This is a genomic window from Aeoliella straminimaris, assembly GCF_024054565.1.
GTDB classification, from domain to species: Bacteria; Planctomycetota; Planctomycetia; order Pirellulales; family Lacipirellulaceae; genus Aeoliella; species Aeoliella straminimaris.
Genome location: NZ_JAMXLR010000072.1, coordinates 57,672 through 115,342 on the forward strand (window position 1 = coordinate 57,672; position 57,671 = coordinate 115,342).

Annotated in this window: 38 protein-coding genes (2 of these 38 cut by a window edge); 21 read left to right on the forward strand and 17 right to left on the reverse strand. The window is 59.1% G+C overall.

Annotated features, from left to right (window positions below):
* From NG895_RS20190 to NG895_RS20210, 5 genes are all read left to right on the forward strand, one after another.
* Positions 1–1,914, forward strand: partial view of a hypothetical protein gene (locus tag NG895_RS20190; RefSeq protein WP_252854338.1) — the 3' portion only. Its footprint begins 264 nt before the window's first position; 1,914 of the gene's 2,178 nt are visible here — the last part of the coding sequence; its start codon lies off the left edge, out of view; its stop codon occupies positions 1,912–1,914.
* Positions 1,915–2,061: 147 nt separating this feature from the next.
* Entirely contained in the window at positions 2,062–2,952 is an 891-nt protein-coding gene (locus tag NG895_RS20195) for an NAD(P)-dependent oxidoreductase (RefSeq protein ID WP_252854339.1), read from the forward strand.
* Positions 2,952–4,226 carry a Gfo/Idh/MocA family protein gene (locus NG895_RS20200; RefSeq protein ID WP_252854340.1) on the forward strand — a complete coding sequence of 425 codons (1,275 nt, stop codon included), beginning with the start codon at positions 2,952–2,954 and terminating at the stop codon, positions 4,224–4,226. The genes NG895_RS20195 and NG895_RS20200 overlap by 1 nt, the downstream gene beginning before the upstream one ends.
* 5 nt (positions 4,227–4,231) lie before the next feature.
* Complete coding sequence (locus NG895_RS20205) at positions 4,232–5,206, forward strand: DUF6807 family protein (protein ID WP_252854341.1); 975 nt, start codon at positions 4,232–4,234, stop codon at positions 5,204–5,206.
* A 42-nt stretch (positions 5,207–5,248) separates the two neighbouring features.
* Entirely contained in the window at positions 5,249–6,964 is a 1,716-nt protein-coding gene (locus NG895_RS20210; RefSeq protein ID WP_252854342.1) for a sodium:solute symporter family protein, read from the forward strand.
* 8 nt (positions 6,965–6,972) lie between these two features.
* Here NG895_RS20210 and NG895_RS20215 read toward each other — a convergent pair whose 3' ends face one another.
* The 6 genes from NG895_RS20215 to NG895_RS20240 all read right to left on the reverse strand — a co-directional run bounded on the left by NG895_RS20215 (position 6,973) and on the right by NG895_RS20240 (position 15,582).
* Positions 6,973–9,678, reverse strand: a complete 2,706-nt coding sequence (locus NG895_RS20215; protein WP_252854343.1) for a family 78 glycoside hydrolase catalytic domain — start codon at positions 9,676–9,678, stop codon at positions 6,973–6,975.
* A 91-nt stretch (positions 9,679–9,769) separates the two neighbouring features.
* Entirely contained in the window at positions 9,770–10,777 is a 1,008-nt protein-coding gene (locus NG895_RS20220) for a substrate-binding domain-containing protein (RefSeq protein ID WP_252854344.1), read from the reverse strand.
* A 167-nt stretch (positions 10,778–10,944) separates the two neighbouring features.
* The gene (locus NG895_RS20225; RefSeq protein ID WP_252854345.1) at positions 10,945–12,027 is read right to left on the reverse strand and encodes a DUF1559 family PulG-like putative transporter; all 1,083 of its coding nucleotides are present in this window, start codon (positions 12,025–12,027) and stop codon (positions 10,945–10,947) included.
* A 24-nt stretch (positions 12,028–12,051) separates the two neighbouring features.
* Positions 12,052–13,020, reverse strand: a complete 969-nt coding sequence (locus NG895_RS20230; RefSeq protein ID WP_252854346.1) for a dihydrodipicolinate synthase family protein — start codon at positions 13,018–13,020, stop codon at positions 12,052–12,054.
* Positions 13,021–13,033: 13 nt separating this feature from the next.
* The gene (locus tag NG895_RS20235) at positions 13,034–14,587 is read right to left on the reverse strand and encodes a sodium:solute symporter family protein (RefSeq protein WP_252854347.1); all 1,554 of its coding nucleotides are present in this window, start codon (positions 14,585–14,587) and stop codon (positions 13,034–13,036) included.
* The gene (locus tag NG895_RS20240) at positions 14,584–15,582 is read right to left on the reverse strand and encodes a sialidase family protein (RefSeq protein ID WP_252854348.1); all 999 of its coding nucleotides are present in this window, start codon (positions 15,580–15,582) and stop codon (positions 14,584–14,586) included. Before NG895_RS20240 ends, NG895_RS20235 begins: the two co-directional genes overlap by 4 nt.
* Before the next feature lie 670 nt (positions 15,583–16,252).
* On the opposite strand from NG895_RS20240, the gene NG895_RS20245 reads away from it, so the two are divergent.
* From NG895_RS20245 to NG895_RS20305, 13 genes are all read left to right on the forward strand, one after another.
* On the forward strand, positions 16,253–17,008 hold the full coding sequence (locus NG895_RS20245; RefSeq protein ID WP_252854349.1) for a GntR family transcriptional regulator: 756 nt from the start codon (positions 16,253–16,255) through the stop codon (positions 17,006–17,008).
* Between the two features lie 67 nt (positions 17,009–17,075).
* Positions 17,076–18,119 carry a helix-turn-helix domain-containing protein gene (locus NG895_RS20250; protein WP_252854350.1) on the forward strand — a complete coding sequence of 348 codons (1,044 nt, stop codon included), beginning with the start codon at positions 17,076–17,078 and terminating at the stop codon, positions 18,117–18,119.
* A 187-nt stretch (positions 18,120–18,306) separates the two neighbouring features.
* A complete protein-coding gene (locus NG895_RS20255; protein ID WP_252854351.1) occupies positions 18,307–19,395 on the forward strand; it encodes a DUF1559 domain-containing protein in 1,089 nt (362 codons plus the stop codon).
* Between the two features lie 60 nt (positions 19,396–19,455).
* Positions 19,456–20,496: a glycoside hydrolase family 43 protein gene (locus NG895_RS20260; RefSeq protein WP_252854352.1), complete on the forward strand. Its 1,041-nt coding sequence runs from the start codon at positions 19,456–19,458 to the stop codon at positions 20,494–20,496.
* Positions 20,493–21,932, forward strand: coding sequence for an L-fucose/L-arabinose isomerase family protein (locus tag NG895_RS20265; RefSeq protein ID WP_252854353.1), 1,440 nt, complete (start codon positions 20,493–20,495; stop codon positions 21,930–21,932). The genes NG895_RS20260 and NG895_RS20265 overlap by 4 nt, the downstream gene beginning before the upstream one ends.
* Positions 21,933–21,938: 6 nt before the next feature.
* Entirely contained in the window at positions 21,939–22,787 is an 849-nt protein-coding gene (locus NG895_RS20270; protein ID WP_252854354.1) for a transketolase, read from the forward strand.
* Positions 22,784–23,800 carry a transketolase family protein gene (locus tag NG895_RS20275; protein WP_252854355.1) on the forward strand — a complete coding sequence of 339 codons (1,017 nt, stop codon included), beginning with the start codon at positions 22,784–22,786 and terminating at the stop codon, positions 23,798–23,800. The genes NG895_RS20270 and NG895_RS20275 overlap by 4 nt, the downstream gene beginning before the upstream one ends.
* Positions 23,797–25,272, forward strand: coding sequence for an FGGY family carbohydrate kinase (locus NG895_RS20280; RefSeq protein WP_252854356.1), 1,476 nt, complete (start codon positions 23,797–23,799; stop codon positions 25,270–25,272). The genes NG895_RS20275 and NG895_RS20280 overlap by 4 nt, the downstream gene beginning before the upstream one ends.
* Before the next feature lie 56 nt (positions 25,273–25,328).
* On the forward strand, positions 25,329–26,603 hold the full coding sequence (locus NG895_RS20285) for a ribulose-bisphosphate carboxylase large subunit family protein (RefSeq protein ID WP_252854357.1): 1,275 nt from the start codon (positions 25,329–25,331) through the stop codon (positions 26,601–26,603).
* A gap of 26 nt (positions 26,604–26,629) precedes the next feature.
* The gene (locus NG895_RS20290) at positions 26,630–27,943 is read left to right on the forward strand and encodes a four-carbon acid sugar kinase family protein (RefSeq protein WP_252854358.1); all 1,314 of its coding nucleotides are present in this window, start codon (positions 26,630–26,632) and stop codon (positions 27,941–27,943) included.
* Complete coding sequence (locus tag NG895_RS20295; protein WP_252854359.1) at positions 27,940–28,593, forward strand: aspartate/glutamate racemase family protein; 654 nt, start codon at positions 27,940–27,942, stop codon at positions 28,591–28,593. Before NG895_RS20290 ends, NG895_RS20295 begins: the two co-directional genes overlap by 4 nt.
* Before the next feature lie 3 nt (positions 28,594–28,596).
* Positions 28,597–29,916 (forward strand): bile acid:sodium symporter family protein, encoded by a 1,320-nt coding sequence (locus tag NG895_RS20300; RefSeq protein ID WP_252854360.1) that lies wholly within the window; start codon positions 28,597–28,599, stop codon positions 29,914–29,916.
* Position 29,917: 1 nt separating this feature from the next.
* Entirely contained in the window at positions 29,918–33,022 is a 3,105-nt protein-coding gene (locus tag NG895_RS20305) for a DUF6298 domain-containing protein (RefSeq protein ID WP_252854361.1), read from the forward strand.
* Positions 33,023–33,042: 20 nt separating this feature from the next.
* Here the strand turns inward: NG895_RS20305 and NG895_RS20310 are convergent, their stop codons facing one another.
* The 7 genes from NG895_RS20310 to NG895_RS20340 all read right to left on the reverse strand — a co-directional run bounded on the left by NG895_RS20310 (position 33,043) and on the right by NG895_RS20340 (position 46,531).
* Positions 33,043–35,106: a glycoside hydrolase family 127 protein gene (locus tag NG895_RS20310; protein WP_252854362.1), complete on the reverse strand. Its 2,064-nt coding sequence runs from the start codon at positions 35,104–35,106 to the stop codon at positions 33,043–33,045.
* A complete protein-coding gene (locus NG895_RS20315) occupies positions 35,096–37,495 on the reverse strand; it encodes a glycosyl hydrolase family 95 catalytic domain-containing protein (RefSeq protein WP_252854363.1) in 2,400 nt (799 codons plus the stop codon). The genes NG895_RS20310 and NG895_RS20315 overlap by 11 nt, the downstream gene beginning before the upstream one ends.
* Positions 37,492–39,099: an MGH1-like glycoside hydrolase domain-containing protein gene (locus NG895_RS20320; RefSeq protein ID WP_252854364.1), complete on the reverse strand. Its 1,608-nt coding sequence runs from the start codon at positions 39,097–39,099 to the stop codon at positions 37,492–37,494. Before NG895_RS20320 ends, NG895_RS20315 begins: the two co-directional genes overlap by 4 nt.
* Positions 39,071–40,807 carry a hypothetical protein gene (locus NG895_RS20325; RefSeq protein WP_252854365.1) on the reverse strand — a complete coding sequence of 579 codons (1,737 nt, stop codon included), beginning with the start codon at positions 40,805–40,807 and terminating at the stop codon, positions 39,071–39,073. The genes NG895_RS20320 and NG895_RS20325 overlap by 29 nt, the downstream gene beginning before the upstream one ends.
* Positions 40,788–41,429 carry a DUF3826 domain-containing protein gene (locus tag NG895_RS20330; protein WP_252854366.1) on the reverse strand — a complete coding sequence of 214 codons (642 nt, stop codon included), beginning with the start codon at positions 41,427–41,429 and terminating at the stop codon, positions 40,788–40,790. Before NG895_RS20330 ends, NG895_RS20325 begins: the two co-directional genes overlap by 20 nt.
* 97 nt (positions 41,430–41,526) lie before the next feature.
* The gene (locus tag NG895_RS20335; RefSeq protein WP_252854367.1) at positions 41,527–45,036 is read right to left on the reverse strand and encodes an autotransporter-associated beta strand repeat-containing protein; all 3,510 of its coding nucleotides are present in this window, start codon (positions 45,034–45,036) and stop codon (positions 41,527–41,529) included.
* A gap of 388 nt (positions 45,037–45,424) precedes the next feature.
* Complete coding sequence (locus NG895_RS20340) at positions 45,425–46,531, reverse strand: PEP-CTERM sorting domain-containing protein (protein WP_252854368.1); 1,107 nt, start codon at positions 46,529–46,531, stop codon at positions 45,425–45,427.
* 730 nt (positions 46,532–47,261) lie between these two features.
* Here NG895_RS20340 and NG895_RS20345 point away from each other — a divergent pair.
* Genes NG895_RS20345 through NG895_RS20355 form a run of 3 tightly spaced genes read left to right on the forward strand, consistent with a single transcriptional unit; the run spans position 47,262 to position 52,734 of the window.
* Positions 47,262–50,339, forward strand: a complete 3,078-nt coding sequence (locus tag NG895_RS20345; protein WP_252854369.1) for a DUF1553 domain-containing protein — start codon at positions 47,262–47,264, stop codon at positions 50,337–50,339.
* A 49-nt stretch (positions 50,340–50,388) separates the two neighbouring features.
* Positions 50,389–51,840, forward strand: coding sequence for a DUF1501 domain-containing protein (locus NG895_RS20350; protein WP_252854370.1), 1,452 nt, complete (start codon positions 50,389–50,391; stop codon positions 51,838–51,840).
* A gap of 54 nt (positions 51,841–51,894) precedes the next feature.
* Positions 51,895–52,734 carry an amidohydrolase family protein gene (locus NG895_RS20355; RefSeq protein ID WP_252854371.1) on the forward strand — a complete coding sequence of 280 codons (840 nt, stop codon included), beginning with the start codon at positions 51,895–51,897 and terminating at the stop codon, positions 52,732–52,734.
* 7 nt (positions 52,735–52,741) lie between these two features.
* Here NG895_RS20355 and NG895_RS20360 read toward each other — a convergent pair whose 3' ends face one another.
* From NG895_RS20360 to NG895_RS20375, 4 genes are all read right to left on the reverse strand, one after another.
* A complete protein-coding gene (locus NG895_RS20360; protein ID WP_252854372.1) occupies positions 52,742–53,761 on the reverse strand; it encodes a zinc-binding alcohol dehydrogenase family protein in 1,020 nt (339 codons plus the stop codon).
* A gap of 41 nt (positions 53,762–53,802) precedes the next feature.
* Positions 53,803–54,825: an aldo/keto reductase gene (locus NG895_RS20365; protein ID WP_252854373.1), complete on the reverse strand. Its 1,023-nt coding sequence runs from the start codon at positions 54,823–54,825 to the stop codon at positions 53,803–53,805.
* A 41-nt stretch (positions 54,826–54,866) separates the two neighbouring features.
* Positions 54,867–56,027 carry an AraC family transcriptional regulator gene (locus NG895_RS20370; RefSeq protein ID WP_252854374.1) on the reverse strand — a complete coding sequence of 387 codons (1,161 nt, stop codon included), beginning with the start codon at positions 56,025–56,027 and terminating at the stop codon, positions 54,867–54,869.
* Between the two features lie 415 nt (positions 56,028–56,442).
* A protein-coding gene (locus NG895_RS20375) for a TRAP transporter large permease (protein WP_252854375.1) crosses the window boundary here: on the reverse strand, positions 56,443–57,671 show its 3' portion. Its footprint extends 76 nt past the window's final position; 1,229 of the gene's 1,305 nt are visible here — the last part of the coding sequence; its start codon lies off the right edge, out of view; the stop codon is at positions 56,443–56,445.

Below are 57,671 nucleotides of genomic sequence, written 5' to 3' on the forward strand. Positions count from 1 at the left end.
GCCGATGGAGTGCGCAGCGAGACCGGCTTCCTGGAGATCGTCCTGTCGGATCTGCCCCCTGGAAGTCACAGTCTGGCCACCTTCCATAACCTGCCGACTGGGCAGCCCAGCAGTTTAACGGTAAGCCAGGGCCAGAACTCCGTATTGGTGACGCCTAGTGCCCAGGTTGAAAAAGACCATCAAATGGCATCTGCCTATGTCGAGTTCGAAGCCGGTGAGGAGCCGGTTACGATCCGTATCGAGAGCTCAGACGGAGGGCCGGTTTTGCTAAACGCCCTGGAACTCGACGCAACCGATCCGCACCGGCGAGCCAGGGCCCCCCAGCCGGGCAACTACAACTGGCATGCCGACGGAGACAGCGGCCAGATCCACCTCGCGTGGCATCCCGTCGACAACGCCGTTCAGTACCGTGTGTACCTGGCGAGCGGCCCCGATCTGGATACTGCGATGCGTGAACTCGAGCAGTCGGACCCGGCAGCCACTGTCTCTGACACGCAGATTCAACTGCCGGTAGCTGCCAATGACAGTTTGCTTTATTACTGCTGGCGCGTCGACACCGTAGGCAGTAATGACACAATGACCAAGGGAGAAGCATGGACGTTCCGCTTGCGCCACCTCGCGTTCCCTACCGCGCAAGGCTACGGCCGGTTTGCGCGTGGCGGACGTGGGGGGCGAGTACTAAAGGTCACGAACCTCAACGATAGCGGCCCGGGTAGCCTGCGGGCTGCGGTGGAGGCCACTGGCCCGCGTACCGTGGTGTTCGATGTGTCGGGTCGTATTGTTTTGGAGGATCGGCTGATTATCCGCAACGGCGAACTCACCATCGCCGGGCAGACGGCACCTGGGCTTGGCATCTGCGTGAGCAACTACAACCTCGGGGGCCTTGGCGCTGATGACGTGGTAATTCGTTACCTCCGCGTCCGGCCGGGCGACACTTCAGGCAAGACGCTCGATGGCATGGGGCTGGCCAGCTGCGACCATTCAATTGTCGACCATTGTTCGATCAGTTGGACGCAGGACGAGTCGTTTAGCTCTCGCGGCGCCAAGAACATCACGCTGCAACGCACGCTGATCTCCGAAGCGCTGAACATCGCGGGCCACAAGAAGTACGAACAAGGCAAGTCGCACGGTTTTGCAGCAAGCATTGGTGGCGACATCGGCACCTTTCATCACAACCTACTCGCCCACTGTGCCGGGCGAAATTGGAGCCTGGCAGGCGGTACTGACCAGGCGACGCGGCACCGTGGTGTATTGGATATCCGCAACAACGTAGTCTACAACTGGGACTATCGCACTACCGACGGTGGCGCGCGGCTCGTGCAGTTCGTCAACAACTACTACAAACCCGGGCCTGCGACACGGGTGTTTCACGTGCTGAAGCCGGAACGCGAGTGGGTGGAAGCCTTCGGTCCGCAAGAATACTACGCGGCAGGCAATGTGATGGAGGGCCACTACGACAACCAGCAAGGCTATGCCGGTATCGTCGAGCCGAAGGAGGAGCCACTGACAAGCTTCATGCACGACGAGCCGTTCTTTCCACCGCACGTGAAAACCGAAACTGCCGAGGAGGCGTATCGAAGTGTGCTGGCAGACGTGGGCTGCAACTATCCCGATCTCGACCAGCACGACAAACGGGTTCTTCGCGAAACAAGGGAAGGGAAGGCCAATTTTTCGGGGAGCTCAAGCGGAAAGCCGGGATTGCCCGATTCGCAAGAGGACGTGGGAGGATGGGACGACTACCCGCGGGTGTCGCGCGGTGAAGATTGGGATCCCGACAACGATGGCATGCCAAGCCAGTGGGAGGTGGCACATGGTTTGGACCCCAACGATCCCGAAGACCGCAACGCCGATCCCGATGGCGACGGCTACACAAATCTCGAAGCGTATCTAAATAGACTTGTGAACGAACAATGAGGGCAACCTTCTGTTTCGCCGCTCCTGCGCTGGATTCAGCCTCATTTTCGGACAACCTAGGCGATCCGCGTGGCAAACGAATTCTAAACCGGTACCCTGAGTATTCAGCCCTCGTCCCGCGTTTCCCTGCACACTCCAGGTAGGTCCATGTCGCACTTCAGCAGCCATAGCCGAACGATTGGCGTGGTGGGATTGGGCCTATTGGGAGCGGCCCTTTGTGATCGATTGCTGGACGAGCATTGGCAGGTGTACTGCTATAACCGCACCAAGGACAAATCACTTCCGCTCGTGGAACGCGGCGCCATGTGGTCCGACAACCCATTCGAGCAGTGCGATTGTGTTGTTGTATGCCTCTACAACTCAGCGGCGGTGCGCGAGTGTCTTACAGGGTTGTCCGATGGTTTCCGTTCAGGCCAACTGGTGGTCGATGCTACCACGGGTGGTCCGGACGATGCGGCCCAGCTTGGCAGTTGGCTCGCTGAGGCGGGGGTCGACTATTTAGAATCGCCGATTGCCGCTTCCAGCGATCAGACTCGCCGCGGCCGAGCGATCGCCTTCGTGGGGGGAAGCGAGTCGACCTATCGGGAGAATCAAGACTTGTTCGAGTCTCTCGCCGCCGCGGCCCACTATGTCGGCGAATGGGGATCAGCCGCCAAGTTCAAGCTCGTCAATAACTTGATCCTGGGACTCAACCGGGTTGCCCTGGCTGAAGGGCTCGTGCTGGCTGAACGCATGGGGCTGGACGCGGGCAATACGCTAGCCGTGCTCAAGCAGTGCAACGCCTATTCGGGAGTGATGGATACCAAGGGGCAAAAGATGGTTGACGGCGACTTCGCGACGCAGGCCCGATTGGCCCAGCACGCCAAAGACGTGCGTATCATCCTGCAGGAAGCCTCGAAGCATGGTCTGGTGCTGCCAATGTCCGCGACGCATCTGCAGTTGCTCGAGCAAGGAGAGTTGCTGGGGTTGGGCGACTTGGACAACAGCGCCATCGTGCGCGTGCTGCAAGCTGACGCTCAAACCGCGAGGAGTGAATGATGGCCGTTAATCGCCGGCATTTCTTACTGACTTCGGCCGCAACCATCGCGAGCGGTGCGGCGAGTCGTGGATGGGCCAACCCGCCGAGTTCCAAGGTGCGCATCGGGCTGGTTGGATGTGGCTCGCGGGCCAAGGCGTACTATGGCCGGGTGGCCGCTGTTTGTGATCCTGATCGCGATCGACTGGCGGCAGCAGCCGATGTGTGTGGACTTAGCAGTTCGAATGCGGTGACGGATCTTCGCCGGATACTCGATGATCCCGGCATCGACGCGGTGGTGATTGCCACGCCCGACCACTGGCACGCCCCGGCGGCCATACTTGCGTGTCAGGCGGGCAAGCATGTTTACGTTGAGAAACCTCTGAGCCACAACCTGCGAGAAAGCCAACTGCTGTTGGAAGCCGTGGAGTCGAGCGGAGTGGTCGCACAGCATGGCACGCAACAGCGGTCGCGGGAGTTCACGCGAAATGCCATCCAGCGGCTCCACGAAGGTGTGATTGGCGACGTACTGGTGGCCAAGGCTTGGAACATTCAGCGGCGCGGCTCGATCGGGCATAGGACGCCTACTGCGCCCCCCGCCGAAATTGACTACGATACCTGGGTCGGCCCGGCGGAGTGGTTGCCCTATCAGGAGAACCGCCTGCATAGCGACTGGCACTGGTGGTGGAACTTTGGTACCGGCGATATCGGCAACGACGGCGCCCATGAACTGGACTATGCTCGCTGGGGACTGGGAGTCGACACCCTACCGACGAGCGCAATCGCCATGGGAGGCAAATACTTCTACGACGATGATCAACAGTTTCCCGACACAGCGACTTGTGCTTTCGAATATGCCGGTGCCGATGCCACGGCGAAGCCGAAGCAACTGGTCTTCGAAATGCGACTGTGGTCGACTAACTATCCCATGAATTGCGATTCGGGCGTCGAGTTCTACGGCACCGAAGGCCAAATGCTGCTCAGCAAACGTGGCAAGCTGCAGGTGCTGGGGCCGAAGAATGAACGAATCGACAGCCAAAAAGTGCCGCGGGAAACCGGGTTCGCTCATCTCGACAATTTCGTCGACGCCATTCGCGGCGACGCCGAGCTCGCTGCTCCGCTGATCGAGGCCCACCGCAGCATTGTACCGGTGCATCTGGCCAACGTGGCCCTAAAGACCGGCCGGTCGATCAAGTTCGATCCCCAGGCGGAGAAGATCATTGACGATGCCAAAGCTTCCGAGTTGCTGGGTCGCCGATATCGACAGGGAGGGCATTGGGCAATTCCCAAGGTTTAGCAGTCGTGTTCAGTCGTACTTTAACTATTGTTCTGGCAGTATGGGCATTGCTCGGGGGTGCAGCTCCGCAGAGTGGCGCCAAACGATTTGCCGTCGAACAACGCCCCGGAGCCGTACTTATTCTTCTGGGCGACAAACCAATCGCCAAGTACGTCTATCAGGATCCGGAGATCAGCCGCCCCCACTTTGCCAATCTGTGCTCGACCAATGGTAAACGCTTGACGCGCAATCATCCGCCGATCGAAGGCCGTGACCGCATGGATCATCCGGAATACCATCCGGGTTTGTGGCTGGCCTTTGGCGATCTGAGTGGGACGGACAATTGGCGACTGAAAGCCCCTGTCTTACACGAGAGATTCGTACAGAATCCACAAATCGAAGATGGCAAGGTAACCTTCGAAGTCGAGAATCTTTACGTATCGGACGAGGGCGAGTCGACCATTTGTCGCGAACAAGCACGGTACACACTGCGACACACGAATGCCGGTATCTTACTCACATGGGATTCAACTTTCACGAGTGATGAAGCTTTCTGGTTTGGTGACCAGGAAGAAATGGGACTTGGGTTGAGGATGGCAACTCCACTTAGGGTAGAGCAGGGGGGACCTGATCCTGCGCCGAAGGGCAGTGGTGAGATCGTCGACAACCAGGGACGCAAGAATGCCCAGCAGATCTGGGGCAAGACGGCACGCTGGATTGACTACCGTGGCCAGCTTGATGGCGAGCCGGCTGGAGTTGCTCTGTTCTGCCACCCGAAGAACTTCCGTGCCACGCGCATGCATGCCAGGGACTATGGCTACGTGGCCGCCAACCCATTCGCCTTAGCTGCTTTTGACGCGGGAGAAGCGAGCCGAGTAACGGTTTCGCCCGGCGAATCGTTGCGGCTACGGTACGGGGTACTGCTGCATTCAGGAGCCACGCTCTCGCAAGAGCAGTTGGAGCACGTCTATCGTGAGTATTGCCAAGTTGCAGAACCTTGACCAACAGCGATCTGCCTCCAACCGCCTCGAGGTGTCACCGTTATGATGCCAATCGACTGGGCCGTGCTGCCGGTGTACCTAATTGGGATCACGCTACTGGGAGCCTGGACGGCGCGGCGAGTGAAGACGTCGAGCGACTTCTTCATGCCCCGCCGATTTGGCAAGGCGATGATGATCACCTTCGCCTTTGGCACGGGCACGTCGTCCGATCAGGCCGTGACCGTAGCATCGAAGACTTTGACCAACGGACTCTCAGCTATCTGGTGGCAGTGGATTTGGCTGCCGGCTACGCCTTTCTACTGGGTGATCGCACCCATCATGCGTCGTTTGCGGGCAGTGACCACGGCGGATGTCTACGAACTGCGATACGATCGAAGCGTCGCCCTGCTGTATTGCGTGTTCGGTGTGGTAGGGATGGCGGTAAAGATTGGGTTGCTGCTCAAGGGAGCGGGCGCTATGGTCGATTCGTGCACGGGCGGGGTAGTCGACGCTAGCTATGCCATCGTGGTGGTCACCGTGTTGTTCCTGGTGTATGGCATGGCCGGAGGGCTTGGCGCCGCGGTGGTGACCGACTTCGTGCAGGGCCTGATGACCATCGCATTCTCCTTTGCATTGCTTCCCTTCGTGTTGCAGGCGACGGGAGGTCTGGAGGGCGTGCGAGCCACGTTGACCGAATACAATCCAGCCATGCTGTCGTTGGTGGCGCCCGGCAAGATCGATACGTTTTTTGTAGTGATGTACTCTATCCAGGCGCTGGTGGGTATTGTTGCGCAGCCCTTCATCATGGGCGTATGCGGCGCTGGCCGCACCGAAATGGATGGCCGCGTGGGCTTCATGATCGGCAACATCGTGAAGCGTATCTGCACCATGGCCTGGAGTGTCACTTCGCTGGCGGCGGTGGCTTGGTATCTCAACAGTGGTATTGATCTGAGCACGATCGACCCCGACTATCTTTACGGCCACGTTGCCAGGGAGTTTCTGCCTATGATGCTCCCGGGACTGCTGGGAGTATTTTTGTCCTGTTTGCTGGCATCCATCATGAGCAGTTGTGATGCGATTATGATTAGCGCATCGGCGCTGTTCACCGAGAACTTTTATCGGCACTTGCAGCCGAACCGCACCGACAAGCATTATCTAGCCGTGGGGCGGATTGCATCCATTGGCATCGTTGCCGGTGGCGTTGCTTTCGCCTATTCGGTCGAGGGCGTAGTGGAAGCCCTGAACGTGTGGTTCCGAATTGCCCCCATGGTCGCCATCGCCTTCTGGGTGGGGCTCTTCTGGCGTCGTGCGACCGCCGCTGGAGCCTGGGCCGGAACTCTTGCGGCAGTGGCTGCTTGGGCTCTGACCAACGTTGAGAGTTTCGTCGGATGGCTTGCCCAGCACGAATGGATCACGGGCGGGGGAGTCGTCAAGGAGCAAGCCGACGGCCTGGTATTTTCCGATCCATGGGTCGTGGTGTTCTATCTGGCAAGCGGCATTCTTGCCTGCATTCTTGTTAGTCTCTGGACGCAGCCGGTGCCCGAAACGAAGCTCAGGCGGTTCTACGATCTCATCTACACGCCTGTTCGTCCCGGCGAAGTAGTCACCCAGCCTTGCCAATTGCCAGAGGGCACGCCGCCCGCCGAACGCACCATGCTTGTCGATTGGCAAGGTCTACAGATTCCCAGGCCTTCGCTTACGTCAGTGCTCGGGGTGGTCTGTGGATGGGTGATGGTAGCGGGGCTGGTCGGGGGATTTGTGTGGCTTATTAATCGATAGGCTTGTTCCTACCGAACTACAAATTCGAAGTTCCCCGATTCGATAGCGTACACGTGGCGGCCAGCTTCGGTTCTCAAAAACGTGACACCAGTGCTTTCGCCGGCGGGGTGTCCCGATTCAAAGAACTGCTGACCCGCTTGGCCTGGCACGAACACCGTGGCGGTGGTATTTGCAGGGATGTCGACTTCCAGGGTCAGACCATCGCCGCTTCGTTCCCAGCGGACGCGCACAGGACCGCGGATGCTGTGGTGAGTCGCTTCAGCCCACTGGAGGTCGCCCACCAGGTGGGGGCGAATGAGAATGTTCTTGTAACCGGGCGCCGCAGGATCGGTGGCAATGCCGACCAAGTCCTTGTAGAACCACTCGGTGATGTGCCCCAGCATGAAGTGGTTGTGTGAAGCATGATGGTTGGCATCCCAGGCCTCGGTGAGGCTCGTTGCGCCGTGGGCAAGCTGGTAGCCATAACCCGGCCGTTCCGATTGGTTGATCATCTCGTAGATCACATCCGATCGATCGCCCATGGCGAGTGCTTGCAACAGATATCGAAACCCTACGTCGCCGGCCGTCATGGCATTGCCATGGTCTTTCACGTCGTTGACGAGCGCTTCGAGCGCAGCTTGTCGATCCTCCTCCTCGGCAAGGCCCATCACTAGCGCGATGGCGTTCGAGCACTGCGAACCAGTGGCGTAGGTGCCATCGTCGTTGCGGAACTCACGCAGCCAGGCCCGCCGGATATCAGCGGCGAGCTGCTGATATTCGTGTGCGTCGTCCTCTTTGCCCAGCACCTCGGCGATTTGGCTCATCACGTCGGCACTGCGAAAGTAGAAAGCCGTGGCGGTCACCGGTGGTGGGGTTAGTTGGGCGTGCCCGGGCCGGTCGGCAGGGCCCAGGTCGTACCAATCTCCGAGACCTTCGGAGACGATACCGTCGTCGGCGATCGAGTTCAAATAAGCCAGGTACCGCTGCATCACCTCGTAGTACTTTTCGAGTAGCTGACGGTCGCCGGTGGCCTGATAATGTTGCCACGGCGTTAGTACTACCGCACAACCCCATTCGGCCGCCGCCCGAAAGGTGCCTGGGAACTCCACATATTCGGGGGCGATGTTAGGTACGAGGCCGTTGTCGAGCTGCGAATCGGCCATGTCCTGCATCCCTTTGATAAAGATGCGATGCGCATCAAATTCGTAGCGTACGCCTGGTCCGTTCAGGTGATACTGCTCCAGCCATCCGAGCTTCTCCCGATGCGGACAGTCGGTTAGCACCGACACCATGTTGGATCGTTGAGCCCACCTCACGAGCGTACGGATGTCGTTCAGCAACTCATTCGACGTTGCGAAATCGCCCGCAGGCGTGGCGGCCGAGTGCACGACCACTCCTTCGACCTGGTCCAATCTGGGGAACGGACCGCCGTCTTCTGCGGGCAGCAAATCCACCAGCAGATAGCGGCACCCCGCGTAGAAGAACTTCGGCATCCACTGCTCAGGCCCGTCAGTGGCCTTGGTGTACTGCCAATACGCGGGGCCGCGATTTCCCCCGCAGGTACTGCGATCGATGTGCCCTTGGTCGTCGAGCACCTCGGCATGGGTAAGGCGGACAGTGCTTCCCTTGGGACCGGTAACGGTGATCCGTGGCATGTAGGACGTGTTCTGTTCGAGATCGAGCACGTAGCGAGTCTCGCTCTCGCGGCTGACTTCCTCTGCTTTGCTTGTTTCTATTGCTTTGATGGCTGGAGCCGAATAGGTCAAACCACGAAGCTCACCGCCGGGGCGTACCAATAAGACCGCGTGCGGCCAGGATGAGTCGTTGAACCCCGGCTTATCCCAGCCATTTGGTTCGCGGCCGGCATCGTAGTCTTCGCCACCAAAAATGTCGTTAAAGGTGATCGCTCCCGGATCGACCTGCCAGGACCCATCCGTAACAACAAAATCGCTCGATCCATCACGATACTCCAGTTCGATTTGCAGGTAGGCGCGTTGTGGTCCAAAGGTGCCCTGGAATTTGCTGAAGCGATTCCGCCGCTCGGTGTGGTACATACCATCGCCCAGTACCAGGCCCACCGCATTCTCGCCTTCTTGCATGAGTTGAGTGATATCGTGGGTCTCGTACAAACAAGTGCGGTTGTATTTGGTCCACCCTGGCGACAGGAGGTGGTCGCCGCACTTCTGCCCGTTGAGAGACATTTCGAACTGTCCCAGACCACAGACATGTACAATCGCTCGCTGAAGCCCCGCTTTTACATGGAATGGCTTCCGCATCAGGATCGACTCGGTTTGCCAGGGGGCGACAATCCACTCAGCACGCCAGTCGGCTGGGTCGAGAATGCCCATGGTGAAGTGTGACACCGGGCCCCAGGGCGAAGGTTCATTGTGCGAGTCCCAGCTTCTCACCTTCCAATAGACCTGCTGGCTGGAGCGAAGCGGTTTGCCAGCATACGGAAGCAGCACCGTCTCGGAGCCCTGCTGCTGACCGGAGTTCCAGAGATCGGCCTTGGCTTCGGTGAGCAATTCTGGTTTTGTGGCGGCGATGATCTGCCAAGCAGTTTGTCGTGCGCCCCGTTCGTCCGAATCCAACTGCCAAGAAAGTCGAGGTTGGCTTACATCGACCCCCAGCGGATCAACGGCAAACTCGCACGTCGGTTGCACAACTTTCAAGTCGGCGGCACAAAGAATGGTGGGAAGCAGAACAACCAGCAAAACTAGCGTCGCGATTCTCAAGGGGGCGTCTCCTGCGCTATCTACATGCTATCCGAAGGGCGGACCTGTGGTGCCAGCAGCGGTATCGCATGGTCCCATTTGTTGACCGACACTACGGACGGGATGATGCGCGCTTTCGAAAGTCGGCCACGTCCGCTTGTTTGATTGGCTCCACGCTTACATGCATGGCACCACGACCGACAACCGGAAGGTAACGCTTGTCCCCACGGCACAGTTTGTCGATCATCACAACGGCCTCGTAGCCGTACGCGTACGGGTCCTGGGCAATCGTGGCGAACACGACCCCTTCGTCCACGGCCGCAAGGGTTTCTTGCGGGGTGTCAAACGTGATCGCTTTTACCTGCCCGACCAGGTCGCGTTGCTTTAGTACTCGGGCGACGATGGGGCCTTGTCTCGAGTTCATAGCGACCACACAGGCCAGGTCGGGGTGTTCGTCGAGCTTGGTATTCAACAACTCTTCACACTTTTGGCTGTCGCCGTCGTCTGTCAGGTAGTCAATTACGTTGTATCGTGGATCGACGGTCGATTCCTCAGGAACGGGAGACTCGGCAATTCGCATCTGGAATCCGGCTTTGCGATCTTGCATGTTGAGTTTGCTGGTGTTGGCCATCAGCACTACTACTTTGCCACCGTTTGGGATAGCGGTCTTGACCAATGTGCCCGCCATCTGTCCAGCGCTGTAGTTGCTGGTTCCTACGTATCCATGCCGTGTCGACTGCGGAGCATCGGAATCGAACGTAACTACAGGCTTCTCTGCCGCCAGTGCGTTGATCACGGAGATCTGGCCGCTCTCATCCAGCGGACTTACTGCGACCGCATCCACTTTTGCAGTGGCCACGGCGGAAAGCAACTCCATCTGCTCCGCAGCGTTTTCTGCCTGTTCAGGCATTTTAACGACCAGCTCGATGCCTCGTTCCTCCGCAGCAGCTTTTGCCCCGTTTATTGCGGCCTGCCAGTAGTCTCCCGTGCCACCGGTTACGAATGCGATCCTTTTCGGAGGAGGCGATGGAATCGTCTCCGCGGGAATCGTTTTGCGATAAACGAGAATGCCTATCAGGGCAACGACGACTACAAACCAAAACGGCCATTTATTAATCATCGGATTGTCTCCGCAGAAGAGAAGGGCACCACCTTGTCCCTCAATATAGCCAATCCGCCGCGGGCCGTCGCCCTTTTCCCGCCCTATATTCAGCTGGAAGCGGTACTTCGCAGCTCCAAAATGGGCCATGGCATGCGGGGCGAGGGCATCGCACGCGAGAGGAGATATCACTGACCTGCAGCCTGTGGCGTGTGGGCCTGATCGTCACGACCGCCGAGCATTGCAAAGGCATCGGCGTCCACCTCGAAGGAGATAACGTTGACCGAACCGTCGCACAAAGCCATATGCATTCCCGCAGAATGAACGCTGCCAAACCGCCAGCGCGTCGCGTCACGGGTCGTCTGTCCATCCTTGACTGGGGGCATCTGTTCCCAGCCGTGCGCCGTGTATCCCGCATTGTCCTGATCGTGACCGGTGTACACGCATTGGTCGTCGGAGGAATGCTCGCCGGACTCATAGTCTGCAGGGTTGAGAGATTTCTCTCCCACCAACGCGGTATTGGATGCCCCATCGACGATTTGTCCAAACGAAATCGTGCTGCGTTGGTAGACGACTCCGTTTTGACTGCCTTTGTCGCTGAACCATTGGTAATTGGGGGACTGCAGCACGCCTGCGGGTTCCTCACCACGATTTTTGTTTCCAGCATTCGCCCGATAGTCGCCGCGAGCCACATAACAGTTTGGTGCACCGGTGGTGCCTGTCTTGCACTCTTGCGCATTGTAGGCAAGATAGGGGGAAGATCGGTCGACCAACGGATACGCCACAGCTGGGCGGCGGGATGGACACATGAACATCGCGACCGGCGTCGACACCAAGTCGTTCATCTCCAGAAACTGGTCACGATTGACTTCTTTGAAGTTCGCCAATTGCTTGACGATCGAACCCCCCAACTCCCGGCGAGGGCCTAGTTCGATGTACTCGAGGATGTTGTAGGCCCACCCGCCGGGTTGGTCGCGACCGTAGCCCGAAGCGGCGTCACCGACCATTCGGTAACCCCAGCCACCGGTCGGCAAGTGACCATGCACAGACTCGTGCGTGAGCATGGCGAGTGAAATCTGCTTCAGGTGACTCTTGCACTGCGCCCGCCGCGCCGCCTCACGAGCCGCCTGCACGGCCGGTAGTAGCAGAGCGATGAGTATTCCCACAATCGCAATCACGGCCAATAGCTCTACCAGCGTAAATCCGCGGCCGCAAACCGTTGGCAAGCGGAGAGATTTGCCGACACGATCGGGTCCAGAGTGCCAGGGCATGGTGCAGTGAGTTCGTGGGGACAGCTACGAGGTGCTTGTGGAGGCCAGTGCTGCCGCCTCTGTTTTGCCGTCTGGCGGCAGCAGTTCCAGGTCCCTTAGCACTTCGGCGACTACAGGCAGACTACAAGCTGGAAGCCCGCGGTACGGGGCACACAGCTCCGCGCTGCAGATGCCTAGCGTCGCGAGGGCGGCTTTGATTCCCTGGATGGGCGAAATGCCGCGATCAGGGCTAATTGCGTACAGACGGCCGAGCACCTGTAGTCTTGCTTGGAGGGTTGCTGCTGAAACTTCATGGCCGCGATCAGCAGCATCGAAGAGCTCCGTAAACAGCCGCGGATAGATGTTGGCGCCGCCGCTGACACCGCCATCTCCACCCATGGCAACGCTCTCGGCCATCAGGTGTTCGGGGCCCGTCATCAGGGTCCAACTGGACCGAAGCGTTTTCACCTCCAGCAAGCGGCGAAAGTACTCCAGGTCGCCCGAGCTATCCTTCAGCCCGACGATGTTAGGTTCGTCGATCAGCTTGGTGACCGTGTCGATTTCGAACCAGCTCTTTGTCAGAGCGGGCATGTTGTACAGCATCACCGGTAGCGGCGACTGATCGGCTAAGCGACGTACTCCATCGGCCAGCGACGCCTGAGTGATAGGAAGGTAGCAGGGGGGAGCGTACACCACGGCGTCGGCTCCGGCCGCTTCGGCGCAACGCGCTGCATCGATCGCCTCGCTGAGCGAAGTGTCGGTAACCCCTACCAACACGGGTTTGCGCCCATTCACGGTACTGGTCACGGCGTCGACTAGAGTGCGGCGGGCACGATAGCTGAGCGAAGGCCCCTCGCCAGTGGTGCCGAGGACGAACAGGCCATGCACCGGACTCTCGAGCAGCCGCCTGAGCAGTTTGTCGAGGCCTTGCTTGTCGAGTTCGTCATCAACCAGCGGCGTGACCATCGGTGGGACAATGCCGCGCAATGGTTGGGAGAAGAGTGAACTGGTCATGTATTCTCTCGCTTTAAATGGGGGCTGAGTTCTTGGTAGTAAGGCCTGAGGCGGCCAAGCCCACCAGGACAACGGTCAGTACTCCAACGACGATGGTCATGTGTTCGTGCAGTGGATTTCGCAGTGACGCAGAAAGCGACACTATGCTTGTATTTTCCAGCCGTGGTAGCGAAAGCCAAAGGATCATCAGCAAGCCCGCACCCACTCCAATCAAGCCGGCTGTTCGCGAGGCACGCTGGCTGACGACTCCAAGCAGGAATATTCCCAGCAGGGCGCCGGAAAAAATCCCCGACAAGGTCCACCAGGCGTCCAGGACACTTTCGGTGCCGATTAAGGCCAGGGCCACGGCCACCCCCGCCGCTCCCATGCCGGCCGTGGACATGTGCAGGGCAGCCATCGACTCGTGCTCGCCGCAATCGGGCTTGAGGTAACGTTTGTAGATGTCGAGTAGGGTAACGGTGGCCGAACTGTTTCGTGGGGTATCGATGCTGCTCATGGCCGCAGCGAAAATCGCAGCGATCAGCAGGCCTGTCGCGTTAACTGGCAGTCCGTAGACAATGAATTCTGGCAGCACGCTATCGCCCACTGCGGTGTCCGTCATAACTGGAGCTGCTTCGCCCGCGTCCACCGCACGCTGAGCTACTTGGGCCTCGACTTGGACCAGCAGTTCGGGATGCGATTGATAGTACGAGTACGCGATCAACCCGACTGCAAAAAACGCGGCCGAGATAGGCAGATATAGCATTGCCCCCATCCAGACGCTGCGGGCTGCCTGCTTAGTGCTTGGAGATGCGTGGTATCGCTGCACGTAGCTTCGGCCGATGCCGAAGTTCTTGCCATTTTCGAACAGACCATACAGAAGCGGGACCAAAAATGTGGACACCGTCAGGTAGAACGAGAAGCTACCGAGCGAGAATTTGTCGTTTGCCGCGGCGACGCGCACCGCCTGGCCGGGGCCTTCGGGCATATCGAACAGCATTAGCAGGAGCAGAATGGCCGCACCGGTGGTGAGCACAATCGACTGGACAACGTCGGTCCAGATGACCGCTTCGATACTGCCGAGTGCTGTGTAGATGGTGACCAGGGCGCCGGCGGCGATAATAATGGTAGTGTGAGACCAGCCGGTGAGGGTAGATAACACCAAGGACACGGCAAACAGGATCGCACCGACCCGCACCAATTGGATCAAGACGTAGCACGCGAGGCCGTAGGTTCGCGCCCACGGGCCGAACCGCTTTTCCAAATGGTCGTAGGCCGATATGGAGCCGCTGTTGCGGTGTAGGAGAACAAACCACCTCACTGCAATCCAAGCTGCCAAGGGCAGGGATAGCGAAAAGGCAAAGGCGTTCCAATTGGTACCGTATGCTTTTCCTGGTACTTCCAAGAACGTATTGCTGAAAAGGTAGGTACCGAAGATCGACAATCCCACGGCCCAACCCGGCAAGCGTCCGCCGGCGGCCATGAAGCCACTAGTGGTGCGACTCCGTTGGACAAACCAACATCCCAACCCGAAAACCCCGAGCAAATAGCCGGCAATCACCAGAAGGTCGACGACGGGCAAGCTCACCGTGCCCCCTCCATGCCAGCGGGCCACTGGCCGTCAACGATCTTGCGTGTTGCGAGCCGCTGTGGATCGATAACTACGTGTTTGATCCGTTCGCGGCGCCAAGTGTACGTGATGTGCACCAGTCCATCCGAAGTCTGAATTGTGGCCGGATATGAGTAGCCCGCGGGCGCCTCGGGATCGTCTTCCAGAACGAGAGCAGCGTTCCACTTTATTCCATCGGTGGATGTCGCCACGTTCAAAGGACTTCGAATCTTGTAGGTAGGGCTGTGGTTGTAGACCAGCAACTGTTCACCGCCGGCCAGTGTTACGGCATCGGTGCCCGAACTGGGGTTGGGAAGCCCGAGTGTGGTCATGGGCCCCCAGTCCTTACCCCCATTTTGCGACCAGATCTGAAAAATCCCGCTCTCGCGGGTGCGGCCAATTGCCTGAAGAGTTTGAGGTCCATAGGTCAGGATGCTGGGCTGTATGGCCCGAATTGTCTCGGGATCGTTTAGCGGCGCGGTGCGCTGCCAAGTGTTACCAAAGTCGCTGGTGGTTTCGAAGTGCACGCGCCAACCTTCGTCCTCGGTGCTCGAGGGACAGAGCAGAACACCGTCGGCTAGTTCCACGGGCTTGTTCTTGATGGGACCAAAAATACCATCGGGTAGACGCTGGGGGGCGGACCACGTTCGGCCATGATCCTCCGATTTCATCAACATGCCCCACCACTCCTGTGGGGAGGGGCCGACTTTGTAGAACAGCAGCAATGGTCCTTCCGTTGGCTGAAAGAGCACGGGGTTCCAAGTGGGATAGCGCTGCTCGTCGGTCTCGCCCGTGGCGACTTCCACCGGCGTGCTCCAACCTTGAGACGTTTTCCGGGATACCCAGATGCCGACATCGGGATGTCGCTCGTGCGTGCCGCCAAACCAGGCTGCAATCAGTCCATCGGGTGTCTCCTCCAGAGTCGAAGCATGGCAGGAAGGAAACGGAGCTTCGGTGTAAATGAACTCACTCAAAACGACCGCACCAGCTTTGTCAGCGGGGGCGTCGCCCAGGCAGGTTGAAGTTGCCAGGGAACACAACGCAGTGAATGTGGTAAAGCGCGCAGCGCGGGCAGATGCAAACAGCAAGTGGGGCCAATGGGAAAGGAACATAGATGACGAATGAGGGCTGCGCCCGAGAAGAGCCGTACGGAAGAAGGACAAGGACATATTCAGCATACCAGCCATTGTGTGGCAAGTCGGTGTGGCGTCCGACCTGAATTGAGACAGTCGCCAGATGCAATGTTGCCTACATGACATAAATGCGCGACGCGGTTCGAAAGGGCGCATTTACTCAACGCAAAAAGTCATTATGCACATTGCCCAATTCGGTGAAGTCGCGAGCCATGCAGAATCTGGGCTTTCCGATTCGCAATCAGCCCCGCGGCTGCAAGCTAGGGCAGTGCGATTGCAAAAAGTAAACGTCGTAAATTGGTTGACTGTAATAACTTAGTGGTGTCCAATGGGTTAAAGAACCACTGGAATTCCAGTGGGATCGTAAGGCGATACAAGCTGCTACCAATCCTGATTCGGAGAGGTCGAGCTTCGCTCATCACTCACTTTTCACTCATCCATAAACTTCGCCTAGGCTGGGCCCTGAAGGCTTGTGTTCAGGGGCCATTCAGGCCGAAGTGACTGCCACACCATGAAGAATAGGCCTAGCCATTCCCAGGTCGCGTATGCGGCCATACGTGAGCGGATTACTTCCGGCGAGCTTTCCTCGGGCGCTATTGTGTCTGAAGCGGCCATCGCCAAGGAACTGGGGCTGAGCCGTACCCCTGTGGGGGAAGCGCTGCGACGGTTGTCTCACGAAGGTTTAGTGGACCAGATTCCACGCTACGGCACCGTTGTTCGCAGTCTTTCTCCTCGAGACTTACGCGAGCTGTTTGAAGTTCGGCAGGCACTAGAGGGCATGGCTGCGGCCAAAGCTGCACAGCAGATTACCGCCGAAGTACTCGAAGAACTCGAGCTATTGTGTGTGGCTATCGACGCGGAGATCACGTCTGCACAGACTTGCGGAGCGAATAGTTTGGAAGGAGACGCACTTAGTCGTTTCCTGGCTGCCGATATGGCGTTTCACATGCTTATTATCTCTTCGGCGCGAAACCGCCGATTGGGCGAGATACTCGAGCAGACGCGTAGCATTTCATCCATGTTCTATGCCCGCCGGGGGGTCCACTCCCTCAGTCGGGTGATCGATGCGAATCGTTGGCATCGTAAGATCTTGGATGCTCTAATAGCCAAGGATTCAGCTAAAGCTTCTGAACTTGTCATTAGCCACATTCAGCACTCTTGCGAGCAATCGCTGCAATCGCATGCCGACGGCGAAGCGCCGGTCACTCTCGGCACGCTCAACCTGCCGCCTTCGATGCGGATGGCACTAAAGGCCGTAACGAAGTAGTCCCAGTCTTACGACTGCCAAACAACCATTTCGAACCCTAGCTTGTTAGTCAGGCGAGAATTAGCGTATGACTGTCCTTAACCTACCCGCAGCTCATGAATTGCTGTCAGGAGACCCACGATCTGCGTTTGCATTGCAGGGCCTGAACGTCACTTCGCCGACGAAACGCGACCGTGTATCGCAGCAAGGACGACAGTTCTTTCGGTACTTGCCAGAAACAGCATCCAACTCGGACGAGGCCGTCGTAACCGGAGTTGGCATGCGCGAGGTCGTGCCGGGCGAAGCGTACACCGACAGCAATCATCCGAATCTATACAACTTCAAATGGTGCACCGGGCGAGTGCTGCCCGAGTACCAGATCGTCTACATAACCGACGCCCATGGCGAATTCGAGTCCGCCGCCACGGGATTGGTTCGCTTTCACGGCGACGCACTGATCTTCCTGCTGCCAGGCGTGTGGCATCGCTACCGCCCCATGCGGGATACCGGATGGACCGAACGATGGGTGTCGCTGAGCGGAGAGGCCGTCGCTCATAGTCTGTCCCAGGCGGGGGTCACTCCCCATCGAGCGATCGTTACCCCCGAGCAAGTGGAGACACTTCGGCAGGGATTCGACGGAGTGCTCAATCTGGTGCAGCAGTACCCCAGCCAAAGCGGTCATGCCGTGGCGTCGATGGTGCTGGGGGCGCTGTTTGACGCTATCGGCCAAACCACCAATTTCCCGCTCGGCGGGCAGCAGCAGGTCGGGGCTATAAGGTCTGCTTCGCTGGACGAGCACGAAATTGAAGATGAGATCGTGCAGGCGGCCATCGAGATCATCTGGAACGACACGCATACCCCTCCTTTGGCGGTGGCGAACGTCGCCCGCAAACTGCCGGTAACTCGCAGAACTCTCGATCGGCGCTTCTCGGAGTCGCTTGGTCGGAGCGTTCTGGATGAAATCAACGCTTGTCGCTTCGCTCGTGCCAAGCGATTGCTATTGGAGACCGATTTGCCAATCAAGACGGTCTCCTACTTGTCAGGTTTCCCGAGCCGCGAACGGATGCGAATCATGTTTATCGAACGCGAAGGTGCGCCTCCGCGCGACTTCCGCGACCGGGAGCGTGGTTAGTCGGAAAGTCAAGTCGGCTAGCGCGGTTAAATCTGTCAACGTCTCGGTTGTAGTTGCTGGAACTTGTCCGGATATAGGGCAGGCGCGTCCGCCAACGTTGGCGGCGACGACGCATAGAATTCACAAAGCGGAAACGCTCCCAAAACCCTTGCCCGCTGAACGGGTGCACGCAGGAGTGAACATCACAATGGCTATTCGGAATCTTGAGAGAACGGCGCGCAACTCTGGTAACCACAGAGCATTTACGCTGGTTGAACTACTGGTGGTGATTGCCATCATCGGCATTCTGATCGCTTTGCTGCTGCCCGCTGTGCAAGCAGCCCGCGAGGCGGCCCGCCGTAGTCAGTGCAAAAACAATCTGAAACAGATTGCCTTGGCAAGTTTGAATCACGAAAGCACGCACAAGCACTTTCCCGCAGGTGGTTGGGGCTTCTATTGGGTGGGGGATCCCGATTGGGGTGTCGGAGAGAAACAGCCCGGTGGTTGGGTTTTCGCGATCACGCCTTACATCGAAGAAGCCGCGGTGGCCCAAGTCGGTCAAGGCCTCGGAAATGACATCATGAGTAATTCCAGCCCGAAGAAGCAGGCCATTGCCGCGCAAATGGAGCACCCTATCAGCGTGTTCATCTGTCCGTCGCGTCGTGCTGTGGAGGCTTATCCTTCGGGCGATCCTCCCATCGAACCGCCACTCAACGCCAATGCTCCTGACAAGTACGCCAAGTCCGACTATGCCGCAAACGGCGGCGGCGCCAAGGTGAAGATCGTCCAGGGACCAACGGCGGGACCATTCTGCTACCAGTCGTACCCCGACTGCGGCGACTGGGGATGGAACGCGTGGCAGTACCGCGAGATGTGGGATGGCATCGTTGGTCTCCGTCGTGGAGCGAAACTCCGGCAGGTTACCGATGGCGCATCCAATACCTTGTTGGCTGCCGAGAAGTTCGTGCCGACGAACCGGTATCTCGATGGATCACACGTTGCCGACAATAACTCCATGTACGAAGGGTACGACTGGGACACGGTCCGATGGACTGGTACGCAAACACCGGACGATCCGGAGGACGAGCCCGACAAGATGCCCCAGCAAGACATCGATGGCTCAAAGCAACTCTACACGGAGAACTTCGGCGGTCCTCACTCGGCGCTCAACGCTGCCTTTTGCGATGGATCGGTTCACACGATTAACTACGATGTCGATCCCGAGGCCTGGAACGCTGTGGGGCGTCGCAACGGTAGCGACACGGGTCGAGAGCGACTGCACCAACCGATCGACTGATGGCGTCGACGCGTAACCTCGAGCCAATCGACTGTTTCCCAGTGTTGTACTTCCAGAATTATGGTCGCCATCGCCTACCGACGAACTGTCCCGGTCGCCGTCTGTGCGTGTTTGGCGGCTTTGCTGGTGCTAGTTGGCGCGGCGAGCACAGCGTCGGCTGAAGAGTCAGGTGGGAACTCCAGCGGCAAGGATTCCGTCTATCTGTTCACATCCTTCGAAGAGCCGGCCACGGATGGGCTGCGTTTCTTGTGGAGCGACGATGGACTTCATTGGCAGCGGATCCCCGGCGTATTCTTGAAGCCGACAGTCGGCCAAGGCAGACTAATGCGCGACCCCAGTTGCGTGCGCGGTCCAGAAGGCACCTTTCATCTGGTGTGGACGACCAACTGGCGGGGCGACCTTGGGTTTGGCTACGCGTCGTCCCGCGATCTGGTGCATTGGTCGCCCCAGAGGTTCATACCAGCAATGAAGCACGAGCCAGATGCCGTAAACGTCTGGGCGCCGGAGCTCTTCCATGATTCGGAGGGCCAGGACTTCATTATTGTCTGGGCCTCGACCATCCCTGGACGCTACCCCCTAGGAGTGGAGCGCGAAGACAACAACCATCGAATGTACTACACACGTACCAGCGACTTTAAGCACTTCACGCCCCCCAAGCTATTCTGCGAGCCGGGATTCAGCGTTATCGACGCGGTGATCGTGCCCTGGGGGCGGGACGGGGGGCCAGCCTATAAGCTGGTGCTTAAGGATAATACCCGTCCCGTGCTGGCATTGCGGGTGGCGGAAGGCGATTCGCCTACCGGTCCGTGGAGGAATATCAGTGAGCCGATCACGGACTTCAAGACGGAAGGTCCCACGGTTGCTAAAGTCGGCGATCGATGGGTGATCTACTTCGATCGGTATGGCGATCACCAGTTTGGTGCCGTGGCTACGAGCGACTTCGAGTCATTCGAAAACCTAGGGGGCGACATCGACTTCCCCGCTGGACACAAGCACGGCACTGTGTTGCAAGTAACGCGCGCGGAGCTGGAGCGGTTGCAGAAAGCTGGCAGCGAGCAAAAACCAAAGCCGGGGAAGCCAGCGCAAAGGAGTGAACCATGATGTCCAAGACATCGTTGACCACGGGGCGGGCCACGACTCTGGGTGTCATCGTCGGCAATCGCGACTTCTTTCCCGACCACCTGATTTCGGAGGCCCGTAGCGACATCGCAGCGTTGTTCCAGGAACTGAACATCACGCCGGTGTGGTTGGGGGAGGAGGAGTCGAAGCTGGGCGGAGTCGAGACGCATGCCGAAGCCCGGCGATGCGCGGAGCTGTTCCGCAGGCGTCGTGACGAAATGGATGGCGTACTTGTCTGCTTGCCGAACTTTGGCGATGAGAAAGGTGTGGCCGATACTCTGAAGCTGGCCGAGCTCAATGTACCTGTGCTGATTCAGGGGTATCCCGACGACTTAAATCAGTTGGGCGTATCTCGCCGCCGTGACGCATTCTGCGGAAAGATATCGGTATGCAACAATCTGGTGCAGGCGGGGATTCCATTCTCGCTGACCGAAAAGCACGTATCTTCTCCCACCAGCGATAGCTTCCGCAGCGACTTGGCCAAGTTCGTGTCCGTGTGCCGCGTCGTTAATGGCCTGCGCGGCGTCCGCCTAGGGGCAGTCGGGGCCCGCCCCGGGGCGTTCAACACCGTGCGTTACAGTGAGAAAATCCTGGAACGCAATGGTGTCAGCGTCACCACGGTCGATCTCTCCGAATTCATCGCTACGGCGGAAAAGTTGCCTGCCGACGATGGCCGTGTGGCCGCCAAGTTGGACGACATTCAAGGGTACGCTCCCGCACCTGGCGTGCCGCCTGAAAAGCTTACCAAGATGGCCCGCATGGGCGTCGTGCTGTCGGACTGGATGGACGAAAACGCGTTGGATGCAACGGCTATTCAGTGCTGGACTTCCGTGCAGCAGAACCTCGGGTGTAATGTCTGCACGCTTATGAGCATGATGAGCGAACGTTTTATGCCGAGTGCCTGCGAAGTGGACGTAACGGGCACGCTTACCATGTACGCGATGCAGTTGGCATCTGCCACGCCAGCGGCCTTGGTCGACTGGAACAACAACTATGGCGACGACGAGAACAAGTGTACGCTGTTCCATTGTGGCAATTGGGCCAAGAGCTTCTTGCCGGACATCACGATCGCTACGGCTCCGATCCTTGGCACCACTTTAGGGGAAGAAAACACCTATGGAGCGCTGAAGGGCCGCACGCCCGCGGGCCCTCTTACCTATGGTCGGCTGACAACAGCCGACAGCGATGGCTGCATTCGGGCTTACGTGGGGCAGGGGCAACTGACCAACGACGAGCTCGACACGTTCGGCACTCGCGCGGTTGCGGAGGTCCCCAACCTCCAGGGACTGCTGAAGCACGTATGCCGCCAGGGTTTTGAGCATCATGTGGTAATGACGCAGTCGCACACCGCAGCAGTGCTTCAGGAAGCCTTTGAGACCTACCTGTGCTGGCCTACCTACGTCCATGGGGAGTGCTAGACAGCGATGACTGGGTCCCAGCTTTCCAACCATGATTTGCAGGTAAAGAGCCTTGAGTATCGCCGCGACATCTTGCGGTGTATCTACGGGGCCGGCGCCGGTCATACTGGCGGGAGCTTGTCGTGTGTCGACATCCTAAATGTGCTCTACAATCGGGTTTTGAACGTCGGCCCTGCGAACTGGGACGATCCGAATCGCGACCGTTACGTGCAGAGCAAGGGACACTCGGTCGAGGCACTGTACGTGGTACTGGCCGACCAGGGATTCTTTCCCGCCGAGCAACTCTCCACGCTCTGTCATGGTGGCTCACCATTCGTAGGCCATCCTACACGCAAAGTGCCGGGTATCGAGATGAACACCGGAGCGTTGGGGCATGGACTGCCAATTTCGGTGGGCATGGCCCTGGCCGCCAAGCTGGATCACGCGCCGTACCGAGTGTTCACCCTGCTAGGGGACGGCGAACTGGCTGAGGGTTCCAACTGGGAAGGCGCCATGTGCGCCGCGCACTATGAGCTGGAAAACCTGACCGCCATTATCGATTGCAACACACTGCAGATCACGGGACGAACACGCGAGGTGTGTTCGAACGAGCCGCTCGACGAAAAGTTCGCCGCCTTCGGTTGGAAGGTGATTGAAGTCGATGGGCATTCCATCGAGGCACTTTCCCAAGCACTCATCAGTCGGGCATCGGGACAGCCGACCTGCGTGATCGCCCACACCATTAAGGGGCGAGGGATCAGCTTCATGGAGCACGTGGTCAGTTGGCACCACGGAGTACCAAGCGAAGCAGAGTATGGACAGGCCCTGGAGGAACTCGAAGCCCAATTGTGCGAACTCAAAGGGGTGGCAACATGAGTGCGCCCGCCCCCAGTGTGTATTCGTCGGATGCTCAACGTCAGATCGCGCGACTTGGCTTGGAAAAAGGTCGGGCCAATCTTGAAGTGTTTGCCGAGACGGTCCAAGCTCTAGCGGAGCAGGACCGCGACGTGCTGGCCGTGACCAGCGATTCGCGGGGCTCGGGTAAGCTCAAGCCTTTTGGGCAGGCGTTGCCCCGCCAGATTGTGGAGGTCGGGATCGCCGAACAGAATCTGGTGGGCGTAGCGGCAGGACTCGCGTCCACCGGCAAAAAGGTGTTCGCCGTTTCGCCTGGCTGCTTCCTCACAGCACGGTCGTTGGAACAGATCAAAAACGATGTATGTTACTCCGACGTACCGGTCAACGTGGTCGGCATAAGCGCCGGAGTGAGCTATGGTGCACTCGGCAGCACGCACCATTCGCTTCACGATTTTGCCGCTCTGCGAGCAATCACCAATATTACGATCCTCGCGCCAGGCGATAATCGTGAAACCCAGGCCGCCGTGCGTTGGGCAGCCAGCCACGCCAAGCCTGTCTATCTGCGGTTTGGCAAGGCGGCGATGTACGACCTCGGAGAATCATCTGTACCTGCAGATCCCCGCCAGGCAATGGTTCTCCGCGATGGGACGGACGTGGCGCTGATCGGCACCGGCGAGGCGACTATCCATTGCTTGTTGGCAGCGGCCCTGTTAGAGGAGGAAGGCGTCGAGGCCCGCGTGTTGAGCGTACCCTGTGTCAAACCATTGGATATTGACGCCATCATGGGTGCCGCGCGCGTCTGTCGTGCCGTGGTAGTAGCCGAAGAGCATTCAATCCATGGTGGCTTAGGCGAGGCGTGCGCCACGGTGCTGCTGACCGCTGGCGTTACACCCGCGTTCCGCATTGTGGCAATTCCCGATGAGGACACCTACACCGGGAGCCAGGCCGAAATCTTCAGTCACTACGGAATCTCGATGGAAGGTATCGTCGCCGAAGCCCGCGATGCTCTGGCCGCACAAGGGGCTACACTATGAGCCTGTTGATCGCCATCGATCAGAGTACTTCGGCTACTAAGGCGATCCTGTTCGACTCGCAAGCGACCGCCTTGGATTCCGTTTCACTCGAGCACCAGCAGCACTATCCGCAACCGGGCTGGGTGGAGCACGATGCTGAAGAGATTTGGCAAAATTTGCTGAAGTCGACGAGCCAACTCTGCAGCCGCAACCGTGACAAGTTGCACGAGGTGCGCGGCGTGTCGATCACGAACCAGCGTGAGACGTTCGTCGTCTTCGAACGTTGCACCGGCAGTCCCTTAGCCAGCGCTGTGGTGTGGCAGTGCCGCCGGGGAGACGCCATCTGCGAGGAACTTCGTCAGGCAGGGCACGAAGCGCACGTTGCCGAGAAGACGGGGTTGCGAATTGACTCCTACTTCTCAGGTTCCAAGATTTTGTGGCTCATGCGAGAGCGCCCCGACATTGCCGAGGCGGCCGCTCGTGGTGACGCCTGTGTGTCGACGATCGACGCCTATCTAGTCCATCGCTTGACGGGCGGATCTGTATTCGCGACTGATCCCACCAACGCCAGTCGCACGCTGCTGTACGACATCGCCAAACGCGATTGGGATGCCGATCTATGTGACCTGTTCGATGTGCCGCCATGTGCTCTGCCCGAGGTCCGCGACAATACGAGCATGTTTGGCGAGACCGACCTAGCTGGCGCGCTACCGGCCAGCGTGCCGATCTGCGGCATCATGGGCGACTCGCAGGCCTCGCTATTTGCGCAGCGATGCTACTCGCCCGGCGACGCGAAGGCCACGTTCGGCTCGGGAACCTCGGTGCTGCTGAATATTGGCGATCTGCAGATGCCTAATTGCGGGGCCGTCGCGGCGCTGGCATGGGTTGTCGACGGAAAGCCGACGTACGCCTGGGAAGGACTGATCAACTACTCAGCGGCGACTATCGCCTGGCTGCAGAATCAACTCGGCTTGTTCGACTCCCCAGACGAAGCCGAGCAACTCGCACGGAAAGTCGATAGCAGCGGGGGCGTTTACCTCGTTCCCGCCTTTGCGGGACTCAGCGCACCTTACTGGCAGCCCAATGCGCGGGCGGCTATTGTGGGAATGACCGCTTACACGGGGCGCGAGCACTTGGCTCGCGCCGCGCTCGAGTCGATTGCGCTGCAGGTTCGCGATGTGGTTGAGATGCTTGCCATGAGCGGGGTGCGTCCCACTTCATTGTGCGTGGATGGCGGCCCCACTCGCAACCGACTGCTGATGCAGATGGTGGCCGACATCGCCGAAGTGAAATTGATCTCAGCATCGTCCCCCAACTTTTCTGCCCTCGGTGCCGCAATGGCCGGTATGCTCGGCCTCGGAATGGCGGAATCGATGAATTCGCTAAGTGAATTGCCTCGTGATGTTACGCTGTTCGAGCCGCAGATGAAGTCGGAGCGACTGGGCAATCTGGTCGATGGCTGGCATTCGGCCGTCCGGCGCGTGTTGCAGTAGCCACGTGACAGGGGCCGACTTTCAGCCCACACAAACTACGAACGTATCGCTAACTGATGACTCGTCTCACCGCCACTTACCTGGTCGAAACGCCTCTGCCGGTCGAGGAGGCGGCTGCGCAGTTGGCCGGTGAGCAATCCTCGGGAACGTTTGTCGCTGTGCCAGGCGAATCGGAAGAACTCAAGCAGCGTTTTGCGGCACGAGTCGAACGCATCGACCTGCTGGAGGTGGTGGAGCATCCAAGCCTTCCGGGAGGGCGCTACGCGGATCGATATCAACGGGCCGAAGTGGCCGTCAGTTGGCCGGTCGACAACTTTGGCGCCAATCTGCCAGCAATCGTGTCGACGGTGGGCGGCAACCTCTTCGAACTCCGTGGTTTCACCGGGCTCAAGCTGATGGACTTGGAGATCCCGGACGATCTATTGCAGCACTACGTTGGGCCCAAGCAGGGCGTGCAGGGATGTCGACAGCTCGCCGGCGTAGCCGATCGTCCGCTGATTGGCACGATCATCAAGCCGAGCGTTGGGCTTTCGCCCACCGAGACCGCACGCTTGATAGAGCCAATCGTGGCAGCCGGCATCGACTTCATTAAAGACGACGAGTTGATGGCAAATCCACCGCACTCGCCATTCGACCAGCGACTTGCTGCGTTGATGCACGTGGTGAACCGCCATGCCGATCGAACTGGCAAACGCGTGATGCTGGCGATGAACGTCACCGACGAACTTGACGCCATGTTGCAGCACTACGATCATCTGGTCGAGGCCGGCGGCACTTGCGCTATGGTGAGCGTGAACAGCGTGGGGCTGGTGGCCGTGAGGAAGCTTTGCGAACACGGAAATCTGGCCATCCACGGGCATCGCAATGGCTGGGGCATGATGACGCGCAGCCCGCTACTGGGGGTGGAGTTTCCCGCATATTCAAAACTATGGAGATTGGCTGGCGTCGATCAACTACACGTCAACGGAATAGACAACAAGTTTTGGGAACCGGATGATTCGGTCGTCCGATCGATCGCCGCGTGTCAGGAGCCGCTCGGGCTGATTCGGCCACTGCTGCCTGTCGTCTCGTCGGGGCAGTGGGGCGGGCAGGCTTTCGAGACGTATCGCCGCACCCAGACGACCGACCTGCTGTACATGGCCGGTGGAGGAATTATGGCTCATCCCGGCGGACCCGCGGCGGGCGTAGTGGCAATCCAGCAAGCCTGGCAAGCCGCCGTGGACGGAAGAACGCTGTTGGAAGCCGCTGCCGATTATCCCGAGTTTCGACAGTCGGTTGCGAAGTTTGGCGGAACCGAACTGGCTGAGCAACTCGCCGGGGGCCGCGGATGATGCGTTCGGCCCACTCAACACCGTGGATGGCCTACTTTGCAGACGACCTGACCGGTGCTACCGATGCGATGGAGCGACTCGAACTGGCCGGTGTGCGGACGGCGCTCTACCTGCAATCGCCCAGCCGCGACCGCGTAGCCAGCGACCCGGATATTCAAGCGGTGGGCGTCGCTGGCTCCACCCGAGCCATGCCTACAAACCAACTGGAGGACGTGATTCGCCCGGCATTGGCATCGCTACGTGACTTGGGGGCGCCGCACGTTCACTACAAGGTCTGTTCGACGTTCGATTCTTCCCCCTCCGTGGGCAGCATTGGCCGAGTGATCGACGTGGCCAGTAGCCTGTTTACTTCTCTATTTATCCCGGTGGTGGTCGGTACACCGACGCTGGGTCGTTGGTGCGTATTTGGTAACTTGTTCGCCAGCATGGGCATCGGCGCAACCGGATCGGCATACCGCCTCGACCGCCATCCATCAATGAGCCAGCATCCGACCACTCCAGCCGACGAGGCCGACCTGCGACGGCACTTGGCCAAGCAGACGGAACAGCGGGTCGGCCTGGTAGATGTGCGTACGCTTGCGCTGCCCCCTGAGGAAGCCGCCAGCGAGCTGGAACACATCTTAAGCGACGAGCACTGCCGGGTTGTATTGTTCGATACACTGACGGACGATCACTTCGGGCAGATTGGCGCCCTGGTCGCGCCGCGTGGCACGGTCGACGAGCCCCTGTTTTGGGTGGGGTCTTCAGCGGTGGAGTCGGTGCTCACCGCACACTGGCGGGCGACTGGCCAGTTGCGTGAAGTAAGCCGCCCGGGAGTCGCTGACCTACGTGGTGTCGCGCTGGTACTCGCCGGAAGTTGCTCGCCGGTGACGGCCGCACAGGTCGAATTCGCTCAAGAGTCTGGATTGCGAAAACTAACGCTCACCATCGAGCAGATAGCCACCGGCGAAAGGTCCCTGGAACATCTGGCAAGATGCGTGATGGACTGCCTGGAATCTAGCGAGTCCGTGATCGTGGCCACCGAAGCAAAGACACCTCGCAGCCAACTTTCGGCAGAGGCATTAGGGCGATACCTTGGCCAGTTATGTCAACAGGTGCTGCGACGAGTTCGACCGGATCTTCTGGTACTCGCCGGCGGGGATACTTCGAGCCATACCGCGGCGACACTGCCCGTTGAATCGCTCCGCTTTGTGGCACCGTTGACTCCAGGCGCACCCATATGCCGCATCGTTTCGTCGGAACCATGGCTTGATGGACAGCAGATCGTACTTAAGGGCGGGCAAGTCGGCCGACCCGACTTCCTCGCAAATCTGGCAGCGGGGCAGGGAGGAGCAGCATGAAGAAACTTGGTTTGATACACACCTCAGCGACATTGGTGCCGGTATTTGCAGAACTCTGTGAAGAGTTGTTGCCAGGAGTGGCCGTGTTCAACATCGCGGACGACAGCCTTATCAAAGACGTTATCGCGGCCGGGCGGCTCACACCGAGCGTGTCCCGCCGCGTGGCCTCGCAAGTGATCGCGGCCAGCGAAGCCGGCGCCGACCAAATCCTGGTAACCTGCTCCTCGATCGGCGAAGCCGTGGAAAGAGCCGCGACACTTGTCGACCCGCCCGTGCTACGAGTCGACCAACCGATGGCGGACCAGGCCGTCGCAGTGGGCACTCGGATTGGCGTGGCGGCTACGCTACCTACGACGCTCGAGCCCACGGCCGATTTGATCAGGCGTCGCGCCCAACTCGCCGACAAGTCGATCGATCTCACGGCCCAATTGTGTGAAGGAGCCTTTGAGGCCCTGATGTCGGGCGACAGCGACAAGCATGATTCCATGGTTGCCGAAGCTCTGTTGAAGCTGGCCAAGGACAACGACGTCGTGGTGCTTGCCCAGGCGTCGATGGCTCGGGTAGTGCCACAATTGGGTGCGATCGACACGCCAGTCCTCTCCAGTCCCCGCCTGGCGGTAACCTACCTCGCGGAGCATTGCCAGGCGTAGAGTATGCTGCAGTTGTATCGCATCCTGCTGGTCCTTTCACTGCCTATCGTGGCGGTTGGCGTGGGCGCTCTGGCGATGGGCCGCTCGTGGGGGGCGGCAGCGTTGATTGGCGGTTTGGTGGCGCTCGCCCTAGGACTTGGCACACGGTCGTGGATGTCCCCGTTTCGGTTCACGGCCTGGATGTTAGCTGGCATCGCACTAGCGATGTTCTATCCGCAGTTGCTACTCAACTTTCAACTGTTCGGTAGGCCAATCGACCTGCAAAACAGGTGGCTCATGTTGTTGATGGTGCAGGGGGTGATGTTTGGCATGGGTACCCAGATGCGGCTGGCGGATATCGCCGGCGTGGCACGCACTCCGCTGCGGGTGGTGGTGGGGCTGGTATGCCAGTTCACGATTATGCCATTGGTTGGGTTGGGGCTGGCTCTTGCCCTGCACCTACCCAGCGAGGTCGCCGCCGGCGTGGTGCTCATCGGCTGCTGTTCAAGCGGCCTTGCATCGAACGTCATGGTGCATCTAGCTCGGGGTGACCTCGCGCTATCGGTGACGCTTACGGCCGTGGCGACACTCTTGGCGCCCGTGCTTACACCCATGTGGATGAAATTGCTCGCGGGGCAGTTCATCGAGATTAACTTCGTCGAGATGATGCTGACGATCATCAAGATCATGATCGTTCCGATTGGAGCCGCCTTGTTGCACGATGTGTTACTATTCACGCCGCAAGCCGTTCGTCGTAGTCTCTATGCAGTGGCAACGTTTACGGCTGCATGGTTCCTCTTCATGCTGACGGGTGGCTGGACCTGGATCGAATCGCTTACCACCTCCGAATCCATTGCGTTAGGGGGACTTGTGATTCTGAACTACTTGCTGGGCGCCATCGCGGCCGGGGTCGTCTACCATCTGGCCGTGCAGCATCATCCTCGATTGCATCATTGGATGCCATTGATCTCGATGGTCGGGATTCTCTATTTCACGACCATTTCCGTAGCCAGTGGTCGTGATCAGTTGATCGAGCTTAGTTGGCTGCTGTTGGTGGCGGCAATACTTCACAATACGCTTGGCTATCTGTTGGGCTACTCGTTGAGCCGGGCGGTGGGTATCGATTCGGCTGGTGCAAGGACGATTGCGCTGGAAGTGGGCATGCAGAATGGTGCGTTGGGTGTCACATTGGCGAGCGAAATGGGTAAAATTGCTACAATGGGACTGGCCCCAATATTGTTCAGTCCCTGGATGAATGTCTCTGGCTCGCTCCTGGCAAACTACTGGAGACGCCGCCCGGTCGACACCTCGGCAACAGAATCACGGCAAGTGGAAGGTGGATAGCATGAGGGGCCAAACTCACTTTTTGGTCATCGGCTGGATGGTGCTGTTTACTACTTGGTGCAGGGCGAGCTGCGCGGCGCCACCCGTGCACATCGGGGGCGCGAATCGGCTGGAGTACGAGGTGTCCGAGTCGGGAGACCGCGTTCCCGACTTCTCGAGCTGCGGCTACACCGGCGGGGCGGAATCGCCGCCCAGCGTGGAAGTGAAGGTCGTTATCGCCGCTCAGCCTGGTGACGCGACGGAGCGGATCCAAGCGGCCTTGGACGAAGTCGCCCGGTTGCCGATCAACTCGCAAGGCTTTCGTGGGGCCGTTTACCTGGCAACGGGTGAGCACCACGTCTCCGGACAGCTTCGCATCTCCGAAAGCGGAGTCGTACTGCGTGGTGCCGGGGCCGCCGACGGAGGGACTACCGTCGTAGCCACCGGCCAAGGACGCCGACCACTAATCCGAGTTGGCCCCCGGCAAGATCCGGTTCCCCATTTCGGCGAACCGTCGACCATCAAGCAAGACTATGTACCCGTGGGAGCGACCGAGTTGGTGTTGACCGACGCCAGTAGGTTCCAGGCGGGCGACCGAGTACTGGTAAACCGCCCCAGTTCGGAGGAGTGGATTGAGCTACTCAACGCCAAAGTGCTGGGGGTGGGGTGGCGAGCGGGGCGGTGCGATGTGCGATGGGAACGCAGTGTTGAAAGCGTCGACGGCAATACAATCACGCTCGACGCCCCACTGACGTGTGCCATGGACCAAGAGGTTGGCACCATGGGCACGGTGTGCCAGTTTGACGCGGGGCTTCGTCTCGAGAACGCCGGGATCGAAGACCTGCAGCTCCGCAGCGAGTTCAAGGAAGGCAATCCAAACGACGAAGAGCACAGCTGGCACGGAGTCGTGATGAACCATGCCAGGAACGGCTGGCTTCGGCGTCTGCGGTTCGAGCACTTTGCGGGTGGTGCGGTGCTATTGCTGGAAGACTGCACCTGCGTGACGGTGGCAGACTGCCTGAGCCTCGAACCGATCTCCGAACTCGGCGGTTACCGCAGGCACAGCTTCTTCACCCAGGGAGGGCAGACTCTCTTCCTGCGATGCTGGGCCGAGCACGGGCAGCATGACTTTGCCGTGGGGCATTGCGCTCCGGGGCCCAATGCGTTTGTCCATTGCTATGCGTACGATACCAATGGCGACAGCGGACCGCTAGAAAGCTGGGCCACCGGCGTGCTATACGATAACGTGCGGATCGACGGAGGCAATCTCTTCCTCGGCAATCGCTGGCTCGATCCCCTCGGTGCAGGTTGGTCGGCCGCCAATTGCCTGGCGTGGCAGTGCCAGGCGGCGCAGATTCATTGCTTCGATCCTCCGGGAGCCGCCAACTGGGTAGTCGGCTTCTGGGCACAGCCTGTGGGTGACGGCGAGTTCCATGGGGAGAGCGACTTTGTGCGGCCGACCAGTCTATTCCAGCAGCAAGTGTCGCAGCATCATGGAGCGGAGGCCGCCCAGCGAATTGGGCCGCTGCTGCTCGATCCCATTGCATCAACAAGCCCCACGCACGAAGAGGCCCAGGAGTTCGTCTCCCAGTCGAATCAGCCCGCACGCACGTTGCGAGATCTGATCGAAGAGCGAATGCGAGACACGGAGCCGCCATCGGTGCCCCGTTCGGCAAAGCAACACGCTGCGGCTCGCAATAAAACAAGCGAACTCGCACGTGATGTTGATCCGGTGGAGGTAGTCAACGGCTGGTTGACCGTCGACGGCCAGGTCGTCACTGGCGGCACTCTGTCTCCAACCTGGTGGCGGGGCACCATTCGGCCTGACGACGCTCCTGGGTTTGGGCCTTCAATCACGCGGTTTGCGCCCGGTCGATATGGGGTCGGTGTGACCGATGAGCTGCCGCAAGTGCTGGCCGAGATGGACGAGCAAGGCCAGGTCGCCTACGACCATCACTACGGCCTGTGGTACGATCGCCGTCGCGATGATCACCTAATGGTGCGCCGTGCCACGGGCGCCGTGGTGCCGCCGTTCTTCGAGCAGCCGTTCGCGCGGACCGGGCAGGGGACGGCGTGGGATGGCCTCAGCCGTTACGACCTGACGCAGTACAACCCTTGGTACTGGTCGCGGCTGGCCGAGATGGCGAACTTGTGCGACCAGAGGCAGAAGGTGCTGCTCCACCAGTGTTACTTTCAACACAACATTCTCGAGGCCGGCGCTCACTGGGCCGACTGTCCCTGGCGTCCGGCGAACAATATCAACAATACGGGCCTCACCGAGCCACCACCTTACATCGGGGACAAACGTATTTTCATCGCCCACCAGTTTTACGATCCCGCAAACGCACCGCTTCGGGCGCTACATCGGGCATACTTGCAGCAGTGCGTGGCCGCCCTGAAGGAGAGCCGTAACGTCATTCACATGACGAGCGCAGAATACACGGGGCCGCTGGAATTCACCCAGTTCTGGCTCGACACCATGGATGAACAGCGGCGCGAGTTGGCTACACAGTGCTTGCTGGCCATCAGTGCGACCAAGGATGTTCAGGACCCCATGCTCGACGATGCCAGCAGGGCGGCAAAGATCGACGTGATCGACATCCGCTACTGGTGCTATACGCGTGATGGTGGAGTTTATGCACCTCCGGGGGGAGCGAACATGGCGCCGCGTCAGCATCAGCGGCAGATCGAAACGGAGGGAGGTGACTTCTCTTCAGTCGCCCGCGCGGTAAGAGAGTACCGGTTGCGCTTCCCCAAGAAGCCTTTGATCTTCTCCGCGAATCGGCATTGCCCCACACCGAATTCGGGCTGGGCCGTGCTGATGGCAGGTGGCTCGTTGGCGGACGTACCGCCGTTGCCGGTGAAGCTGAAACGTTCTCTGGTCCACATGCGCCCGACGGACGAGCACGGGCCGTTACTCAGGTTGCACAGCGACTCCGGGGAGCAACTATGCTTCGCCGAACTGCCCAACGCGCAATTGGCACTTCCGCCTTCCGAAACGGGTCGCCTCTATCGCGCGTGTTGGATCGATGCCAGCACAGGCAAGGTTGTCGAGGAGTCCGAGTATCGGTCGGGCGAGCCGGTTGCGATGCGAACGCCAGTCGTGTGGTTGAAGCCAATCGATTAATCAGCTCGGGACGACGCCGCTCACATGCGGGGCATCCAGACGGTCATCTCGCCTTGCTTGCGGTTGCCCCAAGCATAGTACGGCACCAAGCGACAACGGATCTTGCGAGTGTCGCTTTCGCGGACCGTACGATACAGCGATTTCCACTCTTCGCTTTCCCTCACCGGCAGTTCACCTTCGAGCGTTACTACGCCTCCCAGAAGATCGGCGTTGAACACGGGCTGCAGTTCGCTGTCGGTCGAAAGTCCGACATCCGCAAGCGAGACGCCCTCAGGCAAGTCCGCCGATTCCAGGCAGTAGACCACCGGACCACGTTTGACGGCCAGTTGATTGCGGCTTTCCTCGACCAGCGGGTGGGATTCTAGTTTAACAACCGGCATGGGCAGTGATAGTTGAACCACGTCATCCGCTTTCCAGGTTCGGCTAAGCGTCAGATAGCCGTCGGCTGATTCAGCTTTGGCGACCTGGCCATTGACAGTGAGTGCGTGCGACTCTGCCCAGGCGGGAAAGCGAAGCTTCAAAGCGACGTCGCCGGCAGGTGCCCGTTGAATGCAAAAGGCGATCTCGCCCTGCCATGGATACTCGGTGATTTGTTCGAGTTCTAGCGGTTCGCCGTCGATGGTCGTCGAGAGGCGATTGCTTCCGTATAAGTGCACCCACAGCGTGCCAGTGGATCGGCTGTAGGCATAACCGCTGCTCTGGGCCACGGTACGGGCGACGTTGGGAGGACAGCAGAACGAAACGATGAACGGTTTCCGTTGCCGCGACCAACGCATTTCGGTCGGGTTGGTCGCGACCACACGCAGTGGATTGACGTACAAGTAGCGAGTGCCGTCGAGACTGACGCCGCTGAGAATCGAGTTGTAGAGGGCCAGTTCCATCCAATCGGCGTGGCGGCCATCGCCGGTGGCCAGCAGTCGACGCCAATTCCATAGCAGGGCACCCACCGAAGCGCAGGTTTCGTTGTGAGCTGTGACGTTCGGAAGCTGATAATTGCGTCCGTACGCCTGGTGAACGCGTGTGATCTGGTCCTGGGCTGGCGAGGCGTCGGGCGAGGCGCCGTCGTACAGAGCGCCACATCCGCCGGTGAGATAAAGTTTCTTTTCCATTACGTTATGCCACACGGCTTCCAAGGGTTCGGAAAGTCGCTCATCACCGGTTTCGAGATACAAGTCGGCTGCACCTGCGTAAAGGTAGTTCGCGCGCACCGCATGCCCCACCGCCTCGCGCTGCTCGAGAAAGGGGAGTCGATCCTGATTGTCGTCGCCACCCCCTTCGAGTCCTGCAGCAAGATTGCGAAGATCGATCACGCGCTGTGCCAACTTTAAATAGCGCGCTTCGCCTGTCGTGCGATAGAGTTCGATCAGCCCCATGTAGTGGGATGGGCAGACCGCCTGCCGGGCCATCTGGGGTGTGGGGTTGGCGAAAGCCCGTTCCAGGAAGTCGGCTGCTTTCCTGCCAGCATCCAGTAGGTCTCGCTTGCCAGTCGCACGATACCGCACGCAGCCCGCCGTCATGAGGTGGCCCATGTTGTAGACTTCGAAGTCGTGCCGATCGGTAAACGGCCTGGCATCCTCATCGCCATTCCTCGCGCGGATGAGCACTGGCGTGTGGATGTAGCCATCCTCGCGCTGTGCTGCGACGATGGCCGCGGCTGCCTGATCGATCGCCGATGCCAGGTCGGATTCCGGCTCGGACTCGAGTGCGTAGCAGGCGGCTTCAATCCATTTGTAGAAGTCGCCGTCGTTCCAGGCGGCGCCATGGTAGTCGCCCTGTTGCTTGCCCGCAGCGATCAAGAAGTGTTCGAGAAAGGGCTTGTAGCGCGAGTCCCGCATCAGCTCCCACATCGAGGGAAGAGTCTGCTCGAGGCAAACTCGCGATCTGTCACTCCAGAATCCCTCGGTCCACTGCGCTTCATCTAGTCCCACTGGACGCAGCAAGGCGTGCGGGCTGTGACTGGTGTCGGTGATGGCGAAAGGTTCGGCGGCGACACATCTACCGCCAGCCAGTAGAATCACCAGCGCGCACATCACTTCTGATGGTGTGGCTCGCGAGCCGCGTTGGCCGGGTGGATTAGAATTCATCGTCCTGTTTCAATTTGGGGCCCAGGATCACGGTATCTCCTGGTTTCATGTCCAATCGCGTCGTATGGTCGCCATAGGCGATTTCTACACGGCGCGGCAGCTTCGACGTGATCCGGCATCGCTGAAGTTGGCTTTGATTCCACTCGATGTCGAGATGGAAACCATCCCTCGCTCGCACGCCGTGCAGTTTGCCTGTGGGCCAGTCTTGGGGCAGGGCGGGGAGCAGGTCGATCCGACGCAGTCCATCCTCCGTCTTCAGGTGCGACTGCACGAGCATTTCGGTAATGCCTGAGGTGGCACCGAAGTTTCCGTCGATCTGGAAAGGAGGGTGAGCGTCGAACAGGTTCTCGTACAGCCCACCTCCCTTGTATTCGGTCTGGTCTGAATGCGTTAGGGTCATCAGGCCACTGAGCACTTTATGGGCGTGGTCACCATCGCGCAGCCTCGCCCAGAAGTTGATCTTCCAGGCTCGCGACCAGCCGGTTCCTGCGTCGCCCCGCATTTCGAGACTTGTCTTGGCCGCGTCAAACAACTCGGGCGTATCGGGACTGATTTCGCGTCCTGGATGGAGCCCCCACAGGTGCGAAACGTGCCGGTGGCGGTTGTTCGGATCGTCCTTATCCTCGAGCCACTCCTGCAATTGCCCATGCTTACCAATCTGGTTCGGCGCCATGCGATTGCGGATTTCAGTCCACTCTTCACGAAGCTCTGAATCAATGCCCAGCAATTGGCTCGCCTCGATAGTGTTAGTGAGCAGATCGCGAATGATCTGGTGATCCATCGTGGGCCCCATGACCAGGCCGCCATTCTCAGGAGAATTGCTGGGGCCACTGATTAACCAGCCTTCGTCGCTCCGTGGATCCTCTACCAGGTACGAGGCAAAGAACTGTGAAGCTCCTTTCATGAGCGGATAGGCGGTTTGCTCGAGAAACGACAAGTCGCCGGTGTACTCGTAGTGCAGCCATAGATGCTGACAAAGCCACGCGCCGCCAGTGGGCCAGATGCCGTGATTGGAGGCGTTGATGGGAGCCGTGCCACGCCACAAGTCGAAGTTGTGATGCAAAACCCAACCTGGGGCGTCGTAGTGCAGCCGCGCGGTCTCGGCACCGGTCTCAGCAAGCTGCGCGAGTGCTTCGAACAGTGGTTCATTGCACTCACCAAGGCCGCACGGCTCGGTGAGCCAGTAGTTCATTTCGGTGTTGATGTTGCACGTGTACTTGCTGTCCCAAGCGGGGGCGAGGTCCTGATTCCACAATCCTTGTAGATTGGCTGGTTGCCCCCCGGGTCGGCTGGAAGCGATCATCAAGTACCGCCCGTAGTGAAACAGCAGTGCCGCAAAATCGGGATCGTGTGTTTCTTGCGTGGCGAGTAATCTGTCGTCGGTATCGAGGTTGCGAACTGCCTCGGGCGTGTCGCCCAGCGTCAAGCTCACGCGATTAAACAGGTTGCGGTAGTCGGACGAGTGACGCTCGAGCAGGGTTTCAAATGATCTGCCGTCCAAGGCGTCCAGGTCATGCTTCACGCGTAGTTTCGGATCGGCAGATACGTCACGGTAGTCGACCACCGACGAGGCGGCACACAGCACGATGGTAGCTTTGCTCGCCTTCGCCACGTGCAGATCTTCGCTGTTGTCATCGCCCGAAGTTGTGATGGTTCCATCAGTGTTCGTTACCCGCAGTTCTGCCGCGAAACTCACGTTGCCGTCTGGTAGGTTCTGGCTAGTTTGCGAGCCATTCACTTGGCCGGTTAGCAGTAGCGTCCTGGAATCGACAGCCGTGGTAGTGGAACGTTGGTGGGGGCTGGTAAGCGAGAGAGTGAATGCGAGAGCTTCAGGACGATCAGCCTCAAGCTGTAGGACGATGGTATCGTCGGGGTGCGAGGCGAAGGCTCGACGGGTGATTCGCACTCCCCCTTGCGAGTAGGTTGTCGTGGCTACGGCGTTCGACAAATCGAGCTTCCGCTTGTAGTCAACAGCTTCCGCTGTATCTCCTTCGAAGCGAATCGATATGTCGCCGAGTGGCTGGTACGACTCCTGCCCCAACGGCACGGACATGAAAGTCCGCGAGGCGAGCTGTTCCGCCTCACGCTGTTTGCCCTGGAGCAGTAGTCGACGGATTTCTGTCAGGTGATCGGATGCGCCAGCGTTAGCGTAGCTGCGCGGGCCGCCCGTCCAGACTGAATCTTCGTTAAACTGAATTCGTTCTTCGGGCACGCCCCCAAAAATCATGGCCCCCATACGCCCGTTGCCAATTGGCAGGGCACTTGTCCACTCGGTGGCGGGATCTGAATACCTTAATGTCCAGCGATCGTCAGCAGCGTGGGAACTCGAGGTCGCGGCGTGCAGTAAGCAGGCCATCCATAGTAACAGCGGTAGTCGAAAGTGATTCATGGATTGTCGCCTTGCCTGGTTCGTGGTGGAAGTTGTGCTTCGATTGTTGTCAGCCCTTCCGCGTGCGCTAACAGCTTACCATCGCACAACAGCGTTAGCCCTGGTTTGAAGCCGTACATTGTACCAGAGCGATCCCACACAATGGTCAGGTTTCGACCACGATAGCGCAGTCCGTCCAGGCAGAACCAGTCCCACGAATCCTCCGGCAATAACGGCGAAACCTGTATGCGATCACCATCGGAGGGAACGATGCCCACCAGGCCCGTGATTACCAAGTCGCAGAAGGTGGAGTGGTTGTAGTAGCGACTCCGTCGCTCTTTGGGGCCGGTGATGAGCCAGTCGCCGGTTACCTCGTCATAGTACTCGCCGATGTACGCCGCGCCGTCTTTCTGGTGGGCGTTCGCGTATCGCAGGAGGTGTTCGAAGTAGTCGCGGCGGGTGATGTATGACTGCTTGGGGCCGCGCAGCAAGTTTGCCATGGCTCCCAGCGTCTGGCTGGTTGCAAATGGCCACACGGCGCCATCCCATTCGCAGGTGCCGACACCATGCGAGCGGAATTCGGGGTGCCGTCGCTCCGCGGTGGTCAGCCCGCGAGGCGCCCAAAAACCTCCGCGGTCCTGCGTCTGCAACCAGGCAGCAGCGTGCTGCTCACTCGGCAATCCAAACAGCCAGGGAATATAGCCAATTGCCTCTCGGGCGGAAGAGAACTCGCCACGTTCCAGGCGGACCTTGAAGAACTCGGCCTGGGGGTCCCACATGGCTTCGATTGACTTGGCACGCAATTGGGCGGCCTTATGTTGATAGGTGTCCGCCAGATCGTCTCGACCAGCCAATTCGGCCAGATCGGCAATCGCTTCGGCGTTGCCAACCATGTAGGAGTTGATCGTGGGTCGCACGTTCTTTACGCGCCGACCGCCACTGATCGATTCTTCCATGCCATCTTTTACGTCGTGTTGCCAGAACAGCCCGTTGGGAAGTTGCCGCTCCGCCTCCCACTGTTCGTAGTCCGCTATCAGGTCGTCCAGGAGCCCGACCGCAAAGGTGTCGTCACCTGTCACCTGCCTACGCTGGTTGATCGCAGCGGCAAGCCAACTGCTGAATTTGTGCAAGTGGAGTTGAGGGCCGTCACCAGGACCGCCGCGCAACCAGAAGTGAATGTACTCGTCTAGCAGTGTTTGATCCTGCAGCCACCGCGCCTCGGCAAGGTGGTGCCCCAAGGCGCAGGATATGGTGTTGTAGGCGCCCGCATGACTGACCGGCGTGATGAATTCCGTGAGCACCCTGCCTTGCGGCGTGTCTTTGATATGTTTCCGTAGTGTCCACCAACGGAAGTAGAATGTCTCCACAAAACGGGAAGAGGGACAGTCGAATCGGGGGGCTTGTTCGGCAATCCAGTCGGCAGCTTGGCTGTTGGGGATGAGGTTAACAACGTATTCGTCGTCCGCTGCATTGAATCGCTCGACAAATCTGCGCGAGTGATCCCGCGGCAGGATAGAAGTATCGTCAGCGGCAGCATATAGGGATACCAGCCAGCACATCGCGATCGTCGAACAACGAAGCAGGCCATCGAACACGTTAGAAGCTCTTCCAGAATAAGTCTTCATAGGTGCGGGGCGTGGGCCATTCGCGTTTGGGTGCCGCTGGGTCGAGGCCGTTGAGGAAGTCTTCGATGTTGGTATAGCCATCGCGATTCAAGTCCGTGGCCGCATCGGCGGGGTCCTCGGGGTTGAGTCCGTGGCTCAACTCCCAGTCGTCAGGCAAGCCATCCGAGTCGCTGTCCTGATACCGCTCGCCCTGGTAATCGGGATAGCCACCGACCTGTGCAATGTCAGTGAGTATGCCATCGCCTTCCTTGTAAGTGACGGTCCCGGTTCGAACCATCTCGATGATGCGTTCGTCCACGGCGTCTCGGCGGGGGCTCGTGGCGCCGGCGTTCTCCAGAACATATTCGTATGCTTCCTGTGCTGGTTGGATCTTTACATAGGCGTGCGGGTAGGGCTTTGCCGATCGAATTTCCGACAGCGCTTCTTCGCGGCGTCTGGTCGCCGTTTGCAGCTTCTCTTCCTCGCTGGGGTCTTCATAGCTGCGGGTCTGCTTTAACGTCAGTTGCTCTTTCAGCGGCAGCATGTCTCCTAGCTCCAATTGCACACCGCCGGACCAGTTATCCTCGGAAACCTGTCGGTTGCCCTCCACGATGTTTCCGGCGACGTAGGCTTTGCCAAAATCGAGGTTGAAGCTGGGACTGCGCCGCTTTTCCGGCTTGAGGATGCGATAGGCAATGGGGCGATCGGTAGGGGTTGCCGGTCCCGGTTTAAAGTAATTGTTGATGATGGTGTAGAAGCTGCGGTGGTCGCCGCCATCGATGGTGCGATGTCGCCAGTTGTAGAGCACATTGTTGATGAAGTTGAAATCGTAGATCATGCCGACGCTGGGATTGCGCCCCGTATTGCACGCCCACAAGTTGTGGTGAAAGGTGCTGTTGTAGCCACCCAACGTGCTTCCGAATGCATGATTGAAAGTGTCGAGGCCCTCGCTGAAGATCGAGTTCTGAATCGTGATGTTCACCGTCGGTAGTTTTTCTTCCTTCGATCCGCCTGGCGGCTGGTACATGTGGCGGTACATCGAGAGGTTCTCATCCAAACCCCAGCTTGCTGAGACGTGATCAATCATGATGTTGCCAATCGGATTGCCACCCAAGGCGTCATTGCGGTCACCAACCCAGGTCTCACCACGGCGGAAGCGGAGATGGCGTATCACAACGTCATGGGTATCGATCTCGACCGTTGCGCCTGCGATGCAGACTCCATCGCCGGGGGCACTCGATCCGTCGATGGTCAGGTAAGGTGCGCGGACGATGATGGGGCTTTCCAGGCGGATGATGCCGGCGACGTTGAAAACCACTGTTCGCGGACCACCGGCTTCCAACGCTTCGCGGAATGTGCCTGGGCCATGATCCTCCAGCGAAGTAACAACAAATACCTTGCCGCCCCGCCCACCGAAGGAGTACATGCCGCCGCCCTGCGCTCCGGGGAAGGCCGGAATGTCTGCTTGCGGGAGTTCTTCAGGGCGCTTGGCGCTCGGAATGTAAGGCTTGCCACGCGCGGCGGCAGCCTCAACGGCAGGCAAGGCCTGTTGCCAAGCTTCGTCGGAGTGACGCCGTGTGGCTTGATTGCGCCGCTCGCTCTCGGCAGCCACATCCTGCGAGATGGTTGGGTATTGAGCGTGCGAAATGCCCGCTATCGACGCACCAAACATTAAGGCTAGGACCGTCATTCGACTTGCGACTAGCGAGCTAGTTTTGGTCTTCGTCATGCGATGCCTTCTTCTTTGTTCGTTCGGCCAAGTCATGCTCGGCCTGTTTCAGGTCGTAACCTGCCTGCGACAGATAGTTGTTAATCCGCCCTTTGTATTTGCCAAACAAAGCGTGCTTTTCCTCGGCTGAACCCGCGTCCATGGCGTACTCGCGCGCTTCGAGGAGATTGAAGCGGATGAAGCGTTTCTGTTCCTCGGTCAAGTCGGGTAGAAGTTGTGAGTAGGCGTTGTAAGTATGGGGTACTACCCCATAAGTCATTCCATCCTTGACCTGTTCCAACCGTTGCGGATCGAGTTCGGCGAGCAGTTGAGCGCAGAACGTACGATGCTGAGTAACCACTTGGCGTTGATAGGCGTCCAGGGCCGCAGTCTTATCTTCTGCCGCTGCCTCGAGCAGGTGATCGCGGACGGCGTGTATCTCTTGGAGCTTGTAGTACTGGCCGGCGATGAGGTCGACGACCCGGTCTCGCTGCTGAGGGTCGCTGATCTCCAATGGTTCGACGATGCGTTCAGCCCGCCGGTGAATTGCCTGCCGATAAGCTGCATCGCCCTCCGTCTCGCCCGATGCGCGAGTGGCCGGATTAAGGAGCAACGGCAATAGTAACAGCCAATATCGACGCATGGAGGGCGGGATGCGGGGGGAGGGATGATAAACGAGATCGGCGGGGCCAGTGCTGCCTGTGGACCCCGCCGATCGCGATAGCTCGCTAAAAAACAACCTAGGCTCGACGTCTTGCCACGACTGCCAGCATGGCAGCGGCGATCAGTAAACCGAATGCAGATGGTTCGGGAACCGCTTGTTGGTTGGACGCCAGGCCCGACAGTGCACCGGATGAGGCGCCAAAATTGTTCTTCCACACGGTGTAGTCGGAGGCGTCGACTATTTCGGGGGTGGAGTCGCCGGGCAGCATGGCCGTGGTACTGCCAAGGTTGTTTCGCCAGACGACATAGTCGGCGATATCGACGTGGCCATCGCCATTGTAATCGCCTGCTAGTCCAGTGGATGTGGATGCCGTGAGTCGAAGGACGGTATCCATGCTCTCGAGCGACAGTGTAAAGCTGCCATCGCCGATCACCGAAAGTCCCGTCATGTCGATGGTGCCACCGGAGGTGGTGAGGATGTCGAATGTCTGACCTACCGAGGGAGACCCCAGCAGCGAAACGTCAATCATCCCTGCCAGGGTGGCGTCGCCCAGGATGGTGAGTTGGTCGTAGCTGGATTCGTTGTCGATTTCGAACTCGAGGGCAGCTCCCTCGGCCAGATTCAGATCTGTGCCAGCAGCAAGCGTGCCGATGCCATCCATGACGCCCAAGGTTCCCGCTTCGACGATTGTATCGCCGGTGTAGGTATTGGCGCCGTTGACGATCCACCTGCCCGAGTCTTTTTTGGTGAGCCCAACTGCGCCACCGTCCGACGCATCGGCAATTGCAGGCGAAAAGATGTTGTCGCCGGTGTTCGAGCCACGTAAGGTCAGCTCCCTGTCGACGGGTGTAAAGACATACGTGCTGTTATTTGCAAAACCTTCCACACTCTTGTTCAGGCGCACGCGGGTCGGGCTTAAGATTGCTGCAATCTCCGTGTCCTCAGGGATTCGATTACCCGTGACCGTCATCCCGACCACGAGATCGGAAGTGCTGGCAAGATTATACAGTGTGGTGTTGCCAATTTCAGGCACACCAGTTACGGTGCTACCGGTGCGAGATTCAGCCACATCTAAAGGCAATGCAGATGCGTTGGTAAAGTTAATCGCCCCCGAACCAGAGGCATCGATTGTCGCGCCGATGGTGCCGACCGTAAACAATCGGTTGGTGCTGCCCGCTGCGCCCTCGTATCGCAGGGTGGAACCCTGGATGAACAAATCGCTAGCCGACGTTCCGGTGCCGATGCTGCTCGATCCGTCTGCCAGGCTCTCGACGGCAAGCGTCGTACCGAAGTACTGATATTCGTCCGCGAGAGCTACCGTGTCTGCTTCGGCTGCATCTTGCAGGGTGGTCTGGTAGCGGCCAATGACGGTTGCTTTTAGCGCGTTGCTGCTATTACTACCCGTGACCCGCACCATGCCTAGTTGCACGCGGTCTGCCCCGTTGGGGTTGTTGTAATCGCCACCATTGGTGACCAGCAAGTTGTTGGCGCCAGTCAGCTTCGAGGCCGCCAGGGTAAGGGTCCCGCTGCCACCGCCTAGACGGTAGGTGGCCTGACCGCCGACCAGATTGCCAACCACCAGCTGCGATGCAAGGGCTGCCGGGGTGATCGTACCTGTGAAGGTGGCTCCCTCTTCCGGCGCGGCGATTGTCATATCCTGGAAAGTGGTCAGGCTGCCGCTCGTGAAGTCGAGCGTGCCACTAAGATCGGCAGCGGTAGTGAGCATCAACCCGCCGTTCGACCACCCTTCATAGGAATACAAGTCGGTGACGATCGGTGTCGGCAGCTTGCCCGAGAAGTTCCGGAAGCGGTCTGAAAAAGCTGGGTCGGCCGTTGCGGCTATGGTGCCCAGGTTTCCGTTGACGTTATTGCCGCCGTCAACGCCGATAGCTCCACCTGTCGAGTGCACGCGGTCGTTGCTTCCTGTGGCTCCCATGTCGGAAACGTGGGCAAAGTGTAGGTTGCCACCTTCAACGAGAATGGTGGCGTCGCGCGCAGAGTCGATCTTGGTGCTGTTGGTGCCTAGTTGCAGCGTGTTCGTGTTGCCGAACTGGCTGCTTTCGACGTACAAGGCGCCCGTGCCCCGCTTGCGGATGCTGCTTCCGGCAGTCGTGGCGGTGTTGTTGCCACTTAGATCGGTGTTGCGGATTTCGCCTCGGATACGGGTCAGGCCGCTGCCATCGTAATCCAGGCTATTGCCCGTTTCGTTCCACTGTGCACCGGTAAGTATCAACTCTTCGCCTGCTGGCAGTAGGTTAATCGGCCCGGCGGAGTTGCTCGCGAACAGGCGTCCAGTCATGGTCAGCGAACCGCTGTCACCCAAGTCCGGATTGCCCGCCGACTTGATGGTTAAGTCGTGTGGTATCTCCATGTCTTGTGCCAGCGTTCGCATGAACGAGCCACTCGCGGGATCCGCGGCGCCTCTTGCGACGACCAAATTGTAGCCAACTTCGTTGGCCACGGTGCCCATCTTGAGTTCGTAAGAGGTGTTGGTGCCATTGGGCGATACGGCGCCGAACGCCCCATCGTCGCGAAGCACGACGTTGCCACGAGCGATGAACGTTGTGCCGGAGGTTCGTGGCACGGCGCTCGTCGCATTGTTGTAGAGCACGACCGTCGAAAGTGGTACCGTGGATTGCCCGCCTTTTTCACTGCCGATCCAAAGGTCTCCACTTCCCTGGATTCCTCCGACGAGATCCATTATTCCATGCGGATCACCTGCGCCAACCTCGTCGGTGATTCCATCCGTGCCAAACCGGTCCGGATCATCTGCTTGCAGGAGAGCGGGGATGTTCGATCCGCCAGCATTTAGCCAGAGTTTTTCGTCGACGAGCTGACCATCTTGATCAAACTGTTCGACCACGGTGAAGAGCGGACCCATGACAAGAAGTCGTGTTTGGGTGTCGACGGATTGGGTAATGTCGTACTGGCCGATGTGCGTACGAAAGCGGCTAAGGTTAGTAGTGCTCGGATCATCAGGAGATTGAATTACTTCTTCCAGGCCGCCAGATAAGACGAGTGTCTGTGTACCTACAAAGTCGAGGCTGTCGTTCGGTGTGGAGATCAGTGCGGCAATCTCGTTGCCCGCCGATGGATTGCTGGTGATCATCGCGTAACCGCAATTGAACGAGCAGTTGTACCAATCCGCTAATTTGGATTCGTCGTCCGGATCGGGAGCTGCATCTACGTCGTTGCGCTCGCTATTTTTTAAAATCAGATTGCCAGGCCCATTGATTGTGGTTGTGACACCAGGTGCGCCGATTTTGAGCGACGCGATCGTAATATTTCCACCGCCAAGGTCCAGGTTGAGATTGTTGTTGAGGGCGACCGATAGGTTGGCGCCGACTACCGGTCCAACGTTCTCCTCGTCTTCATCGGTGTGGTTGGGGTCGTCGGGGTAGTTGGGGTTTCCCGGGGGACTGCCGAGCGCGTTCCAATTTGTGTCGGTGGTCCACGTCTCGGTTGCGCCGGGGCTCAGGTTGATCCAATCGAAATCTTCCAGTAACTCGTCCTGGGCATTACAGGTTGCTGTCCACGCGACTAGGGCGAAGGAAGCGAGTGCTAAAATGCTTAGCGAACGTGTCATTTCAAGTCTCCGTCTGAGGCGAAGCCTCCAAAGTTCCGTTTCGTAGCGATGAGTTCGGCCACTAAGAGTAACCTATGCAGGGCGAAGTCAATCGACAGAGGGTGTATTCACACTGCTATGCGATTGGCACAGGCGAGAATAGGACCGACCTATTTGGTTGCCTTCAAAAGAGCATGTTGATTTGCTTGTCAGCGCCCATCAGGAAGCGGTTTGCGTCCTGGTGATAGGACGGAAACGACTTCCTGATCAGCGCTCGAAGATGGTTAGACTCTCCGAGCCTGAGACGGCTATTTCCAAACTACATCCTTCATAGGGAATCAGGCGGAGGTGCCCGTGGTGTACGGGCACCTCCGGTCCTGAATTACCTCGTTCAGGAATGCCTGTCTGCCTAGCGTCGGCGACGCAAGGCCAAAGCACCAACGCCCAGTAGGCTACCCAGGACGACAATCGAGCTTGGCTCGGGGATCGTATTGTTTGGCGACGGGAAACCACTGGCGAAGAAGAACTGGTCGGCGATGTAGATCTCATCGACCTGAATGTCACCTGCCGCTCGCTCACTATTTTGACTGCCACCTTCCAGACCAAAGGCCTTCATCACAAATGGCTTTACGTTCCCACCGTCGGTATGGACCCAACTAATGTGTCCATCCGAAGACCCATCAGCCTGCAGGTTGACCCATAGGTTGTACGTCGAGGTCGTAGGATCAACACGCAATACGAGGTGATCGACCCCATCGTAGTGAGCGCCGGCAGGGTTGTAGCTTGCGCTGGGATCCGGTTCTCCGGGGCCCGCACCGTTGTTACCGACGAAGATATTGTTGGCGTCGTTGAAATTGAACGCAGCCCAGGTGTCTACTACTTCGGGGTCGGTGTCTCCGGCATTGTACTGAGATTGGTTGTTGCCATTCCAGTTGCCGCCATTGCCGATGGTTCCCAAAGCGCCGTTGCTGCCGCCGCCGCTATCCATTAGGCGGATACCGGCATTCCGCGGGTACTCGGCCGCCAGGTTAAACTGCTGCCGCCAAGCATCCGTATCGGCGGGGTTGCCTTGAGGATCGTACTCCGTTGTCGAGACGTTTCTGATCTGAGCCAGCCAAGAGATGTAGACTGGCTTGCCACTGTTGACCGCTGCGTCTGTGGCAGCGTCGAAGTTGAGCGCGAGGAACGCATTGGCGCCATCGGCACCAGTGGCGCGCCCGTTACCGCCAACAGCCACATTGCTGCCCGGGTAACTGGCTGGGTATTGCAAACCGCCAGTCTCGAACTTGGAGGCGGCGCCTGTCCCGTTGGTGATGACCCAACCACCATCGAAGCCAAAGCCCGAATTCTGTACCGATGACAGTGGGGCGCCATTGGGGGCCGGCACGGGGTTATCGCTTGGAGACGAAGATTGCAGCGGGGCGTCGAATCCTTCGTACGCAATAGTTGCAGCACTGGCGGGATGCGCCAGCAGAGCGATCGCCAAGATCGCCAATCCACAGTTGAACACCTTCATTGGATCTCACTCCCAAACAAGAGAAGAAAAAGACTTGGACCTTTGACCCTGATCCTGAAGCAAATTACACAAGCAGCCAATCTAGATAAGCACACTCTTCTTCTGGTCAAACGAAGACGGACAACCAAAGCGGGTAGTTAACCGACTCGGAGTATACGCCCCCAGGTGACAAGTGAAGCAGAAGAAGAAACACAAACCGACCAGGGAATCCACGTGATCCCCAACAACAAGCTGCCACTCTCTAAAGTCAGGATAACCAATCGGGCAGAGTTTGCACGCCCTGTGCGCCCCTTTTTTAGGACTAAGTGCGTAAAGCCTACAGGCCTCCTGCGCAATAGGGACCTCCGCTTGCAGAAATCGACCCGGCGTGGGAATTCAATTGCAAGGTAGGGACTAACCAGCCCCCTATCTTGGTTGGTTCCACCTGGTAGTGGGGGGGAGCACTGCGTGCTCCCGCCAAATCTGTACGTACCCGCAACGTCCGAAATCAGGCCGTCGCACCAAGCGCTGCGTGAAAGCCTTAGCGGTATCCTATCGACAGTAGCAATACATCTCGCATCGACCAAAAGGTCACGCCTGGCCTGCAGCGGAGCGAGGCTGCGCATTGTAGCCGACACGAGGGCGACGCTGGTTGTGTGACGACCCGTGCCGGGTATTGTGCTACGATTAATCCATGTTCGGCTCATATTCCATTCTCCATCATGCCTCTGCACACCGCATGGTGCTTTGCATGGCAGCTTTGCTGGCAGTCGAGGCCACGGTCTTGGCGGCGCCCTCCCCCGATTCGCTTGCGCGTGAAGTGCGGGCCCTGTTATCGGATCGTTGTTTCGCCTGCCATGGCCCGGACAGTAACAAGCGAGAAGCGGACCTGAGGTTAGACATCGGCCACGACTTCATCGTGACGCCAGATAGCGACAACTTTGGCGTGGTGGTAGCCGGAACGCCAGACGAGAGCGAATTGCTCCGCCGCATTGAAAGCGACGACTCCAGCGAGCAAATGCCTCCCCCTGAGTCAAAGCTAACGCTCTCCACGAAGGAGAAGGAGTTAGTGCGACGGTGGATTGCGGCCGGAGCACCTTGGCAGCAGCACTGGGCATTCGTCCCGCCGGCTGGCGTCGAGCCTCCTGTGACGGCGTTTGATGGCTGGAAGCACCATCCCATCGATCGATTTGTCGCCCTAAGATTGGAGCAGGAAGGGCTTGAACCGGCGCCCAAGGCCGACCGGGCGACCTTGCTACGGCGAGTGACGCTCGATCTGACTGGTCTACCGCCGACGATCGCAGAGATCAACGACTTTTTGGCGGATGAATCGCCCGATGCCTACGAAAAGGTGGTCGACCGCCTGCTCGCATCACCGCGATTTGGCGAACGCATGGCGGTCGATTGGCTCGATGCGGCGCGATACGCAGATACCTATGGATATCAGAACGACCGCTTCCGCCGTGTGTGGCCCTGGCGCGACTGGGTGGTGCAGGCTCTGAATGACAACTTGCCCTACGACCAGTTTCTGACATGGCAGTTAGCTGGCGACTTGCTGTCCGCGCCCACTCGCGAACAACGACTGGCGACCACTTTCTGCCGTTTGCACCGTGAGACCAACGAAGGAGGGAGCCTGCCGAAGGAATTCCGCACCGAGAATGTGGCTGATCGAACTAACACGCTGGGCGCCGCCGTATTGGGGCTGACTCTGGAGTGTGCGCGTTGCCACGACCATAAGTTCGATCCGGTGTCGCAAAAAGATTACTACCAGCTGTTCGCATACTTCAACAACACCGGCGAACTGGGGCTTTACTCGCACTTCACCGATGCTATACCCACGCCGGCCATGAACTTGCCGACTGCCGAGCAGGCAGAGGAAATCGAGCGACTCGAGGCTGGCGTTCAGGAAGCACGGCAACGGGTCGACACGCTGCGTAACGCCGCGCATCAAGCTAAGCAGGCGAGGTTCACTCTGCCGGAGATCACGCTGCCCGAGCCGGTTGGTTCCTACGGGTTCGACTCATTGGGAGACGGCGAGCGATGGATTGGTCATCCCCAACTGGTGGACGGTCCGATGGGGAAGGCGATTGAGTTGAATGGAGAGAACGGCTGGCAGGGGCCACCGCACTCGTTCGAGCGTAGTGACCCGTTTACTCTATCAGTTTGGGTGCGACCCACGCACAAGGACCAAAACTGCATTGTCGTCCATCGATCTCAGGCGTGGCTCGATGCGGCTGGCAGGGGGTACCAAATCACACTCGATGAAGGCCGGCCGAGGTTTTGCCTAGTGCATTTCTGGCCAGGCGACGCCATCAGTGTCGTTGCCGAGCAGCCGTTGCCGCTGGATGAGTGGACGCATCTAGTGGTCACCTACGACGGTTCCAGCACGGCCGCAGGCGTGCAGATGCACTCGAACGGGCTTGCCTGCCAGGCGAAGGTGTCTCACGACTCGCTCACTCGGACTATTCGGTACGTGAAGGGAGATTTGGCAAGCGACGGCAATGTCCGGCTGGCCGTTGGGCATCGATTCCGCGATACCGGATTTCGCGGAGGGTCTATCGACCATCTGCAAGTATTCGACACCCAACTTACCGCTCTGGAAGTTCGTAAGTTGTCCGGGCGCACGCTCGAAGACGCTACGCCAACCGAGTTTGCCGAGTATGCTCTGGTACGAAGCGACCAGGCTTTTGCCGAAGCCATCGAACAGTTGGGCGAAGCCCGCCGACGTCGCGACGCCGCGCGGGATGCCGTGACGCAGATAGCCGTGATGCAGGATCAGCCCGAGCGCGAGGTCACGCACCTGCTGCGCCGGGGGGCGTATGACGCGCCCGGCGAGGTTGTCGAGCCGCGACCGCTGAGTATGATTGGCACCGAGATTTCCGCCGGTTCGCCAAACCGTCTTGGTCTGGCCCAATGGCTGACGGACCCCGAGCACCCACTCACCTCACGGGTGGCGGTGAATCGGTTCTGGCAAAGCATCTTCGGACGCGGATTGGTAAGTACGCCGAACGATTTTGGCAGCCAGGGAAGCTCGCCCACGCACCCCGAACTGTTGGATTACTTGGCCGTGAGGTTCGTCGAAACCGGGTGGGACGTAAAGGCCTTGATTCGCTTGATGGTCACGTCGGCCGCGTATCAGCAGTCGTCCATCGCCAGTGCCGAGCTACTGGAGCGCGATCCGGATAACGAGTTGCTGGCCCACGGCCCCAGCGGTCGGCTCACGGCCGAGATGGTTCGCGATGCGGCTTTGGCCAGTAGTGGATTGCTGGTCGAGCATCTGGGTGGCGCGCCGGTGCATCCCTTTCAGCCGGCCGGACTGTGGAAGGAAAAAGGGGCGGCCACCTATCAACGCGACCGTGGCGCAGGGAGCCATCGCCGCAGTCTGTACACGATTTGGAAACGCACCAGCCCGCCGCCGGCGATGATGTCGTTCGACTCGGCCGATCGCGAAGTTTGCGTTATGCAGCGCCAGGCGACGGTTACGCCGCTGCAAGCCTTGGTTTTGTTGAACGACCCCCAGCAGGTCGAAGCGGCTTGTGCACTGGCATATCGAGTCCAAGGCATGCAGTTGCCAACTGTGGAGAAGCGACTAGCGAGGTTGTTCCGTATCGCAACCAGTCGACACGCGAGCGAACAGGAGCTGTTGATACTAGAGCAGCTATTCGAGGAACAGCGTCAATACTACGACAGTCACCCTGCCGACGCGATCAAGCTGTTATCGGTGGGAGACCTGCCCGAACCCGCTGCCGCCACGGCGGTGGATACGGCCGCCATGGCCACGGTAGCCCAAGCGGTGCTGAATCATGACGCCGCGATTATGAAGCGATAACTGGCCAACAGGACTTGAAGAATTTTTCCCACGTTGCAGACCTTGAATCATGTTTGACTCCGCTCCACCGCCTGCTGATCAGCTGTCGCTGTTAGCGAATCGGCGGCATTTTCTGGCTAGTTCAGGGCTGTCCGTGGGGGCCGCTGCGCTCACGCAGCTACTGCCATCGAGGGCGGCGGCAGGCGGAATGTCGGGAACGCTGCAGGCGTTGCACTATGCGCCACGGGCTAAGCGGGTGATCTACCTGTTCATGAGTGGCGGGCCCTCGCAAATGGATCTGTTCGACTACAAGCCGCAACTCAACCAGATGAACGGCCAGCAGCTGCCCGACTCCGTGCGGCAGGGGCAACGCCTCACCGGGATGTCGGCCAATCAGGCCACCCTGCCACTGGCGGGGGCACAGTTCCGGTTCGCGCAGCATGGCAAGTCTGGCACTTGGGTGAGCGAGTTGCTGCCGCACACGGCCAAGGTGGTGGACGACTTGTGTATCATTCGCTCAATGCACACCGAGGCCATCAACCATGACCCGGCGATTACTTTCTTCCAAACCGGTTCGCAAAATGCCGGCCGACCGTCGATCGGCTCCTGGCTTAGCTACGGACTGGGAAGCATGAACGACGATCTGCCGACCTTCTGTGTCCTAGTGACCAAGGGGGGGACCGGTCAGCCCATCTACTCGCGTTTGTGGGGCAGTGGATTTCTGGCTTCCACGCACCAGGGAGTGCAATTCCGCAGTGGCAAGGATCCGGTGCTCTATCTCAACAATCCCGCCGGTGTCAGCCCTCAGGCACGCCGGAATATGCTCGATCGGTTGAACGAACTGCACCAACTGCAGTACCAGCACACCGAAGATCCGCGGGTGCTGGAGCGAATCGAACAATACGAAATGGCCTTTCGCATGCAAACTTCGGCGCCCGAGGCGACCGATCTTTCCAACGAGAGCGATTCGACGTTCGAGCTGTACGGCCCCGATGCCCGAGAGCCGGGGACTTTTGCGGCCAATTGCCTGTTGGCCCGGCGATTGGCGGAACGCAACGTGCGGTTCATTCAGCTCTTCCATCGTGGGTGGGATCAGCACAACAACTTGCCCAGTGAAATCCGCCGCCAATGTCGGGCCACCGACCAGGGCGCAGCCGCACTGGTGGCCGATCTCAAACAGCGGGGGATGCTGGACGACACGCTGGTGGTATGGGGAGGGGAGTTTGGTCGCACTGCTTACAGTCAAGGTGCACTCACTGCGAGTAACTATGGCCGCGATCACCACCCGCGTTGTTTTACCATGTGGATGGCTGGGGGGGGCGTGAAACCAGGCATGGTGTATGGGGAGACAGACGACTTTAGCTACAATCTGACCAAGGATCCTGTCCACGTGCACGATCTGCATGCTACGATGCTGCATCTTTTGGGTATCGATCACGAACGTCTGACCTATAAACATCAGGGCCGGCGTTACCGCCTGACGGATGTCGCTGGCGAGTTAGTAGGCGACATTCTCTCTTGAGCGCGGTCGTGGCGACGCCCCTGGGGCTCCTATGGACACAATCGGGACTTGGCGATGCGAATCGACTCTCATCAGCACTTCTGGCAATACGATCCGGCGGAACACGTTTGGATGAACGACCAGATGGGCAGTCTGAAGCAAGACTACTTGCCCACGGATCTAGCACCGCTGCTTGGGAAGAACAACTTCGACGGGACGGTGGTAGTGCAGGCCAGGCAATGCTTGGAGGAGACGAAGTGGTTGCTCGACTTGGCCGGCGAGTTTGACTTCATTCAAGGTGTGGTGGGATGGCTGGATCTCCGCACCGAGGAGTTGGAACAGCAACTCGATCGATTTGCCAATCATTCCAAGCTCAAAGGGGTGCGCCACGTGGTGCACGACGAACCGGACGATCGGTTCATGCTGCGAAGTGACTTTCGTCGCGGCATCGGTTGGCTGAAGGACTTTGGCCTGACGTACGACCTACTGCTCTTTCCCAAGCACCTGCCAGTGGCTCGGCAACTGGTCGAACAGTTTCCCGATCAGCCGTTTGTCGTCGATCACATCAGCAAACCACTAATCGCCAAGGGGCAGTTGTCGCCTTGGCGCGAAGACATCGCGCAATTGGCCCAATTTCCGAATGTCTACTGTAAACTATCGGGCATGGTGACCGAGACCGATTGGAATGACTGGCAGCCGGCCGATTTCGAGCCCTACCTGGACACGGTATGCGAAGCGTTCGGGCCCGAGAGGTTGATGATCGGGTCTGACTGGCCGGTGTGCACGCTGGCTGGCGACTATTCGTCGGTGATGGGGATTGTCGTCAACTACGTCGAGCGGCTCTCGCCTGCGGCGCAGCAGGGAGTGCTTGGGGGCAATTGCGCGAGGTTCTATGGACTTGCCAACACGCAATAGGTTGAGCTCAGTCGAGTGTGATGTGAATCTTCGTCACCTGCTGAGGGCTGGCCGACCACTGCTCCATGGCTTCGCATGCGCCCGCAAGGTTGGTGGAGCGATTGACGATCTCGTCCACCGGCAGCGAGCCACTTTGGAGCATTTCAATTACCGCATCGAAATCGCGGCGCAGGGCATTGCGTGAGCCGCGGATGTCGAGTTCCTTCATCACAAAGAACTTGGTCTCGTACTCGACGGCCGCCTTTGCGTAGCCCACATAGACCACCCGGCCAGCGAACGCGACTAGATTCACCGACGCACGAAATGTCTGCGGCAGCCCAACCGCTTCGATTACCAAATGGGGGCCATGCCCGTCAGTGAGTTCGGCGACTCGGGTGTTGAGGTCTTCGGTCAGGGAGTTAATGCTCTCGGCAGCGCCACATTTTTCGCCAAGTGCAAGCTTTTCGTCGTCGATATCCACCGCGATCACACGGGCGTGGCGACTGGCGGCGGCTGCGATGACGCCCAGACCGATTGCTCCGCAACCGAACACCAGCACGGTATCTTGTTCGGTTGCCTGACCGCGAGCCACGGCGTGTGCACCAACGGTAAGCGGTTCCACGAGGGCCAGATCTCGATCCGTTAGTCCCGGTGCGGCGATCAGTTTTTCGGCAGGTAGACAGGCGTACTCGGCCAAGGCACCGTCGCGCTGGACACCCAGCGTTTGGTTGTACTGGCAGCAATTCGGCCGGCCCGCCTGACAGGCCGTACATCGTTCGCATTCGGTGTATGGAAACACCAGGACATGTTGGCCAACCGACAAATCGGAAGTTGCGTCGGCGCCGAACTGCTCGATGGTGCCAGCTACCTCATGCCCGGGAATGCGCGGATACTCGACCAGCGGATTGGCGCCGCGAAAAGTACTGAGGTCCGTGCCGCAGTAGCCGACGGTTCGCACCCGCAGCAATACTTCGCCCGGACCAGGTTGCGGCACAGGGCGTTCGATCAAGCGAACCTCGCCTGGCTTGGCGATCTCTAGAACTTTCATCTTGTGCATTACCTCCGACGCATCGCTATTTGCGTCGTTGTTTAGCTGGTTAGGTAGGGGTATGCGCGAGCGATCAGGCCAGCCTGCTTGGCTTCGCTCCAAAATTCGCCGGTCACCTGCGTTTGGCCAAGTTCGACACACTCGGCAACGCGCTCCGGGCGACTAGTGTTGAGCGACACCGACGACACCTGCGGCGGTGACAGGGCGAACTGTACACAAGCGGCCGCCGGGAGCACCTCGTGTCGCTGGCAAAGATTGAGGAAAGCGTCTCGCCAGGCGAACAAGGGTTGGTCGTCCAGTGCTTCGGGGGAGGGAACTCGGTAGTCGAAGTAACGCCCGCCCACCAAAAAGCCGGCGTTGAAGACGGCCGAGTTGATGACGGTCACCTGCTGCTCGCCGAGCAGGCTGATCCAGTCGAGCAACTCCTGGGGATGGGTGTAGATGGTCAGGCGATTGGCGAGCATCACCCAGTCGAGCGAGACGCGATCGGCGATCAACTTCGCAATCCGCCAGTCTTTCGAGCCGACGCCAACTGCTCGAACCACGCCCTGCTGGCGAAGCTCCAGCAACGAGTCATACGCTCCCAGCAAGTCGTCGATGCGATGCTGCCGATCCTGTTCGTCGGAGGCCGCTGCAAGGAACTCATCGGGATCGTGAACCGACACCAGCTGTGGCTGGTAGGGTTCACCCAGTAGCTCGAGTCCTTGCTCCCAGCAATCGAGTATGCCCTGGCGACTGATCCGTTGCTTGGCGTCGTGTTGGATGTCGACCCAGGCCCCGGGCTCAAAGGTTGGCTCGATCGACGTGAGAGGTGTCCGCAACCAGCCGAGTTTGTTGCTGATCAGCACCTCGTCGGCGGGGGCCTGCAGCGTGCGAAGGTTCTTGCCGATCATCTCCAAAGCCAGGCCGGCGCCATACTTGCCGGCCGAGTCGATCACTGTCGGGCTTTCGCCGCAGGCCAGCCAGGCGCGGGTGATATCCAGCTTCTTTTCATCGCTGGGCGCTTCGTACAGATTGCCGAGTGCACTGGAACCAAAGATGACTGTGGGCAAGTCGAGGGGCATGGCGGGAAGCAGGGAAGGGGGGCCGCGACTGGTACTGGGCGTTAGCTTTCGAAAGAGCGGCGGAACTCGCCCGGGCTCATGCCGTACGCTTGTTGGAATGCGATCCGCATCTGCTTGACAGACGCGAAGCCGGTCCGTTTGGCGACCGAAGTGATGCTGGCTTTCGGTTCATCGGCTAGCAGCTGTTTGGCCTTCATTAGGCGTTGTCGGCGAATGTACTGATAGGGCGTTTCCCGAAACACATCGCGGAAGGCGTATTCGAGCCACCGCCGCGACACGTCCGCGTGGGCGGCCAGTTCTTCAATCGTGATGGGTTTGTGAATGTGATCGTGCAAGTGTGCGAGGGCTTTGTGCAGTCGCTCGTCAGATACTGCGAAGGCGGCAGTTGAATCGCGAGTAACCACTTCGCTGGGCGGGACGATGACTTCCTGCGAAGGAAGTCCCTCGCCTTTCATCAGCATGTCGAGCATCTCCGCTGCCTTGTACCCCTCCAAGGCATCGTTGCGGGCCACACTGGTCAGGGTGGGGCTAACGTGTTCGCAGATCACTTGCTCGTCATCGACACCGACCACGGCTACCTGATCTGGCACACTGATACCCTGTTCGCGGCATGCTTCGAGCACCTGGCAGGCACGATAGTCGGATACGACAAATACGCCGCACGGACGTTGCAACGATTGCAGCCACTTGGAAAGCTGCTCGTACTGCGACATCCAGGTGGCGCCGTCGAAGCGGAAGGTCGGTGTAGCAAGTAGTTGCGAGCAACTGCACCCTTGCTTCTCCAGGCTTTCGCTGAAGCCCAGCCAGCGAGTCCGCGAATACTGAATCTCTTCGAGACCGAAGAATCCGAATTCGCGAAAACCGCGGGCGAACAGGTGATCGGCGGCCAACTCGCCAATGGCGTAGTTGTCGACCATCGTGCGCGGCACGGGCGACTCGGCCAGGGCACTCGAGATATTGACCACCGGCATCGACAGGGTGGCCGCATACTCGGCTTCCTCTTTAGTGTTCAACGCCGCGAGCACGCCATCGCCGGTCCACCCGCTCAAGTCGAGAACCGAGAGGAGTAGCGACTCCGGTGCGATCGTCAGCGACCAAGGGAGTGCGTTTTCAGAAGCAAAACGTGTTACGCCTTCGATCAAGACTTCTTGATGCGAACCACGTGGGAACGCCAGGGCGATTTGTTGACTACGAGTGGCCACGACGAGTTATGCACCTCCAAAGGGTGTTGATTTACGAGAAGGCCGCCTGCCTTGCCGAAATGTTGCCCTTGCAAGCTTCACTCTCGACATGGACTGCATTGTGGTATGTTCGCCGCGCGATCGCAACTGGCGGGAGGAAATTGTACGACCAATTGGATGGCTGGCAATTGTGTCGCACAACTCGCTTGGCATAACGTGAAGTGTGAGGGGGACTATGTGCACTTACAGGTAACCTGCGCCGTGGCACGCAAGTTCAACCCGTCGAGTGCCGTTATAAGATAAGCCTGGCAGGGGGCCGGCGTGAAACTCGTTAAACTACTGGCGGCCTTGTGGTTGCAACGCGTGTGACGTTTTCCGAAACCCGCGTGAATGCGGCAGCAGGTGGAGAAACGCATGACACCTTGGATACGGGCGTTCAATCGAGCAGGCCGCTCATGCGAGGCAGCCACAGCGATAGCTCGGGCAGATAGGTGATTACCAGCAGGGCGACGAACATGGCAGCTAGGTAGGGAAGCAGTGGGCGGACCAATTGCGAGATGGTGGTTTTCCCAACCCCGCAGCCAACGAACAAGCAAGTGCCCACGGGCGGGGTGCAGAGTCCGATGCATAGGTTGGTGATCATGATGATCCCAAAATGCACGGGGTGGATGCCTAGATTCATCACGATCGGTAGCAGGATGGGGGCGAATATCAGCACTGCCGGCGTCATGTCCATGAATGTGCCAACGATCAGCAGCGTAATGTTGATGAGCAGCAGCAGGGCGATCTTGCTCTCGGTGAGGGCCAGTAACCCGTCGCTGACCATTTGAGGAATCGCTTCGTACGCGAGCATCCAGCTAACCGCTTGGCTGGCGGCAATCAGGAAAAAAATGACGGCGGTCGTGATGCCTGAGTCGAGGCAAATGCGGGGTAGATCGGGTACCGTAACTTCGCGGTACACCAGCACCGCCAAGACAAAGGCGTACAGCACGGCCACGGCGGCTGCTTCGGTGGCGGAGAATACGCCTTGCAGGATACCACCCAGCACAATGGCGATCAGCAACAAGCTGGGCAACGCCTGCAGGGTCGCCCGCCCGAGTGGCACGCGATCGAACTCATCGGCGTCGGCATCAGCGAACTCGAGCCGCGGGGCGAGCATCCAGCTCATCAATGCAATTGCGAGTCCCAGTACAACGCCGGGCAGCACGCCTGCAAAAAACATCGCGGCGACCGACACGTTTCCGGCCACCACCGCGTAGACGATCATGATGTTGCTGGGCGGAATCACCAGGCCAGTGGTCGCCGACACGGTGGTCAGCGCGACGCTGAAGGGAACCGGGTAACCCTTGCGCTTCATCTCGGGAAGAATCATGCCTCCCACGCCGGATACGGCGGCGGTGGCCGAACCGGAGATGGCTCCGAACAGCATGCAGGATATCGTACAGACGTAGGCCAGCGATCGACGGGAGTTACCCAGCATAGCGGTAGCGAACTGGACAAGCCGCCGTGCCATGCCTCCCTCGCCCATCAGACGACCTGCGAGTATGAAGGATGGAATGGCGAGCAGCGAGAAACTGGCTACGCCGTCGGTCATGCGTTGCGCCACGACACTGCTTGCGGCGCTGCCAACAGCGGACTGCAACGACAGCACGGCAGCCACGGCCA

Coding starts and splice junctions, on each gene's coding strand:
- NG895_RS20195 (WP_252854339.1), top strand. CDS start 2,062: ATGTCGCACTTCAGCAGCCATAGCCGAACGATTGGCGTGGTGGGATTG.
- NG895_RS20200 (WP_252854340.1), top strand. CDS start 2,952: ATGGCCGTTAATCGCCGGCATTTCTTACTGACTTCGGCCGCAACCATC.
- NG895_RS20210 (WP_252854342.1), top strand. CDS start 5,249: ATGATGCCAATCGACTGGGCCGTGCTGCCGGTGTACCTAATTGGGATC.
- NG895_RS20220 (WP_252854344.1), bottom strand. CDS start 10,777: ATGATTAATAAATGGCCGTTTTGGTTTGTAGTCGTCGTTGCCCTGATA.
- NG895_RS20225 (WP_252854345.1), bottom strand. CDS start 12,027: ATGCCCTGGCACTCTGGACCCGATCGTGTCGGCAAATCTCTCCGCTTG.
- NG895_RS20230 (WP_252854346.1), bottom strand. CDS start 13,020: ATGACCAGTTCACTCTTCTCCCAACCATTGCGCGGCATTGTCCCACCG.
- NG895_RS20245 (WP_252854349.1), top strand. CDS start 16,253: ATGAAGAATAGGCCTAGCCATTCCCAGGTCGCGTATGCGGCCATACGT.
- NG895_RS20250 (WP_252854350.1), top strand. CDS start 17,076: ATGACTGTCCTTAACCTACCCGCAGCTCATGAATTGCTGTCAGGAGAC.
- NG895_RS20255 (WP_252854351.1), top strand. CDS start 18,307: ATGGCTATTCGGAATCTTGAGAGAACGGCGCGCAACTCTGGTAACCAC.
- NG895_RS20260 (WP_252854352.1), top strand. CDS start 19,456: ATGGTCGCCATCGCCTACCGACGAACTGTCCCGGTCGCCGTCTGTGCG.
- NG895_RS20265 (WP_252854353.1), top strand. CDS start 20,493: ATGATGTCCAAGACATCGTTGACCACGGGGCGGGCCACGACTCTGGGT.
- NG895_RS20270 (WP_252854354.1), top strand. CDS start 21,939: ATGACTGGGTCCCAGCTTTCCAACCATGATTTGCAGGTAAAGAGCCTT.
- NG895_RS20275 (WP_252854355.1), top strand. CDS start 22,784: ATGAGTGCGCCCGCCCCCAGTGTGTATTCGTCGGATGCTCAACGTCAG.
- NG895_RS20280 (WP_252854356.1), top strand. CDS start 23,797: ATGAGCCTGTTGATCGCCATCGATCAGAGTACTTCGGCTACTAAGGCG.
- NG895_RS20285 (WP_252854357.1), top strand. CDS start 25,329: ATGACTCGTCTCACCGCCACTTACCTGGTCGAAACGCCTCTGCCGGTC.
- NG895_RS20290 (WP_252854358.1), top strand. CDS start 26,630: ATGGCCTACTTTGCAGACGACCTGACCGGTGCTACCGATGCGATGGAG.
- NG895_RS20295 (WP_252854359.1), top strand. CDS start 27,940: ATGAAGAAACTTGGTTTGATACACACCTCAGCGACATTGGTGCCGGTA.
- NG895_RS20300 (WP_252854360.1), top strand. CDS start 28,597: ATGCTGCAGTTGTATCGCATCCTGCTGGTCCTTTCACTGCCTATCGTG.
- NG895_RS20305 (WP_252854361.1), top strand. CDS start 29,918: ATGAGGGGCCAAACTCACTTTTTGGTCATCGGCTGGATGGTGCTGTTT.
- NG895_RS20310 (WP_252854362.1), bottom strand. CDS start 35,106: ATGAATTCTAATCCACCCGGCCAACGCGGCTCGCGAGCCACACCATCA.
- NG895_RS20315 (WP_252854363.1), bottom strand. CDS start 37,495: ATGAATCACTTTCGACTACCGCTGTTACTATGGATGGCCTGCTTACTG.
- NG895_RS20320 (WP_252854364.1), bottom strand. CDS start 39,099: ATGAAGACTTATTCTGGAAGAGCTTCTAACGTGTTCGATGGCCTGCTT.
- NG895_RS20325 (WP_252854365.1), bottom strand. CDS start 40,807: ATGACGAAGACCAAAACTAGCTCGCTAGTCGCAAGTCGAATGACGGTC.
- NG895_RS20330 (WP_252854366.1), bottom strand. CDS start 41,429: ATGCGTCGATATTGGCTGTTACTATTGCCGTTGCTCCTTAATCCGGCC.
- NG895_RS20335 (WP_252854367.1), bottom strand. CDS start 45,036: ATGACACGTTCGCTAAGCATTTTAGCACTCGCTTCCTTCGCCCTAGTC.
- NG895_RS20340 (WP_252854368.1), bottom strand. CDS start 46,531: ATGAAGGTGTTCAACTGTGGATTGGCGATCTTGGCGATCGCTCTGCTG.
- NG895_RS20345 (WP_252854369.1), top strand. CDS start 47,262: ATGGCAGCTTTGCTGGCAGTCGAGGCCACGGTCTTGGCGGCGCCCTCC.
- NG895_RS20350 (WP_252854370.1), top strand. CDS start 50,389: ATGTTTGACTCCGCTCCACCGCCTGCTGATCAGCTGTCGCTGTTAGCG.
- NG895_RS20355 (WP_252854371.1), top strand. CDS start 51,895: ATGCGAATCGACTCTCATCAGCACTTCTGGCAATACGATCCGGCGGAA.
- NG895_RS20360 (WP_252854372.1), bottom strand. CDS start 53,761: ATGAAAGTTCTAGAGATCGCCAAGCCAGGCGAGGTTCGCTTGATCGAA.
- NG895_RS20365 (WP_252854373.1), bottom strand. CDS start 54,825: ATGCCCCTCGACTTGCCCACAGTCATCTTTGGTTCCAGTGCACTCGGC.